A 55,479-nucleotide genomic window follows, 5' to 3' on the forward strand; every position below is an offset into this window, starting at 1 on the left:
GACCTTCGTCGCGCTGAAGGTCGAGATCGAGAACTGGCGCTGGGCCGGCGTGCCGTTCTTCCTGCGCACCGGCAAGCGGCTTGCCGATCGGGTGGCCGAGATCGTGGTGAACTTCCGCCCCGTGCCGCATTCCGCACTCGGCGCGCCGGCGTTGCGTTCCGGCGCGAACCGGCTCGTGATCCGCCTGCAGCCGAACGAGAACATTCGCCTCTACTGCCTCGCGAAACAACCCGGCGAAGGGATGAACCTCGCGAGCGTGCATCTGGACCTCGCGTTCGACGAGTTCTTCCGCGAAGGCCAGATGGAGGCCTACCAGCGCCTGCTGCTCGACGTCATCAACGGGCGCCTCGCGCTCTTCGTGCGCCGCGACGAGCAGGAAGCGGCCTGGAAGTGGGTCGAGCCGATCCTGAACGAGTGGGCCACGTCCACGCGCGCGCCGAAACCCTATGCGGCCGGCACGTGGGGCCCGGCGGCGGCGAGCGCGATGCTCGCGCAGCACGGCACCTGCTGGCTCGAAGAAGAGAACTGAACACGCTGCAAAACGGCGCGCCTCGCGCGCCGGCAACCGACCGATTGATGGCTATCATCCGAAACCTACAAAAAAGCTGCTTGGAGGAGAAGTGATCGAGCTTCACGTATTCGACGACCCGCGCGTCCAATCCGACGCGCTGGCGCGAGCCGTGGGCGATGCGCTACATGCATCGCTCGCCGCTCAGAGCGCCGCGCCCGGAACCGGTGCGCGCCGTGCGACGCTCGCCGTTTCCGGCGGCACGAGCCCGCGCCCCTTCCTCGAGACCTTGTCGACGCACCGCTTCGACTGGGCCCGCACCGACATCACGCTCGTCGACGACCGGTGGGTGCCGGAAACGGACGCGGCCAGCAACTCACGCCTCGTCCACGAAACGCTGCTGAAAAACGAAGCCGCGCAGGCGCGCTTCCTGCCGCTCGTGGACGTAAGCCAGACGCTGGACGCCCACGTGGCCGCGCTCAATGCCGACCCGCAGCGCCTCCTGCCCAACGTCGCCGTGCTCGGCATGGGCGAGGACGGCCACACGGCGTCGATCTTCGCGGACGCGCCCGAGTGGCACGAGGCGATCACCACGGCGCGCCCGTTCGTGGCCGTCCATCCGCAGACCGCGCCGCACGCGCGCGTGTCCTGGTCGATGCAGGCGCTGCGCCAGGTCGACCGGCTTTTCCTGCTGATCGCCGGTCAGCGCAAGCTGGACGTTTTGCAACAAGCCGCCGCGGCGGAACAAAATAACGCCATCTCGAAGCTGGCGAACGACAAGGGAGTGAGACTCGATGTCTACTGGTGTGCCTAATAAAACCGCCCCTGGCGCGGGCCAGCACGCCGACGGACCGAGGCTGCTCGCCGATATCGGCGGTACCAATGCGCGCTTCGCGCTAGAGACCGGCCCGGGCGAGATCGGCCAGGTGCGTGTCTATCCGTGCGCCGACTATCCCGGCGTCGCGGACGTAATCCGGCAATACCTGAAGGACACGAAGATCGGCCGCGTGAACCATGCGGCCATTGCGATCGCGAACCCGGTCGACGGCGACCAGGTCCGCATGACCAACCACGACTGGACCTTTTCGATCGAAGCCACGCGCCGCGCGCTCGGCTTCGACACGCTGCTCGTCGTCAACGACTTCACCGCGCTCGCCATGGCGCTGCCGGGCCTCACCGACACCCAGCGCGTTCAGGTGGGCGGCGGCCAGCGCCGCCAGAACAGCGTGATCGGCCTGCTCGGGCCGGGCACGGGCCTCGGCGTTTCGGGCCTCATTCCCGCCGACGACCGCTGGATCGCGCTCGGCAGCGAAGGCGGCCACGCCAGCTTCTCGCCCCAGGACGAACGCGAAGATGTCGTGCTGCAGTTCGCGCGCAAGAAGTGGCCGCATGTCTCGTTCGAGCGCGTCTGCGCGGGCCCCGGCCTCGAACTGATCTATCGCGCGCTCGCCGCGCGCGACAAGAAGCGTCTGCCAGCAAACCTCGACACCGCGGAAGTCGTGAAGCGCGCGCATGAGGGCGAAGCGCTCGCGCTCGAAACGGTCGAGTGCTTCTGCGGCATTCTCGGCAGCTTCGCGGGCAACATCGCCATGACGCTCGGCTCGCTCGGCGGCATCTACATCGGCGGCGGCGTGGTGCCGCGCCTGGGCGAGCTCTTCACGCGCTCGTCGTTCCGCCAGCGCTTCGAGGCCAAGGGACGCTTCGACGCCTATCTTGCGAATATCCCGACCTACGTCATCACCGCCGAATATCCGGCGTTCCTCGGCGTCTCCGCGATCCTTGCGGAGCAGTTGTCGAATCGCGCCGGCGGCGGCTCGTCGGCCGTGTTCGAGCGCATCCGCCAGATGCGCGACGCGCTCACGCCGGCCGAGCGCCGCGTGGCCGACCTCGCGCTGAACCATCCGCGCTCGATCATCAACGACCCGATCGTCGACATCGCGCGCAAGGCCGACGTGAGCCAGCCCACGGTGATCCGCTTCTGCCGCTCGCTCGGCTGCCAGGGGCTCTCGGACTTCAAGCTCAAGCTCGCCACGGGCCTCACCGGCACGATTCCCGTGAGCCACAGCCAGGTGCATCTGGGCGACACGGCCACCGATTTCGGCGCGAAGGTGCTCGACAACACCGTCTCGGCCATCCTGCAGTTGCGCGAGCATCTGAACTTCGAGCACGTCGAGGAAGCCATCACGCTGCTCAACGGCGCGCGCCGCATCGAGTTCTACGGCCTCGGCAACTCGCACATCGTCGCCCAGGACGCGCACTACAAGTTCTTCCGCTTCGGCATCCCGACCATCGCCTACGGCGACCTGTACATGCAGGCGGCCTCCGCCGCCCTGCTCGGCAAGGGCGACGTGATCGTGGCGGTTTCGAAGTCGGGCCGCGCGCCCGAACTCCTGCGCGTGCTCGACGTCGCCATGCAGTCCGGCGCGAAGGTCATTGCGATCACCTCGAGCAACACGCCGCTCGCGAAGCGCGCGACCGTTGCGCTCGAAACCGATCACATCGAAATGCGCGAGTCGCAGCTCTCGATGATCTCGCGCGTCCTGCATCTGCTGATGATCGATATCCTCGCCGTGGGCGTCGCGATCCGCCGCGCGTCGTCGGACGGCGGCATGCACGACGCCGTCGAGCGTGCGCGCGAACAGGCCGACGACGATGCTTCCGCCGTGCTCGACTGGCTGAGCCACGGCGCCTCGTCGATCGCGCGGGAGTAAGCGCGCCACCCTCGCCGCGTATCGCCGTATAGAAAAATGGGACGCCTCGGCGTCCCATTTTCATTGTCGTTGCCGTTGCGGCGAACAGCTCAGACCGAAGCTGGCTGCGCCTGCCCCGGCGCGGGCCGGCCATGCCACTTGATCACCACGCGGCGGCCAACCCAGGTCAGCGCGCCGAACACGCCGATCGTGCAGCCCATGCCGAACGGCGACACGCCCGGAAACCAGCCCACCATCACGCTCGCGAACGCGCCGAGACCGAGCTGCGCCGCGCCGAACACGGCCGCCGCCGCGCCCGCATTGACCGGATAGCGATACATGAGATCGGTCGCGCAATTCGCGCCGAGCAGCCCCACCACGCCCACCACGAAGAACAGGCCGGCCACGATCGACCACAGCCCGCCGAGCCCGGTGAGGCAGGCCAGTGCGACGAAGAACGACGCCACGATGCTCACGAGCGACGCGATCGACACCATGCGCAGCGTGCCCATGTGGCCGATGAAGCGCGTGTTCAGGAAATTGCCGAGCATGATGCCGAGGATGTTCAGGCCGAAAAAGAAGCCGTAATGCTGCGGCGTCACGTGGAAGTACTCGATATAGACGAACGGCGTGGCCGAGATGTAGGTGAACATCGCCGCGAACGCCATGCCGCCGCAGATCATGTGCCCCCAGACCAGCGGATCGCGCAGCAACCGCCCATAAGCCGCGAACGAGCGCAGGACCGCGCCGCTTTCGCGCTTCTCGGGCGGCCAGGTCTCGGGCACGCGCAGCCAGGCCGCAACGGCGCAGGCCATGCCGAACAGCGTCAGCGCAACGAACACGATGCGCCAGCCGCCGAGCAGCAGCAACTGGCCGCCGAGCAACGGCGCGAGCAGCGGGCCGATCGCCGTGACGATGGCGACCATCGACAGCACTCTCGCGGCGTCGGACGGCTCGTGCGCGTCGCGGGCAATGGCACGCGCGAGCACCGAGGCGGCACCGGCGCCGAGCGCCTGCAGAAAGCGCACGATCGTGAGTTCGCCCACCGAGAACGACAGCCAGCACGCGATACTCGCCACGGTGAAGAGCGCGATGCCGCCGAGCAGCACCGGACGCCGGCCGTAGGCATCGGAGAGCGGCCCGTACAGCAGCATGCCGATCGAGAAACCGGCCATGAAGCTCGTGAGCGTCGCGGACGCCGCGGACGCCGATACCCCGAAGGCCTTCGCGATGGCGGGCAGGCTCGGCAGGTACATGTCCGTCGCGAGCGGGCCGCAGGCCGCGAGCGCGCCAAGCAGCAGGATCAGCCGGACGTCGGGCCGGCGGCGTATGGAATGAGGCATGGGAGCGTGCGGGAACGAGCCGCCGGCGGTGCGCGACGGCCGTATCAGTCAAAGGCGCGCAATGCGGGTGGCGCAAAGCGGCGTCGAATGAGGGAATTGTACCCGACGCTTAAAAACGCCTATGTGCGAGCCTTCACGGTAAGCTGCCGGTTTTATGCCAGCGCGTTGCGCGCAGCCCGACCGATGACCGCCTTCCTGCTGATCTGGAGCCCCAAGAAGTGGCCCTGGCCCGAACTCCCCGAGGTAGCGCGACGCGTACGGCTGGGAGAGGCGGTTGCCGACACCTGGGGCTGCGGCTTCGCGCGCGGCATCCTGCCGGGCGACCGTGTGTTCGTGCACCGCGTGGCGTCCGAGCCGCGCGGCCTCTTCGGCTCGGGCTACGTGACGCGCGCGCCCTACGAGGTGCCCGACGCGGCCTACAAGCGGGGCTACCGCCTGTGCATCGATTTCGTTTACGACTGGCTCGTGGACGCGAGCCACGAGGTCGTGATCGGCCGCGACGCGCTGCGCGTGCATCCGTTCTCGGTGCAGACCTGGGACGCCCAGAGCTCCGGGACCCGCATCAAGCCGATTGCCGAAGGCGCGCTGGAGAAGCGCTGGGCCCAACTGACCGGGCGTCGGCCCCATCCCGGCGACTCCGGTACAATTTGAGCAGATCCTCCCTACGCCGCGCGAGACCGTCGCGCCGCGCGCCACACCCTACACGCAGGTCCAGCTCCCATGTCGAACACTCAGTCCAGCACGCAGTCCCGCAACGACGCTCTCTTCGAACGCGCGCAGCGCACCATTCCCGGCGGCGTCAACTCGCCCGTGCGGGCGTTTCGCTCGGTCGGCGGCACGCCGCGCTTCATCGAGCGCGCGCAAGGACCGTACTTCTGGGACGCCGACGGCCAGCGCTATATCGACTACATCGGCTCATGGGGCCCGATGATCCTGGGTCACGTTCATCCCGAAGTGCTCGAAGCCGTCGAGCGCGTGCTGAAGAACGGTTTCTCGTTCGGCGCGCCGACCGAAGCCGAGATCGAGATTGCCGAGGAAATCTGCAAGCTCGTGCCCTCGATGGAGCAGGTGCGCATGGTATCGAGCGGCACCGAGGCCACGATGAGCGCGCTGCGCCTCGCGCGCGGCTACACGAAGCGCGACCGCATCGTGAAGTTCGAAGGCTGCTACCACGGCCATGCCGACAGCCTGCTCGTGAAGGCGGGCTCGGGCCTCCTCACGTTCGGCAATCCGACTTCGGCGGGCGTGCCCGTCGACATCGCGAAGCACACCACGGTGCTTGAATACAACAACGTGGCCGCGCTGGAAGAGGCGTTCAAGGCCTTCGGCGACGAGATCGCCGCCGTGATCGTCGAGCCGGTGGCCGGCAACATGAATCTCGTGAAGGGCACGCCCGAGTTCATCGGCGCACTGCGCAGCCTTTGCACGAAGCACGGCGCCGTGCTGATCTTCGACGAAGTGATGTGCGGCTTCCGCGTGGGCCTCAAGGGCGCGCAGGCACTCTATGGCGTCGAGGCCGACATGGTGTGCCTCGGCAAGGTGATCGGCGGCGGCATGCCCGCGGCGGCATTCGGCGGCCGGCGCGAGATCATGGACCATCTCGCGCCCAACGGCACCGTCTACCAGGCGGGCACGCTCTCGGGCAACCCGGTTGCGGTCGCGGCCGGCCTCAAGACGCTGCAACTGATCCAGGCGCCCGGCTTCTACGAGAAGCTCTCGGCACAAACGGCACGTCTCGCGCAAGGCCTCACCGAAGCGGCGCGCAATGCGAAGGTGCCGTTCGCGGCCGACGCGGTGGGCGGCATGTTCGGCCTCTACTTCGCCGACAAGGTCCCCACCCGCTTCGCCGAAGTTACGAAGAGCGATATTGCGCACTTCAACCGCTTCTTCCATCAGATGCTGGACGCGGGCGTGTACTTCGCGCCGTCGGCTTACGAGGCAGGCTTCGTGTCGAGCGCGCACGACGACGCGACGATCGACGCAACGATCGCCGCCGCGCGTCGCGCCTTCGCCGCCTGAATCGCGCCGGAGCTGCCGCCATGCCATCACCGGGCGCTGCGCGCCCGGCTCACCCGACCCGCCGCCGCGGAGAAAGCACGACGATGTTCTCGCAAACCGATTTCCTCCACATGGAGCGCGCGCTCGCTCTCGCGGCGCGCGGCCTTTACACGACCGATCCGAATCCGCGCGTCGGCTGCGTGCTGGTGAAGGACGGCGAGGTGATCGGCGAAGGCTACACGCAGCCGGCCGGCCAGGATCACGCCGAAATCCAGGCGATGAAGGACGCCCGCGGGCGCGGCCACGACCTGCGCGGCGCGACGGCCTACGTGACGCTCGAACCGTGCAGCCATTTCGGCCGCACGCCGCCCTGCGCGAACGCGTTGATCGAAGCGAAGGTCGGCCGCGTGATCGCGGCGATGGAAGACCCGAATCCGCTCGTGTCGGGACGCGGCCTTGCGATGCTGCGGGAGACGGGCATCGACGTGCGCTGCGGCCTGCTCGCCAACGAAGCGCGCGAGCTGAACATCGGCTTCGTTTCGCGCATGGTGCGCAAGCGCCCGTGGGTGCGCATGAAGATCGCAGCGTCGCTCGACGGCCGCACGGGCCTGCCCTCGGGCGAAAGCCAGTGGATCACCGGCGAGGCGGCACGCGCGGACGGACATGCATGGCGCGCGCGCGCCTCGGCCATCCTCACCGGCATCGGCACGGTCAAGGAAGACGACCCGCGCATGACCGTGCGCGCCATCGACACACCCCGCCAGCCGAAGCGCGTGCTCGTGGACAGCCGGCTCGACGTGCCGCCCGAAGCGCAGATCCTCGTGGGCGCGCCAACGCTCGTGTTCTGCGCCTCGCTCGACGAGCACAACGAAGCGCGCGCCGAAGCGCTGCGCGCGCGCGGCGCGGAACTGGTGCCGCTCGGCAATGCGCAAGGCAAGGTGGACCTGCCCGCCATGCTGAGCGAGCTCGCCGCGCGCGGCGTAAACGAACTGCATGTGGAAGCCGGCTACAAGCTCAACGGGTCGCTCCTGCGCGAAGGCTGCGTGGACGAACTGCTGGTCTACCTCGCGCCGTCGCTGCTCGGCACCAACGCGCTCGGCATGATCGACATTGCCGCGCCGGCGTCGCTGGACGCGCGCATGCGGCTGAAGTACCACTCGGTCGATCGCCTCGGCGACGACCTGCGCCTCCTCGCGCGCATCGAGCGCGCCGAAGCCTCGCAAGCGGACGCGCCCTGACCGGTGCCGCGGCCGCCGCTTCCATCAACGAACCGAACATAAGGAACAGCACGATGTTTACCGGAATCGTCGCGGCGGTGGGCCGCATCGAATCGATCAAACCGCTCGGCAGCGACGCCGATGCAGGCGTGCGCCTGAGCGTGAATGCGGGCGCGCTCGGCATGGACGACGTCCAGATCGGCGACAGCATCGCGATCCAGGGGGCTTGCATGACCGTCGTCGAAAAAACCGCGACGAGCTTCGACGTCGACGTTTCGCGCGAGAGCCTGAACCGCACCGTGGGCCTCGCGGCCACGGGCGAAGTCAACCTCGAAAAGGCGCTGCGCGCGCACGACCGGCTGGGCGGCCACATCGTCTCGGGCCACGTGGACGGCCTTGGCACCGTCACGCGCTTCGCGCCGGTGGGTGAATCGCACGAACTGCGCGTTCTCGCGCCCGCCGAGATCGGTCGCTACCTCGCGTACAAAGGATCGGTGACGGTGAACGGCGTGAGCCTCACGGTCAACTCGGTGGAAGACCGCGCGGACGGCTGCGAATTCTCGATCAACCTGATCCCGCACACGGTCGAGGTTACGACGCTCAAGCATCTTCAGGCAGGGACGAAAGTGAATCTGGAGATCGATTTGATTGCGCGGTATGTGGAGCGGATGCTCAGCACGTCTCAGGACGGCCATAACCCGTTGAAGTAATCTGGTTTTTGGCGAGGCGATCGTCTACCTTCGTCTCGCTAAATCCATGATTTGATGACAGCATCTCCAACGTATACAGCCGTTTTCCGCAGCTCATATACCGTTAGCCATCCTAATCTCATACTCATCAGCACTCCGAAAACGACTGCCTGACGCGCCGGCATTGGAATCGGCAGCGACGCGTGAAGATCACCCGATGCCGACCATCATTCCTGCCGCATACAGGGAGTACCGGGTCAGCCACGAAGATTATTCGTGCGCGGTCCCGATTATCGCTAGTGTGCGCCGTCTCGATTCGCATTCGTCATAGGGATGCCGGCTCGCAGCGAACATCTCTATTCGCCCTGGTGACTTTCAAAAAACCTACGAATAACCTCCATCACTTTTCATTTGCGTCATTCGCATAGGTCTTCGAACGAAATGCCCCGCGACGTAACCTGCGTGTCACAGTTCGGGCGTACAAAACAATCAACTGGCATGGGGCGACCGCTCGCGGTCGCCCGATTCGTCTCTAGACCTCAGGTGAAAGGAACGACCGGATCATGGGAAAGTACAAAGTCGAGCTCAACGGCGCGAGCGCTCACGCTGACCACGCACACACGGTTGAGGACGAGCACGGCGATGCGGCTCCCAGGGGCGACGACATGCAGTCGAAAGTGGCGACGATCGGCGTCGTGGTGGTCGGTGCCGCTATCCTCGAAAGCGCACTGATTCCCGGCATTCTGATCGGCGCGGCCGCCGCGCTCGCCCCGAAGTATCTGCCGGGTCTCGGCGATCGCATTCAGCCGCTCTTCAACCGAACCGTTCGTGGTGCTTACAAGCTCGGCCGCAAGGCACGGTCGGCGGTTGGCGAGGTCCGGGAGCAGATGAGCGATATCGCAGCCGAAGTCGAAGCCGAAGAAGTGGCAGCCGCGGGCGAAGTCGTTCCGGCCGCTGAAGCCGCAAAGGCCTGAGCAGCGCATGACGGCAGCGGGCGCCCGCAGGGTCGCCCGCAACTTTGCGCCCCTTCCTCGTTGCGAGGCCTGCGCGCGCCTTTCAGGAAGCACGCTTTCCGGAACCTCCGCGCGGCCGCACACCCGCCGACCGCGCCCTGGCACTATCGAACGTTGCCCATGAGTCATCCCGTACCTGACGATCCCTCCCCCAACGCACCGCTCACTACCTCGACGCACGAGCCCGAGGCGCACGCCGCGTCGCGCGAGAGCGACGAAGCCGCGCGGGCAGCACGGAGCAAAAAGAAGAAACACGAGGTGAGAATCGAGCACAAGGTGCCGGGCCGGATCCGCATGAAGATCCCGTCCGCGAAGAACAACCCGGAATTTCTCACGCTGTTCCAGAGCGTGTTCTCGGCCATACCCGGCATTACGAAGGTGAAGGCGAAGCCGGACACCGGCAGCATCGTCATCCACTACGATCCGAGCCACGAGGCCGAATTCCAGACGCACTTCCACCGCTGTTGCGCGCAGGCCGACGTCACGGTCAAAGCCGCACGGCCGGGCGACGAGATCGAGGAAATCGCCCAAAAAATCGAAGCCGAAGCCGAGTTCCTGGCCGAACGCTCGGAAGCGGTGCGCGCCACGGTCGACCTGTTCAAGAAAGTCGACTATCAGATCAAGGCGATGACGGACAACACCATCGACCTGAAGTTCGTGCTGGTGGGCGGCCTCGCGGTGGCGACTTTCGTCGAGATCGGCGCGGAAGCCGCGACACCGATGTGGGTCACCCTGGGCCTCTTTGCCATGAACCACCTCATCGAATTGAAGCAGGACGGCCGCCCGGCAGCCGAGCCGCCCGCCACGGCCACCGCGGCCACCCCGCGCGGCGCCGCCGCCTGACCCGCACGCTATGGAGTTTTCGATCCGGCACGCGATTCCGGGCCGCGTGCGTCTGCATGTCCCGGCGCTTTGCTCCCCCTCGCCGCTCGCGGAATCGGCATTGTCGTGGCTCCGGCAGCAGGAGTTCATCGACGAAGCGCAGATCAAATACGACTGCGCGAGCCTGATCGTCCATTACGACCGCGAGCAAGGCGATCAGCTCGCCGAACTGCTCGAAATGCTCGAGGGCTTCAGCCTCGCCGACCTCGATCAGTTGCTGCGCTATCTGGACCCGACCGGCTCGGCAAGCGCGGTTGGCGCCGCACGCAGCCACGTTGCGCCCGAGAAGCCCCGCTGGCCGCTCGCGTTGCCCAGCCTCTCGCTGCTGCTCTCGTTTTCGGTCAACCCATTCGCCATCGCGGTCAACGTGCCGCTCATGGTCTACAACGCCGCGCCGATCTTCCACCGGGCCTGGCTGGTCTGGAGCCGCGAGCGGCGCCTGAACGTCGACTTCCTGGACGCGCTGGCGATCACGGCATCGATCGGCCAGGGCAACCTCGTCACAGGCGGCGTCATTACCTGGCTGATCCGCCTCGGCGACTGGATCCGCGACCTCACCGCGGCCGGTTCGAAGCGGGCCGTCACGGAACTCCTCGGATTCAAGGACAAGACGGCCTGGGTGATCCGCGACGGCACGGTAGTGGCCGTTCCCGCGACGAGCCTCGCGATCGACGACTCCGTCGTGGTCTACCCCGGCGAAATGATTCCCGTGGACGGCGAGATCCTCTCCGGCAACGGCATGATCGACCAGAAGACGATCACCGGCGAGGGGCTGCCCGTCTCGCGCGGCGCCGGCGAAGTCGTGTTCGCGGCCACGATCCTGCGCGAAGGACAACTGACGCTGCGCGCGATCCGTGTCGGCAACGACACCACGGCGGGGCAGATCGCCCACCTGGTCGACTCGGCGCCCGTGGGCGACACGCGCATGCAGAATCACGCGGAACGCTTCGCGGACCGGCTCGTGCTGCCCACGCTTGGCCTCGCGATCGGCACCGCGCTCGTCTCGCGCGATTTCAACCGCTTCCTGTCGCTCGTCATCGTCGATTACGGCACGGGCATCCGGGTCGCGGCGCCGACCGCCGTGCTCTCGTCGATGACCCATGCCGCGCGCGCCGGCATCGTCATCAAGAGCGGCGGCCACATGGAAAAGCTCGCCGAAGTCGATACCGTGGTGTTCGACAAGACCGGCACGCTGAGCGTCGGCACGCCGCACGTCGTGAACATGCAGTCGTTCAATCGCCATGTCTCGCCCGAGCACCTGCTGGCGCTCGCGGTGGCGGCCGAAACGCGCCTCCAGCATCCCGTGGCGGAAGCGTTGCGCGAAAAGAGCGGCGAATTGCAGCTCGTGCTGCCGCCTTGCGACGAGACCGAATACCGGATCGGCCTCGGCGTCGAGGGGCGCGTGAACGGCTACTACATGCATGTGGGCAGCGAGCGCTTCCTGCGGCAGAACGATATTCGCGTCGATCACATCGCGGCCGAACGCGCCGCCATCGACGAACGCGGCTGCTCGTCGCTTTATGTGGCCATCGACGGCCAGCTCGCGGGCCTGATCGCCTACGAAGACCGGATTCGCCCGGAAAGCCGCCAGATCGTGGACACGCTGCACGGCATGGGCATCCGCGACACGATCATGCTGACGGGCGACAACGCCGTCGTGGCGAAGGCGGTCGGCAAGCGCGTCGGCCTGACCCGCCAGGTGGCGAACATGATGCCGGCGGACAAGGCCGAGGTGATCCTTCAACTACAGCGCGAAGGGCGCGTCGTCGCGATGGTGGGCGACGGAATCAACGATTCGCCGGCTCTGAGCTTCGCCGACGTCGGCATTGCGATGAAGTACGGCGCCGACATCACGCACGAGTCGGCCGACGTCGTGCTGATGGAAGACTCGCTCTGGAAGCTCATCAAGGCGATCGAGATTTCGCGCGGCGCGGTCGGCCTCATCAAGCAGAACTACGGAATCGTGGCGGCACTGAACACGATCGCGCTGGGACTTGCACTGCCCGGCGGCCTCGTCAGCCCCGAGGTCACCGCGGTCATCAGCAACGGCTCGGCGATCATCGCGAGCCTGAACGGTCTGCGCCCCGCCCTGCGCCAATCATGAACACGCCCATCCAGGTTGTCGACGGCACGCTGACGGCGAAACACCGCCGCGATCTCAAACTCGCCGTCGACCTGCTGGAGAACCCGCACTTTGCCGCGCGGCTCGCCGATTATGTCGGACAACCGATCAATTCGATCGTCGAGCGGCTGCCGCGCACGCTCAACGAACGGCTGCGCGACAGCGTTCGCGGGGCGATTCTCAAATGCCTCGAAGTCGCGATCGACTCGCTCGAAGACGATACCCCCGAGGCCGCGCCGGACTGGCTGAACAATGTCGTCGTCGGCCTCGCGGGCGGTGTGGGCGGCTTCTTCGGCATGGCGGCCTTGCCCGTCGAGTTGCCGATCACCACGGTCCTGATGCTGCGCGCGATCGCCGGGATCGCTCGCGCCGAAGGCGAGGACCTGGGCCTCATCGAGACGCGGCTTGCCTGCCTGGAAGTCTTCGCGCTCGGCGTGCGCGGCCCGCACGACCGGGCAAACGTCGACTACTATGCCGCACGCCTCGTGCTGACGCGCCTCACCCACGATGTCGCCGCACTCGTCACGGAGCGCGGCGCGGTCAACGCGTCCACGCCGATCATCGCCAAGCTCGTGGGCGAGATCGTCGCCCGCTTCGGCCTTGTGGTGTCGGACATGTCGGCTTCGAGCATCGTGCCGGTAGTCGGCGCCATCGGCGGCGCGACTCTGAACATGATCTTCACCGAGCACTTCCAGCGCGTTGCGCGCGGCCACTTCATGGTCCGGCGCCTCGAGCGCATTTATGGCCCGCAGACGATCCAGGGACTGTACCGCGGGCATTCGCGCAAGGCAGCGTCCGCAGCGTCCGCGTCCGGATACCTGGCAAAACTCCTTCCCTAGCGCGCCGCAACGCCATGGCGAGCGTTCCTCCCATCGATCCCGCGGCGCCCTTGCCTGCCGACGAACGCGTCGTGCAACTCAGGCGCATGCGCATCGTGGCCACCGCGCTGCTGCTCGCGATGCTGCTGCTGTTCGTGGCGGCGTCGGCGTTCGAATCGGCGCGACCGTGGCTTGCCTATGTGCGCGCGTTCAGCGAGGCAGCCATGGTGGGCGCCTGCGCCGACTGGTTCGCCGTCGTGTCGCTGTTTCGCCATCCGTTTGGCGTCGCGCTGCCGCATACGGCGGTCATCCCCCGCCACAAGGTGCGCATCGGCGAAAGTTTCGGCCGGTTCGTGTCGAGCAACTTTCTGGCACCGGCCGAAGTGGCGGCGAGGCTCGAACATGTCGATGCCGCCGGCTGGGCGACACGCTGGATCACCGAGCCCGCCAACGCAAAGCTCGTCGCGCAACGCCTGCAAGGCCTCTTCCCCTCGCTGCTTTCGCTCTTCGGCGAGCACGAAGTGCAAAGCTTCAGCCGGGGCCTGATTCGCAACGGCATCGATTCGTTTGCCGCCGCGCCGCTCGTCGCACGATTGCTGTCGGTGCTCGTCGCGCACGGCCATCACGAAGCGGCGTTCGACATCGCGATCGACACAGCCCGGCATTTCCTCGATCACCACCAGGACAACATTCGCCAGAAGGTCGCGAAGAAAAGCGCGGGCTGGGTGCCAGGCTGGCTCGACGAGCGGTTGACCAACGCCTTTCTCGCAGAACTGCAAAGCACGATGAACGAGGCGCGCGAAGACGCCGAACACCCCTGGCGCGTCGAATACCGGGACATGCTCGACACTTTCATGCTCCGTCTCGCCGACGACCCGCAATTGCTGGAGTATGGCGAGCGGATCAAATCGGACGTGCTGGACAACGGGGTAGTCGAAGGGTATCTGAACTGGCTGGGCGTGGAGATCGAAGGCAAGGTGCGGGCCGAACTGAGCGCGAGCGACGGCATGCTGGCGAATTACCTCGAGCAGGCGCTGATCGCGATCGGCAAATGGATCGACGAAAGCGCGGATATCCGTGCGCTCATCAACCAGTCCGCGCAGCGGATGGTCTTCAACGCCGTGGTGCCGAACCGCCAGGAGATCGGCGCTTTCGTCTCCGAAGTCGTCGCGCGCTGGGACACCGAAACGCTCGTGAAAAAACTGGAACTCCAGTTCGGCAAGGATCTCCAGTACATCCGCGTCAACGGCACGCTCGTGGGCGGTCTGGTGGGACTCGGAATCTTCGTTGCGGTGCGGCTCCTGGGTTGAGCCGTTTCGTTTCGTGCCGTGCCGTGCTGCGCCGTTTCCCGCCGTTTCCTTTTGGTCACAGATAAGAGCCGATGCAAGCAAGAACGCGTCGACACTGCTAGAATCGGCAGAATCTTCATACGGGTGCCGGCCTGAGCGGCGCCCTTCCCTTCACCCGATTCCACGAGGAGGCTGAGATGATCAACAACATTCAGATGGCCGCCGGCATGCCGATGCCTCGCGTGATGTCGGGTTCGCCACGAGTTTTTCGCGGGCACTGACGTAATTGCACCCAGCGATTGCGCCCCGATCAGGTCTTTCGCGCGGCCCAAACTTTCGCTGCGTAGCCTTTTCGTGATTCCGAGGTAGTGCGTCCGGCCGCAGCCAGGACGCACGAACCCATTTTCCGTAGCCACTTTCCATTGGGGCCTCCGGACGCAAAGTCCGGAGTACGCTATCCATGACCGACCAAAAGACAAAGACCGGTTCCGGCGGACGCACGTTCCGAGACGTTCTCGGCTTCACCTGGCGCCATTGGACACGCCAACCTGCGCGCGTGCTTGCCGTGGCGCTCGCCGCGCTGTTCGGCGCACTCGCCGACGTGTTCACGCCGCATTACGCGGGCGAACTCGTCGACGCCTTGGCCCGCAACGCCGCGAGCGGCGCGGCGCCTACGTGGCATGCCGCCATTGCCGCGTTCTGGATGCTCACCGCGCTCGGGCTGGCAGGCACGCTCATGCGCCAGTTAGCATTCCAGAACATTATCGTGCTCACGCTGAGGATGATGAGCGAGATCGCCACGCAGGCGTTCCACCGTGTGCAGCGCTTCTCCACCGACTGGCACGCGAACAGTTTCGCGGGCTCGACCGTGCGCAAGATCACGCGCGGCATGTGGGCGCTCGACCTGCTCAACGACACGCTGCTCGTCGCCCTCTTTCCCTCGCTCGTGATGCTGGTCGGCTCGACCGTCCTGCTCGCGCTGCAGTGGCATGTGATGGGACTCGTGGTAGGCCTCGGTTCCCTGCTCTATCTCGCCATCACGGTCTCGCTTTCGCTCTTCTACGTCGCGCCGTCCGCGCGGCTCGCGAACGCGTGGGACACGAAGATGGGCGGCGCGCTCGCCGACGCAATTTCTTGCAACGCGGTCGTCAAGGCGTTCGGCGCGGAAACGCGCGAAGAGGCGCGGCTCGCGCGCGTCGTTTCGAAGTGGGACAAGCGCACGCGACGCACGTGGCGGCGCGGCACGTTCAACGGCGGCGTACAGGGCGTGCTGCTCGTGGCCATGCAGGCGGCGATTCTCGGCGCAGCGCTCATGCTGTGGGCGCGCGGGCTCGCGAGCGTCGGCGACATCACGTTCGCGCTCACGCTGTTCTTCCTGCTGAAGGGCTATCTGCGCGACGTCGGCATGCACGTTCGCAACCTGCAGCGCTCGGTCAACGACATGGAAGAACTCGTGATGCTGGACGCCCAGCCGCTCGGGATCGACGACAAGCCGGGCGCACCGCCCATCGTGATCGACCGCGGCGACATCCAGTTCGAAAACATGACGTTCCGCTACGGTGCAGATCAACGGCCGCTCTACGAGAACCTCAAGCTGCGGATCGCGCCGGGCGAGCGCGTGGGTCTCGTCGGCCACTCGGGCTCGGGCAAGACGACGCTGATCAAGCTGATTCAGCGCCTGTACGACGTGTCCGGCGGCCGCATCACGATCGACGGCCAGGACATCGCGCGCGTGCAGCAGGCCTCGCTGCGTTCGCAGATCGCCATCGTGCAGCAGGAGCCGGTGCTGTTCCACCGCTCGCTCGCGGAGAACATTGCCTATGCACGGCCAGGCGCTACGCGCGCCGAGATCGAGCGCGCGGCAAGGCAGGCCAGCGCGCACGACTTCATCGCCGCGCTGCCGCACGGTTACGACACGCTCGTGGGCGAGCGCGGCGTGAAGCTCTCGGGCGGCGAGCGCCAGCGAGTGGCGATTGCACGCGCGTTCCTCGCGAACGCACCGATCCTGATCTTCGACGAAGCGACTTCGAGCCTCGACAGCGAAAGCGAAGTGCTGATCCAGCAGGCCATGGAGCGATTGATGGTGGGCAGGACGACCGTGGTCGTCGCGCACCGGCTCTCGACGGTGCGCTCGCTCGACCGGCTGCTCGTGCTGGAGCGCGGGCGCGTGGTGGAAGAAGGCAGCCACGACGCCCTGATTCGCCGCGAGAGCGGGCTGTATCGCCGGCTGTTCGAGCGCCAGGCGCTCGAACTGACGAAGGGTCTTGCGGACGACGTCATCCTGCGCTGACGCATCGGTGCTACCACGCGCGGGCGCGGCAGCAACGCTTCAGTCGGGTTTCAGGCCGGTTTCACGCCGGTTTCAAGCAGGCTCGGCAGGCACGCGCGGCTGGATGCGCGCGAGCACGTCCTGCAATTGCTCGCGCGCGAGTTCGGTGTCGTAATGCGCCTGCAGCTCCATCCAGCTGCGCGCGTCGGTGCCGAAATAGACGGCGAGGCGCACGGCGGTGTCGGCCGTGATGGCGCGCTTGCCGAGCACGATCTCGTTGATGCGGCGCGGCGGCACGCCGATCGCCTTGGCGAGCGCGTACTGGCTGATGCCCATGGGCTTGAGCCAGTCTTCCGAAAGAATCTCGCCCGGTGTTGCAAGCGGAACTTCCCGTACCATGTTGCTGCTCCTCAGTGGTAGTCGATGATGCGGACCTCCGCTGCCTCGCCGTCTTCGAAGTGAAAGCAGATCCGCCATTGCACGTTGATGCGGATGCTGTACCAGCCTTCGCGATCGCCCGACAAGCGCTCCAGCCGGTTGCCGGGCGGCGCTCGCAGAAACGAGAGCGTGGCGGCGGCGTGGATCTGCTGCAGCTTGCGAATCGCCACCCGTTCGATCAAGGCAAAGCGGGCGACACGGCGCCCAAAGAAGAGCGCCTCGGTATCACGGCATGCAAACGAAGTAATCATCGGGGATAGTAACGCAATGCGTTAATAACGTCAACCGTTACTATTGTGCCGACTGCGTTTTGCGCTGCCCAGCCGGCCGTTCGGCCAACCCTCATCCCCGCTGACAGCAACTTGCCGCCCGCCGTGGCGTAAAATATGCGCTTTCCCGAAAAGACCTCACCAACATGACCCTCGCCACCACCCTGGAGATCATCGCCGAGCTCAAAGCCGGCCGGATGGTGATCCTCGTCGACGAAGAAGACCGGGAAAACGAGGGCGACCTCGTCATCGCCGCGGAATTCATCACGCCCGAGGCCATCAACTTCATGGCGAAGTACGGTCGGGGCCTGATCTGCCTGACGCTCACGCAGGAACGCTGCAAGCAGCTCAACCTGCCGCTCATGACCTACCGCAACGGCACGCAGTACGGCACCGCGTTCACGGTGAGCATCGAGGCGGCCGAGGGCGTGACGACCGGCATTTCCGCCGCCGACCGCGCCCGCACGATCCAGGCCGCGGTCGCGCACGACGCGCGCGCCGAGCACATCGTGCAGCCGGGCCACGTATTCCCGATCATGGCGCAGCCGGGCGGCGTGCTCGTGCGCGCGGGCCACACCGAGGCCGGCTGCGACTTCACGGCAATCGCGGGCCTCACGCCGGCCTCCGTGATCTGCGAAGTCATCAAGGACGACGGCACGATGGCGCGCCTGCCCGACCTCATCGAGTTCGCGCAGGAGCACAACCTGAAGATCGGCACCATCGCCGACCTGATCCACTACCGCAGCCGCACGGAATCGATCGTCGAACGCGTGGCGGAGCGCACCATGCAGACGGCGCACGGCGCCTTCCGTGCAGTCATGTACGTCGATCATCCGACGCGCACGCCGCACATCGCCCTCGTGCGCGGCACGCCCACGCCCGAGAGCGAAACGCCGGTGCGCGTGCACGAGCCGCTTTCCATGCTGGACCTGCTGGAAACGGGCTCGTCCACGCACTCGTGGACGCTCGACGCGGCCATGCGCGAAATCGCCGAACGCGATCTCGGCGTGATCGTCATGCTCAACTGCGGCGACACCAAGGAACATCTGATCGAGATGTTCAAGGCGTTCGACCAGAAAGAACGCGCGGAGGCGCTCGCGCGCCGTCCGGTGGACTTCAAGACTTACGGCATCGGCGCGCAGATCCTGCGCGAACTCGGCGTGGGCCGCATGCAGGTATTGTCGAAACCGCGCCGCCTCGGCAGCATGTCGGGCTACGGGCTCGAAGTCACGGGCTTCGTGCCGATGCCCGGCAGCAGCGCCGAAGCGCCGTGCCCGCCGGAAGCCGCCGAGCACGCCGCAACGCGCGCCTGAGCCACAAGTACCACCCGGCACAAGGCACTCCGCGCCCACTCATACGCGTCACCACGCACAACCGAACCAACGGACACCACATGGAAATCGGACAATACCAACCGAACCTCGACGGCGACGGACTGCGCATCGGCATCGTCCAGTCGCGCTTTAACGAACCCGTCTGCAACGGCCTGGCCGACGCCTGCATCGAAGAACTCGAACGCCTCGGCGTGGTCGGCGAAGACGTGCTGCTCGTCACCGTGCCCGGCGCGCTCGAAATCCCGCTCGCGCTGCAAAAGCTCGCCGAAAGCGGCCAGTTCGACGCGTTGATCGCGCTCGGCGCGGTCCTGCGCGGCGAGACCTATCACTTCGAGCTCGTTTCGAACGAGAGCGGCGCGGGCATTTCGCGCATCGCGCTCGACTTCGGCGTGCCGGTGGCGAACGCCGTGCTGACCACGGAAAACGACGAGCAGGCTGTCGCGCGCATGACCGAGAAGGGTCGTGACGCGGCGCGCGTCGCGGTCGAAATGGCGAACCTCACGGTCGCGCTCGAGCAGCTCGACGGCGGCGATGAGGACGAAGACGAGGAAGACGAAGAGGAAGAGCAATGAAGAGCGCGCGTCGCCGCTCCCGCGAACTGGCCACGCAGGGGTTATATCAGTGGCTGCTGTCGGCTGTGCCCGCCGGCGAGATCGACGCGCAGTTGCGCGGTTCGCAGGGTTACGACAAGGCGGATCACGAGCATCTGGACGCCATCCTGCACGGCGTGATCCGCGATTCGGACACGCTCTCGGCCGCCATCGCGCCCTGCCTCGACCGTCCGATCGAGCAGCTCTCGCCCGTCGAGCGCGCGGTGCTGCTGGTCGCGACCTACGAGTTGACGCACCACGTCGACATCCCCTACCGCGTCGTGATCAACGAGGCGGTCGAACTGGCGAAGACGTTCGGCGGCTCGGACGGCTACAAGTACGTCAACGGCGTGCTCGACAAGCTCGCGGTGCAACTGCGCACCGCGGAAACCCAGGCCGCGCGCAGGTCGTGATGTCTCGCGCGGCGGGGCGCGCCGCACTCGTGCGCCCCGCCGCCTTGCGAATTCGCTGTCGTTTTACGGTCCGCGCCGGCGGACCCGCCGGTTCTGCCGGCAGCAAGAAACTGGAATCACCCGCATGAATACCGTTGCCGAACCGCTCCTGCGGCTTGCTGCGCGCGTCGACGCGATCCAGCCGTTCTACGTCATGGAACTGGCCAAGGAAGCGGCCAAGCTCGAACGCGCCGGGCGCGACATCATTCACATGGGGATTGGCGAACCGGACTTCACGGCGCCGGAGCCCGTTGTCGACGCCGCCGCAGCGGCGCTACGCCGCGGGGTCACGCAGTATACGAGTGCGCTCGGCATCCACGCGCTGCGCGAGGCGATTGCCGCGCACTACCAGCATGCGCACGGCCTGACGATCGATCCAGCTCGCGTCGTCGTCACGGCAGGCGCTTCGGCGGCACTCCTGCTCGCCTGTACGGCACTCGTCGACCGCGACGACGAAGTGCTGATGCCCGACCCCTGCTATCCCTGCAACCGGCACTTCGTGGCCGCGGCAGAAGGCAAGCCGGTGCTCGTGCCGAGCGGCCCCGAGGCTCGCTTCCAGCTCACGGCGGCCGACGTCGAGCGGCTCTGGACCCCGCGTACGCGCGGCGTGCTGCTCGCCTCGCCCTCGAATCCCACCGGCACCTCGATCGAGCCCGACGAGCTTCGGCGCATCGTGCAGACGGTGCGCGAACGCGGCGGCTTCACGATCGTCGACGAAATCTATCAGGGGCTGAGCTACGATGCGCCGCCGGTGTCCGCCCTGTCGTTCGGCGACGATGTCGTGACCGTCAACAGCTTCTCGAAGTACTTCAACATGACCGGCTGGCGGCTTGGCTGGCTCGTCGTGCCTCCGGCGCTGGTCGGTGCATTCGAAAAGCTCGCGCAAAACCTTTTCATCTGCGCGTCGGCGCTCGCCCAGCACGCGGCGCTGGCCTGCTTCGAACCGGACACGCTCGCGATCTACGAGTCGCGCCGCCTCGAATTCCGGCGTCGCCGCGACTTCATCGCACCGGCGCTCGAATCGCTCGGGTTCCGCGTGCCGGTCATGCCCGACGGTGCATTCTATGTCTATGCCGACTGCACGCACGTCGCGCACCCTGCCGCCGGCGACAGCGATGCCCTGACGCGCGCGATGCTGCACGAGGCAGGCACGGTGATGGTGCCGGGGATGGATTTCGGCACGGCAGCGCCACACCAGTACGTGCGGCTCTCCTATGCCACGGCGTACGAACGGCTGGAGGAGGCCGTCGAGCGGCTGCACAGGCTGTTCAGCCGCTAGCCCGCAACCCGGCACAAATAAAAATGGCGCCCAGGGGCGCCATTTTTTTCGTCCGGCGATTGGCCGGCTATCTCGCTGCTGACGACTTATGCGCCAAGCTCGGGTGAAGAACTACGCTTCTGCGCGCTCGCGCTGGCGTCGTCCTGATCCGGATCCGCCTTGACCGGCGTAACCGCCGGCTTCTCGACGATCGGATGAGCGCCGTCGAGCGTCACCTGCACGCGCTTGTTGCTCGCCACCTTCTGTGGCGCGGCCGTCGTGGCCGAAGCCGTGGTAACGGGCGCTTGCGGCGCATTGATCGGCACGTTGCGGCCACGGGCGACGTCGCGCAGACGCGAACGCTCGGCCATCACTTTCGCGCCGTAGCCGCCGTCGTCCTGCGACGTCGAACCGACGTACAGACGCAAACCGCCCGGCACCGAGCCGCCGCGCGCGATGCAATCCTTCAGCACGAGCGCGCCGACCTTGATGTTCGCGACCGGGTCGAGTGCCGCGTTCTGGCCACCGAAGTACTGGAACTTGTCGGAATGGACCTTCGACATCACCTGCATCAGGCCCTGTGCGCCGACACCACTCTCGGCATACGGATTGAAGCCCGACTCGATCGCCATCACCGCCAGCAACAGCAGAGGATCAAGCCCCACTTCCCGGCCGGTATCGAACGCAGCCTTCACCAGTTCGCCCACCGGCTCCTGCGCCACGCGATAGCGGCGCGCGAGATAGCTCGCGACCAGCGCCTGCTCGCTCTCAGAAACGAGGATGCGATCGTCGCGGGCATCGGGCGTGATGCGCTGCGACGGGATCATATGCGCCAGCGTGCCGACGCTGGGCAGCGAACGCGGATCGAGGCCGTTGAGCGTGACCGCGTCGAGCGTGGCCAGACCGGGCCCAGGTTGCGCGTTGCCGGCGCCGTTTGCGCCGGCGTCGGGCGTGAGGGCCACCGGCAGCGTCGAACCGTCGTTCTCGCTCTCGTCGCCCGCCGCGCCTGGAGGCACGAGCGAAGGCAGCGGATTGCCTTGCAGGAGGCGCGCCGGACCGGCCTGCACGGCCGCCGAAACGAAGGGCATGACGCGCGCGGCCAGCGTGCCGCGCCACGTGGGCAGCAGCCAGAGGGCAAGCGCGAGCAGGACGGCACAGCCGCCAACAATACTGAACAGGTGATGGCTCAGACGGGTGCCACGCCGCAGCAACGCACGCAGGCCAAGCGCTACACGCTCGTCGGCGCGCCACCACGATAACCAGGTATTCATCTACAGATCTCCCCATGTTGCATGATCCGGCCAAACGGGGGCGGCACGAGGCCATCAGCCCGATGCAGGATCAAGACACCGCGCGCCCTGGCTGGTGCGGCAGCGGCGTCGGGAAAACGGCGAGTACGCCGTGGTGGAACTCCTCCGTTACTGCTTGAGGCGCGCGCAAGGGCACGCGGGAGTTCTCACGCAAAAAGCCAGCGCACAGGCGCGCTGGCGATGGACAACCAATCTAGACCGTGAAAAGCCGTGCAGGGAGTCGGCTAAACGGCGACGCGTTGCGTCTGAAGGACCGGGACGATGGCTAAAAATTGCAAGCCCTGCAACCAGTGTGGACGGATTCTAGCAGCGTTTTATAGATCGTCAATACTATAGATTGTCAAATCTATAACTAATTGTAATGATGAACAGCCTTCAATCGGTCGAGACCCGCGCGCCATGCGTGTTTGCGGCCATTTACCGGGCGTTTGTAACCATTTCGCATTATGGTGGCCAGCGTGTGCCAACCAACACAGGTAAAATCGACAATCGACCCGCCGCTGTGGCCCCGACCCTTTCCTGATGAAATACAAAGACCTGCGCGACTTCATCGGTCGCCTCGAGAGCCTCGGCGAACTGCGCCGCGTGCCGCAAGCCGTCTCCCCGGTGCTGGAAATGACCGAGCTGTGCGACCGCGTGCTGCGCGCGGGCGGCCCGGCACTCCTCTTCGAGAACCGCTCGACCCATGCGTTCCCGGTCCTCGGCAACCTGTTCGGCACGCCGCGCCGCGTTGCGCTCGGGATGGGCATCGACGCGCCCGCACCGGATCAAGGCGGCGCGGGCGACGGCGCCGCATTGGAATCGCTGCGCGACGTGGGCCGCCTGCTCTCCGCGCTCAAGGAACCCGATCCGCCGCGCGGCCTGAAAGATGCGGGCAAGCTGCTTACGCTGGCGAAGGCGGTCTGGGACATGGCGCCGAAGACGGTCGGCTCGCCGCCGTGCCAGGAAATCGTCTGGGAAGGGCAGGACGTCGATCTTGCGAAGCTGCCTGTCCAGACCTGCTGGCCTGGCGACGCCGGCCCTCTCGTCACCTGGGGCCTCACCGTAACACGCGGGCCGAACAAGACGCGCCAGAACCTGGGTATCTACCGCCAGCAGTTGATCGGCCGCAACAAGCTCATCATGCGCTGGCTCGCGCACCGGGGCGGCGCGCTCGACTTCCGCGAGTTCGCGCTGCGCCACCCCGGCCAGCCCTACCCGGTCGCGGTCGTGCTCGGCGCCGATCCGGCGACCATTCTCGGCGCCGTGACGCCCGTGCCCGACACGCTTTCCGAATACCAGTTCGCCGGCCTTCTGCGCGGCAGCCGAACCGAACTTGCGAAGTGCCTGACGCCCGGCGTCGACACGCTGCAAGTGCCGGCGCGCGCGGAAATCGTCCTCGAAGGTTTCATTTATCCGCAGGCGGGCGTTCCGGAACCGGCGCCCGCTGGCGCGCCGCCGCGTCCCACCAGGGGCGCGAGCGCGGCGTACGAGCACGCGCTCGAAGGCCCGTACGGCGATCACACCGGCTACTACAACGAACAGGAGTGGTTCCCCGTCTTCACGGTCGAACGCATGACGATGCGCCGCGATGCGATCTACCACTCGACCTACACCGGCAAGCCGCCCGACGAGCCCGCCGTGCTCGGCGTGGCGCTCAACGAGGTATTCGTGCCGCTGCTGCAAAAGCAGTTCCCTGAAATCACGGACTTCTATCTGCCGCCCGAAGGCTGCAGCTATCGCATGGCGATCGTGCAGATGAAGAAGAGCTATCCCGGGCACGCCAAACGCGTGATGTTCGGCGTCTGGAGTTTCCTGCGCCAGTTCATGTATACAAAGTTCATCGTCGTGGTCGACGATGACGTGAACATCCGCGACTGGAAGGAAGTGATCTGGGCGATCACGACGCGCATCGACCCCGCGCGCGATACCGTGCTCGTCGAGAACACCCCTATCGACTATCTGGATTTCGCCTCGCCCGTCGCAGGGCTCGGGTCGAAGATGGGCCTCGACGCGACCAACAAGTGGCCTGGCGAAACCTCGCGCGAATGGGGCCGCGCCATCGAAATGGACGCCGACGTGAAAACCCGCGTCGACAAGCTGTACGACGAACTCGGGCTCTGAGGCACCACGTGTCTCCTGCCCGCCGCTCACGCACTCAGGAGACACGAAGATGATTCTGCTGGCATCGGAGCGCCTGACACAGTTAAAGGATCCCGCACTTTTCAAGACCCGCGCCTGGATCGACGGCGAATGGAGCGGCGGCACGACGGAGTTCGCCGTGCTCGATCCCGCCGACAACGCCGAGATCACCCGCGTGCCGGACTGCGGCGCGGACGAGGCGCGCCGCGCGATCGCCGCGGCGCACGCGGCCCTGCCCGCGTGGCGCACGCTCACGGGCAAGGCGCGCGCGGCGGTTCTGCGTCGCTGGTTCGAACTCGTGACCGAGCATGCGGACGACCTGGCCGTCATCATGACCGCCGAACAGGGCAAGCCGCTTGCCGAAGCGCGCGGCGAAGTCGCCTACGGCGCCTCGTTTCTCGAATGGTTCGCGGAAGAGGCGAAGCGCGTGAACGGCGACGTTCTGGCGAGTCCCGCGGCAGATAGAAAGTTAGTCGTCCTGAAGCAGCCGATCGGCGTTTGCGCGTCGATTACGCCCTGGAATTTCCCCATCGCGATGATCACCCGCAAGGTCGCGCCCGCGCTCGCGGCGGGCTGTACGATCGTCGTGAAGCCCGCCGAGCAGACGCCGCTTTGCGCGCTGGCCCTGGCGGAGCTCGCGCAGCGCGCGGGCGTGCCGCGCGGCGTGTTCCATGTCCTGACGGCCAGCGCGGCGAACTCGATCGAAATCGGCAAGGTACTGTGCGAGAGCGACGTCGTGCGGCATCTGTCGTTCACGGGTTCCACGCCGGTGGGCCGCATCCTCATGCGGCAGTGCGCGCCGACGGTCAAGAAGATCGCGCTCGAACTCGGCGGTCACGCCCCGTTCATCGTGTTCGACGACGCCGACCTCGACGCCGCGGTCGAGGGCGCCACGATCTCGAAGTACCGCAACGCGGGCCAGACCTGCGTCTGCACGAACCGCTTCTACGTGCACGACTCCGTCTACGACGCCTTCGTCGGCAAGCTCGCCGCGGCCTCGCGCGGCATCCGCGTGGGCAACGGCTTCGAGTCGGACGTGACTCAAGGCCCGCTGATCGACGACGCCGCAGTCGAAAAGGTAGTCCAGCACATCGGTGACGCCACCGCGAAGGGCGCCACGCTCGTCACGGGAGGCAGCGTGCGCGAGGGCCGCTTCGTCGAACCGACGGTGCTCGCGAACGCCACGCGAGACATGCTGATCGCACAGGAAGAGACCTTCGGACCCGTCGCGGCCGTGTTCCGCTTCGAAGACGAAGCGGACGCGATCCGCCTCGCCAACGACACCGATTTCGGGCTTGCGGCGTACTTCTACAGCCGCGACATCGCTCGCGCGTGGCGTGTGGCCGAAGCGCTCGAGTACGGGATGGTGGGAATCAACACGGGCCTCATCTCGAACGAGGTTGCGCCGTTCGGCGGCGTCAAGCAGTCGGGGCTCGGGCGCGAAGGCTCGAAGTACGGCATCGACGAGTACGTCGAGCTCAAATACCTGTGTATTGGCGTCTGATTAACGAAAGCTTACTATGGGCGCCCACGCGCACGGTGTGGACGCCCTGAAATCCGGACGCCACGCGCTCCATTCGAACAAGAAATCGCTTCAATGCCTCACTTCTCCCTGCTGTCCGACGGCTTTTTCCTTTCGCTCTCGCTCTGCCTCGATATCGGTCTCGTCAACGTCGCGATCATCTCGCTCACGCTCTCGCACGGCTTCCGGCCAGGATTCTGGCTGGGCCTCGGCTCCTGTTTCGGCGATCTCATCTACGCGGCGCTCGCCCTCGCGGGCATGGCGGCATTGCTGCAGTTCGAGGCCGTACGCTGGGTCGTCTGGATCGGCGGCTCGGCCATTCTGCTGATGCTCACCTGGAAGATGGCGCGCGAGGCGCTCAACCCGGCCGCTGCGCCGCCTGTCGAGGGCGAGGCGGACCTCGCCTCGCCGCTGCCAGGCCCGTGGCGCGGCTTCTTGCGCGGCGTGCTGCTCGCGCTTTCTTCGCCTAGCGCGATCTTGTGGTTCGCGGCCGTGGGCGGCGCGCTGATTGCGAAGTCGGGCGCGACGAGCGCGGGCGCGGCGGCGCTATTTCTCTCCGGCTTCTTCCTCGGCGGCCTCGGCTGGACCCTCTTCCTCTGCAGCCTCGCGAGCCACGGACGCAAGCGTGCCGGCACCGGGCTGCTGCGCGCGTGTCACGTGGTTTCCGCGCTGCTATTTGCATGGTTCTCATATAGCGTGATCGTGCACGGCTATCGCGACCTGATCGTCCAGCACGCGTCCTGATTCCACGAAGGCGTCTCACCGGGGGACGCGCAAAAAGCAAACGGCGCAACGCGGCATGAGCCATACGTTGCGCCGTTTGCGCAAAACGGTCACGAGGCGGCCCGGAGCCGCCCGCGCGATCAATGACGGTAATAACCGCCGTGGTAATAACCGTGATAACCGTGGTAGTAGCCGCGATAATACGGATGCCCCCAGTACGGATGGCCCCAGTAGCCGCCGACGACGACCGCAGGCGGCGGCGCATAGACAACCGGCGGCGGTGCATAAACGACGGGCGGCGGCGGCGCGTAGACCGGCGCTGCGTACACCGGATAAGCGGGTGCAACGGGAATGCCGATACCGATACCCACCGAAACGTGCGCCTCGGCCGCGCTGACGAGCCCCAGACCCAGCGCAGCGGCAACGATAAACGAAACGGTCTTTTTCACTTCTCTTCTCCTGACAGCCAGCAATGGCGCCAACTTCAATCTGTTAGACAGACGGACACAACCGACGATTCCAATGTATCGAAAACACGGCGCTCTGGCGGTGGGCATTTGTTGCAAATTGCAAGCCTGTTTTTACAGAGTGCTGCCCTCTGACGCACCCGTGCGACAGGCACGCATTAGTAGAACCCCGCAGACGCGCCGCCCCAAGGCATTAATCGTCAGACGTAGCGGCGGGCTGTCATTCTTACCGTCCGGTGCACCCGGCGAGACAAATTGCCCGGTAAAGTTTGATTACAAATTGGCTGGAGGCGCCGTTCGCCGCGCCCGTAAACGACGATGCCCGGTCGTCGACCGGGCATCCTGCTGCTGGCTGAGAACGGGCTGAAAGCGCCGCCCCGGCGGCTATGCCGACCCCTATCCGACCTTCACATAAGTGAACTCGCGGGTGATGCTGGGCGGCACGTAAGCACCGCTGATCTGCACCCTGGGCTTCAGGCGCTTCTTCTGATCCCACCAGCGGCGCCGCTGGACGGGCGTAAGAAACCGCAGATGCTTTCGGTAAGCGAAGATGCTCATGGCGAACTCCCGAATCGGACTACCGACAGGAAACAGCTCAGGACTGCAACGACAAAACCGAAACGCTTGAGACCATTGTGCGCAAATTTTGAGACACTGACTGCCTTGTTGTGAGATAGCCGCATTCGTAGCGCATATCCCACTTGCATTGTCGATCGCTTTGAGCCAGGCCGTTTGGGCCTTGGGGACCGGAGCTATGCAATTTCTGCGCCATGAGCGGCGCAGGCAATACATGGCGCCCCAGCAGCGTGTCTGTCAGACTATCCTTCGCTCTTTGTAGCTGCCACGATCCTGCGTATCGGTACGATATCGAACATAGCCTGCGCACGTGTGCAGATTGCGCACGATGCCGGCGCCTCGGCGCGCGGCACTACACAGCGCCCGCGAAAGCCGTGGTAATGTGGCAACGGCGCGCGCCGCCCGGACCATACGGCCCGCGCCCCGGGATTCACCGACGAGAACGCACAATGATCAAGGTCAGCATCCTCTATCCGTACCGCGAAAACGGACGTTTCGACAGCGAGTACTACTGTACGCACCACATGCCGCTTGCCGCGCGCCTGTTCGGCGATGCGCTGCGCGGCTGGTCGGTCGATATCGGCATCAATGCGGGGCCGCCGGGCACGCCGCCGCCGTATGTCGCGGCGGGCCACTTCCTGTTCGACACCGCGGAAGCGTTCTACGCCGTGTTCCAGCCGCATGCCAAAACGCTGCTCGACGACATTCCCAACTACACCGACGGCGGAAATGGCACGATCCTGATCAGCGAGATCAAAATCTCGGTCTAAGCAACGCCGCCTCAACCCTGATCACGACCCGGCGGCCGTCCGCGCCACCGCCAGCCCTACGGAGAAAAAACACCGATGTTCGGCGATATCGCCCGCTTTCTGCTCAACACGATTTTCACGCTGTTTGGCGCCGCCCTGCTTTTGCGCGCCTGGCTGCAGTACGTCCGGGTCGCTGCCTACAACCCGGTCAGCCACGCGGTGCAACAGGTGACCAACTGGCTCGTGCTGCCGCTGCGACGCGTCATACCCGGCATGCGCGGCATCGACTGGGCCAGCGTGGTCGCCGCGCTGATCGCCGCCATTGCCTACGTGCTGGTGATGGTCTGGCTGGCCGGCGTCGATCCGTTCGGCCTCTTGCCGACCCTCCTTGTCGTCGCCGTGCTGACCGTCGTGAAATGGGCGCTCAATCTGCTCATCTGGCTCACGATCCTGATGGCGCTGCTGTCGTGGCTCAATCCGCAGTCGCCGGCCATGCCAGTGCTGTTCCAGTTGACAGCGCCGTTCCTTAACCCGCTGCGTCGCATCGTCCCGCAGTTCGGCGGGCTCGATCTTTCTCCAATCCTGCTCTTCGTCATCGTGCAGGTGCTGCTGATGGTGATCACACGCGCGGCGGTATCGCTCACGTTGTTTGGAATTTGACGGATGCGGGCGGCGTCGTTATGAAAAAGCCCGCTCAAAGGCGGGCTCCATATGGGCAAATACGATCAGTGAGAACTACGCGGCAAGTTCAGCCGTCAGTTCGGGGTGCCGGGTAAGCAAGCGTAGCAGGCACAGCACCGCGCCCGACGGCGCAAAGCGACCCTGCTCCCAGTCGCGCAAGGTAGCAACCGGCGTACCAATTCGCTCGGCAAATGCAGGTTGAGTCATACCTGCTGCCTCACGCGCCTGACGCACAAGCATCTGCTCCGGAGTCGTCATACGACCAATGCGCGCCCCTGCTTCCTCAAGCGCTTGACGTAGATCTGGCAACGACTCACCGGCGTCGGCCTCGATTGCCTTAGCAATTTTCTCGATGTCCATCACATCACCTTTCGGATGTCTTTGGGGAGCATGTTCTCGCGTTCGGCTTTGGCATAGATAGCTACGAGCAACACGATTTCCTCATCGGTCAGGTTGAAGTAAATCACTCGCGTACCGCCAGATTTACCCGTACCGGCACGCTTCCACCGCACTTTGCGAGCGCCATCTGCACCCGGAATCACATCCCCGGCATCAGGATTGGCTGCTATCCAACTAATGAATTCGAGACGCTCAACATCAGACCAAATGCGTTCAGCTTGTCTCTGGAAAGTCGGGGTCTCGATCACGGTCCGTATAGATAAATTATACGGGATTCCCGTATAACATCAAGTTCCGGGAGCTCTTGTCGATCACTAGATCATCCGGTTTGCGTATATCGAGAATGCGTTGCTCGTTTGATTCAGCCAAGGGGTAAGAGCGGTCTAGCCAGGTACCGCAGACTGCACTCAACCTAACATTCGCCGCCAGTTATGCCACCGCTCCACCAGCGACCCGCGCCAGTTTCGATGCCAGCCTCCAAACCACCCCACTGCCCAAACCCCAAAATTCCCTGTAGAATCACCGGCTCTGCGGGCGTCGTATAATGGCTATTACCCCAGCTTCCCAAGCTGGAGACGTGGGTTCGATTCCCATCGCCCGCTCCACATCGGCTCATCAGTGCCGCATGATCTTGCCGGACCTACCGGAGCCCCGCTAAGGGCCTCGTGCAGGAGCCCCGGGTTGTCCTGAATTCCCTCTCGCAGGTTCGAAGTCCGGCTCACCCTGGGTCATCCCGGCGTTTGTCACGCTGGCACGCCGTGATCCGGCTTACCCCGACTCGCTTCGCGCAACCCGCGAGGCCGTCAGCGATGGAACGATTTTTCATCTCCCGCCCCAGCGCGATCGCGCTAATTGCGACCGCCCGCAAGAAGCTGCTGGCGGACGCCGGAGAGCGCGGGCCCTCCGAGGCCCAACCGCTACTTGACCGCGCCGCACAACTCGAACGCCTGTTGCTGGACGTGCGCGCCTGCCGCATCGACGCTTTCGAGCTGACCTATCCGGCGCCTGTCTACATCACGATCTCGGCAGATTGAGAAGCCGGACGAGGATCCCGTGTCGCCCGGCGGCCCGGCGTGACGGCACTGTTATAATGCGCGTCGGTTTTGGCGCCGGTCGCCACGGCAGCGCCCGCGGCACCCGCGGGTTCCGTCTGCCACCTGTCCGCGCCGCCGCCTGATCCCGATCCCGCGATCCTGCAATATCCTGTTTTCAGCAGACGCAAACGCCCCGCCTGCCCCGCCGACTCCGCGCCGCATGGTCTGGCCGCAACGCGCACTGCCCTCACCTGCCCATCCGCGAAGATGAATCACGATCCGAACGACGCAGTCCCGTCCGACTGCCCGCTGCCCGACGCATCGGGCGAGTCGCACGAGTCCGCCGAAGGCGCTTCGACCGACGCCCTGCACCGCCGCCGCATCCGCAGCTTCGTGACACGCGCCGGCCGCGTCTCGACGGGCCAGCGCCGCGCGCTCGACGATCTCGGTCCGCGCTTCGTCGTCCCCTACACGCCGCAACCGGCGGACTGGGACGCCGTGTTCGGCCGCCGCGCGCCGCGCGTGCTTGAGATCGGCTTCGGCATGGGCGCGAGCACGGCGGAAATCGCCGGGCTGCGTCCGGACGACGACTTCCTCGGCGTCGAGGTGCATGAACCCGGTGTTGGCGCGCTGCTCAAGCTGATTGGCGAGCAAAACCTGGCGAACATCCGCATCATCCAGCACGACGCGGTCGAGGTGCTCGAACAGATGATCGCGCCCGCGAGCCTCGACGGCGTGCATATCTTCTTCCCGGATCCGTGGCACAAGGCGCGCCATCACAAGCGCCGCCTGATCCAGCCGAAGTTCGTCGAACTGCTGGTTTCGCGCATGAAGCCGGGTGCCTACCTGCACTGCGCCACCGACTGGCAGAACTACGCCGAACAGATGCTGGAAGTGCTGAGTGCGACGCCCGCGCTGCAGAACACCGCAGACGGCTACGCGCCGCGCCCGGACTATCGGCCGGTCACGAAATTCGAGCGACGGGGCCTGCGCCTGGGCCACGGCGTATGGGACCTCGTGTTCCGCCGCCGCGCGGACTGAACGGTCTGTCGGACAGCAACATGCACAAGGGGCGCACAAGGCGCCCCTTTTGATTTTCAGTCTTCCCAGCCAAGCCCGCCGCCATAGCCGAACAGCAGGACGATGAGGCCGAACACGATGCGATACCACGCAAACGCCGTGAAGTCGTGCGAGGCAACGAAGCGCAGCAGCCAGCGCACGCAGGCAAACGCGCTAACGAACGCGGCAACGAAGCCCACGCCGAACAAACTCAGCCAGTCTATTGAGAGCGCTTGCCAGTTCTTGTGCAGTTCGTAGACGGTGGCGCCGAAGATCACCGGAATCGCCAGGAAGAACGAAAACTCGGTGGCGATGCGCCGCTCGAAGCCGAACAGCATCGCACCGATGATCGTCGAACCGGAGCGCGACATACCCGGAATCAGCGCAAAACACTGCGCACAGCCGACCTTGAACGCGTCCAGCGGCCGGATGTCGTCGATCGAGCGTACCCGCGCAGGCGTCTGCGCGGCCGGCGCACCGGAACGACGGTGGCGCCCCTCCACCCAGAGTATGACGAGGCCGCCGGCCACCAGCGCGAACGCCACGGGCACCGGCGCGAACAGCGCCGACTTGATCGCCTTTTCGAACAGCAGGCCGAGCACGACGGCGGGCACGGTCGCGACGATCACGTTCAACGCGAAGCGCCGCGCGTCGGGCCGCGTGGGCAGCCCCGCGATCACATTGCCGATCTTGCCGCGAAATTCCCAGCACACCGCGAGAATCGCCCCGAACTGGATTACCACGTCGAAGGTCTTCTCGTAGTCGCCGTCGAAGCTGAGCGCGCTGCCCGCAACGATCAGATGGCCGGTGCTCGATACCGGAAGGAACTCGGTTAGCCCTTCGACGACACCCAGAATCAAAGCCTTGCAGAACAGTATCCAGTCCATCCGTTTCCTCGCGAGGATTCGCGCCGGACGGAAGACGGGACCGCCGGCGGCTGCACGCGGCGGCGTCGCGTCGGCTTATTTCTCGACGATCTGCACTCGCATGCCGTTTGTAAGGATGTTGATTGTACCCGGTTCGTAGTTGACCCCGGCAAACTGCAATTGCTCGGGCTTGAACGTGTAGACGGGATAGTTGTTGAGCAACTGCGCGGCAGCGAGCGCCGCCACCGAGCCCACCTGCTGTCCGTAGGCCGCGGCCGCGCCTTGCATGTCCACGCTGTCGACCGACGGCGACTGGAGCACCACCGAGCGGCTCGCGGCATCCCACGCAAGCGCGCTCGATAGCGTGAAAACGCCATCGACAGGCTGCTGCAACAGCGGGCTCTGAAGCTCGGCGTCGAGGCGGACGGCCACGCGATTGCGATCGGGCTGCAGCACGACGACGGGGTTCGTCAGCGTCACCTCGAAGAGTTGCTGCAACGAGCGGTGATACGGGAACTTGCGCTGGACCGCCGCCTGCACCTGCTCCTGCGAGAACGTGTAGTGATCGGGGATGAACGGGAAGGTACCCGTCGCACACGCGCCCAGTGACATGGCCGTGCCCGCCGCGGCACATGCCGCGAGGAGGAAGGCTCGCCGGGAAACGCGCGTTGCCGTATGAATCATGCGAAATCTCCTTGAAGGGCGGCGCGAGGCCTGCCGTTCGAAACGTGGGAAGGACGCACTCAGGCGTCGGGCGAGGGCCGCGTCGCCGACTCGAGCCGCGTGAGCCAGACGATCGCCTCTTCGCGCGAGGCGCCGCACATCTCGGCCTGCGGCTGCAGCCCCGAGCAGCATGCGGGCCGCAGCGGCGAACCGAAGATCGCGCATTGCAGATCCTCGCCAAGCTGAATGCAGCGCACGCCCGCGGGCTTGCCCCCGGGCATGCCCGGAATCGGGCTCGTAATGGACGGCGCGATGCAGCACGCGCCGCAGCCGGGGCGACATGCGTGACCCGGCACGTCGAAGGGGGAAACGGCACTCACCATCTGCTTCCTGAATCAGTCGATACGATCCGCCTCGCGACGAACCAGACGCATTGTGCCATTGCCGGCTGCGACCTTTTTACACAAACGCCAAACGCACCGCACTCTTAAACTGGATCAATCCGGCGCAAGAAATTATGCCGTCCGGTGCCAGGCCCGAGCGATGTCCGGGTGTTGCCCGAATGTTGCCTCGAAATGGCGCCGGCCACGGCCGCACGGCGCCCCAACAACGAGAACCCCGCATGCGTGACGCCGATCTCCTGTTCCGCCCCGACCTGCTGGCCAAGTACGGCGCGAACGGCCCGCGGTATACGTCCTACCCCACCGCGCTGCAGTTCCGCGAAGACTTCGATCCCGCCCACTACTTCCGTGCCGCCACCGACCCCGGTGCCGAAGAAACCGATCTTTCCCTCTACTTCCACATTCCATTCTGCGACACCGTCTGCTTTTATTGCGGCTGCAACAAGGTTGCGACGAAAAACCGCACCCGCGCGAAACCGTATCTGAAACAGATGATCCGCGAACTGGAACTGCAGGCCGCACTTTTCGACACGAAGCGGCCCGTCTCGCAGCTCCACTGGGGCGGCGGCACACCTACCTTCCTTTCGCCCGACGAGATGAGCGCACTGATGGCCGCCACGCGCGCGCACTTCACGCTGCGCTCCGACAACGAGGGCGAATATTCGATCGAAATCGACCCGCGCGAAGCCTCGGCGGCCACTATTGCGCATCTGCGCGGCCTCGGCTTCAACCGCCTGAGCCTCGGCGTGCAGGACTTCGACCCGGTCGTGCAGCGCGCGATCAATCGCGTGCAGCCGCTGGAGATGACGGTTGAATGCATCAATGCGGCACGCGCGAACCGCTTCGAATCGATCAGCGTCGATCTGATCTACGGACTGCCGCATCAGACCGTGGCGAGCTTCCGGCGTACGCTCGACACAATCCTGCTGCTCGCACCCGATCGCCTTTCGGTGTTCGGCTACGCGCATATGCCGCATCTGTTCAAGATGCAGCGGCAAATGGATGCGGCGGCGCTGCCCTCGCCCGCCGAACGGCTCGCGCTGCTGCAGCTCGTGGTCGAGCAGTTGACCGACGCGGGCTACGTTTACATCGGCATGGATCACTTCGCGTTGCCTACCGACGAGCTCGCAGTGGCTCAAAAGCAGCGCACGCTGCATCGCAATTTCCAGGGCTACAGCACGCGCGCCGACTGCGACCTGATCGGCTTCGGCGCGTCGTCCATCGGCAAGGTCGGCGACGTCTACGCCCAGAACGCGAAGGATCTGCCCGGCTATGGCGCCGCGCTTGACGCGGGGCGGCTCGCGATTGCACGCGGCATCCGCCTGGGCGCCGACGATCGGCTGCGCCGCGACATCATCACTGAGCTGATGTGCAATCTCGAACTGCGCTTCGACGAGTTCGAGGCCGCCTACGGCGTGAGTTTCCCGAGCGCCTTTGCACCCGAACTCGAACGCCTGCGCTCGTTCGAGGAAGACGGGCTTGTCGCGCGCGGCGCGAACCGGCTCGAAGTGCTGCCGGCCGGGCGGATGTTCGTGCGCAATATCGCCATGGTGTTCGACCGCTACCTCGGCACGCAGCGCCCGGAGCAATTCTCGCGCACGGTTTGAGCGCGTGGTGGGCGCCGGTTGCCGGGCGGGCTGAATTAGGTCATAATTCTTGGCTACCCGGCGCATAGCCGTCGTAAATAGCGACGGATGGTGCCGAGGTCCTGCCTCGGTGGTGAAATTGGTAGACGCGCCGGACTCAAAATCCGGTTCCGAAAGGAGTGCCGGTTCGATTCCGGCCCGAGGCACCAAGTACTCTCCGAACGTTCACAACGTTTCGCCAGCAAACCCCGCCAGACATAGCGCTGCGGGGTTTTTTGTTGCCATCGCCTGCAACGCGTTACCAGTGACAGCCGGTGGTATTTTTGGTGGCATCAGCTCAGCTACCACCGAATTTCGCGCTGCGATACCACCATGCCGCTCACCGACACTCAAGTCAGGAGCCCGGTACAACCCGGAAGACAGCGGCAACCGTCTGCCAGACAGCGGCCGCATGTACCTCCAGCTCGACAAGTCCGGCGCGAAATACTGGCGGATGAACTACCGGGAATTGGCTGATTAGTCCGAGAATACATACTTGCCGTTGATCTTCCTGACCGAGACAATGGCCAGGTCCGGAAACAGCCGGTGACGAACGAACCAGACATAACCAATGATCACAACGCCGACTCCCAGACCAATAGAGGCCCAGACGGGGTCATCAGAGAAACCCTGAAGTTGTCGCGGCAATTGGGAAAGCGAGAGAAAGATAAACGCCGTGTAAATAGTGGCGTTGTCGGTCAAGAACCCCCGCAAAAACAGAATAGCGAACAATACTCCAATCGCGCCGACCACCACACCAACAGCCATCGACGCATTAAGGGCAACATACCCTCCCAGGAGAATCGCAAGCATCAACTGGATGCAGGCAATCGCGATCACGATCCTGCGATGGATCTTGTTGTCGGCGCAACGGCGCGGGTCTACGTGCGTTGCAATAAGGTACGCAAGAGCCCGATCCTTTACACCTTGCCCCGATAACTCAGCAAAAACGTCCTGTTTCTTCGCGCCGGCAGACAGCATTACGGCGACTTTCGTCCGCATTTCACTTCTTTTCATTTATGCCCCCTTTCGCATCCCGGTCCGAAGCAGACTGGTGATTTCTTGCGACGATATTCTACACACGGTACAGAACCGACAATCGGTGTGATGCGATTCTTGCAGCCGCATCAGCGAGATGCGCTTCGGGTAGGTGAATCCAAGACGAGGCTGCGTCAGACCAATGAATTGTATTTACGAACAAACATCACCGCGATACTCACGGATTGCCGCTCCAGGCGCGCCATTACGGGCATGGCGCCCGACGCGTCAGTAACAGCGAATTTTTTCGCATATTATTAGTTCACCTATTTCCGCGCAGTTTCGAAACTGCCGATGGGCCTGAAAGGCTTATACCTCAAGGAAATGCGGGCGGCGTGAGCCGGAATTTCCGAACGCTTTTCCGCGCAGCAAGTCCGCAGATAATGCCGAACTGGAAAAACCGCCAGCGTCGATTGCAGTGGAATCAGCAACGGCGGGCGGGCGTAGTTTCCACCCTGGTTACCACAGGAAACAGGCGTTTGGAAACCGCTGAGCCGATCTGCAGCAGCGCTGCGCGACAATCCGGTTAAACGTCTTGCCGGGGCGCCAGGTGAAGGCCCTGTTGTCGCAGCAGGACAGGAAGACCTGTTGGTCCTACGAGGTGCAGGGCACCTACGACTATCAGATTATGCGTGCCGGCCCGGACCATCTCGGCAATCAGTGGCGCCCAATCCTCATTGCGCCTGGTCAGGACAGCGTCGACGGATTGCGGCCAAAGCTTTCTGCGGTCCTCCAGTAGATTTTCGAAGTGTCCGAGGTCGTGGTTCTGCCATGCCGAAACCATGGCTTCTATCTCCGAAAATCCTGCGTCCGTTGGCGTTGCAATATGGTCCAGGAGCGAAACTTGTTCCGACAAGGGTGTGCTCATCAAAAGACGCAACTGGTCGTTCAGATCTTCGAGATAGTCAATTTTCTTGCGCGCCAGTTCCGATCTCTCGCGCAGAAGGTGGTCCACGCCAAACTGTGTCAAATACCCGTTCCGAGATGCCTCCGAGATTTGCAGAGTCATGGCGACCATCACTGGACGCAGCACCAACAGATTCGCGTCAGGAAGTCCCAGTCGAGCCCAGTGCGCATGCACCCTGCGAAATACCGGTGGCTCCATGAGCCTATCGAGGCGAGTATCGGGCGGCAGCATGAATAGCGATGCATCTGGGGCAACCTTCTGATCGGCCTCGAAGATCACGCGATCGGCCTGCTCGAAGATGCGCCCGGCGATGTCGGATAAAGTCAGTCGCGCCATGTTTGTCACATGGACGGAACCGAGCACGTAGGTGTTTGAACCTTCGATCTGCCAGAGCACGCCACTTCCCCCAAAACGTCAATCAGCGGACTTGGCCTGAATGCGTACCGCAGCCGCATTATCCTCAACCGGCTTCAAAAGCAAAGCCCCGCACTATTGCGGGGCTTTGCGCGCTTACAACCGTCCGACTCCATCAACGCAGATTAGTCTGCGCAAGCTCGATCACCTCGTCCCCGCGCCCGCTCAGCACCGCGCGCAGCATATAGAGGCTGAACCCCTTGGCCTGCGCCCATTGCAGCTTCGGCGGCATCGCCAGCTCATGCTTGGCCGTCACCACATCGACGAGCGCCGGCCCAGGATGCGTGAACGCCGCGCGCAACGCATCGTCGAGCGCTTCCGACGTCTCCACCCGCACGCTGAATATACCCGCCCCCTTCGCGATGTCCGCAAAGTTGGTCGCCACGAGGTCGGTGCCCGTTTCGACGTAGCCGCCAGCCTTCATCTCCATCGCAACAAAGCCCAGCGTGCCATTATTCAGGACAACGATCTTGATCGGCAGGTCGAGCTGCCGCGAAGTCAGGATGTCGCCGAGCAGCATCGAGAGCCCGCCATCGCCCGACAGCGAGATCACCTGTCGGCCCGCATGGGCCGCCTGCGCGCCCAGCGCCTGCGGCATCGCATTGGCCATCGACCCGTGGTTGAACGAGCCGTGCAGCCGGCGCTTGCCGTTCATCGTGAGATAGCGCGCCGCCCACAGCGTCGGCGTGCCGACATCGACGGCGAAGATCGCGTCGTCGGCCGCGAGCGCGTTCACGCGCGCCGTCACGTATTGCGGATGCAGCGGCTTGCCCGCGGGCGCCGGCGTCGCGAGATCGTCGAGACCCTGGCGCGCAGTCTTGTAGTGCTCCTTCGCACGCTCGACGAAGCGGCGATCGGTCTTGCGCGTGAGCTTCGGCGCGAGCGCCCGCAACGTCTCGCGCACATCGCCCACGAGGCCGAGCGCAAGCGGCGCCCGCCTGCCGAGCGCCGCCGGATTGCGGTCGATCTGCACGATGTTGGTGTGCTGCGGATAGAAGTTGCGATACGGGAAGTCGGTGCCGAGCATCACGAGCGTGTCGCACGACATCATCGCGTGATAGCCCGAGCTGAAGCCGATCAGTCCCGTCATGCCCACGTCGTAAGGGTTGTCCCATTCGACGTACTGCTTGCCGCGCAATGCATGTACGGTCGGCGCGCCGAGCGCGTCCGCCAGCGCGACGACTTCGTCGTGTGCGCCTTTGCAACCGCTGCCGCACAGCAGCGTGACGGCTTCCGAGCGGTTCAGCAGGTCGGCGAGCCGGTCGATGTCCGCCTCCGCCGGCAGCGTCGCCGGCCGCGCGGCCTGGGCCCATGCCGGCTCCTCGCCGGTCGCTTCGAGCAAGGCCACGTCGCCCGGCAGCACGATCACCGCCACGCCCTTTTCGTCGATGGCCGTGCGCAACGCCGTCGCGAGCACGCGCGGGAACTGCGAGGCGTTCGTCACCAGTTCGACGTAGTGGCTGCACTCCTTGAATAGCTCTTGCGGATGCGTTTCCTGAAAGTAGTGGAGGCCGATCTCCGTCGACGGAATGTGCGCCGCGATCGCGAGCACGGGAACATGGTTGCGTTGGCAATCATAGAGGCCGTTGATGAGGTGCAGGTTGCCCGGCCCGCAGCTTCCCGCGCAGACCGCGAGCCGCCCCGTTGCCGCCGCTTCGGCTCCGGCCGCGAATGCCGCAACCTCCTCGTGGCGCGTATGCATCCAGCGAATCGTGCCAAGACGATCCAGGCTCGAAGACAAGCCGTTCAGGCTGTCACCGGTGACGCCCCAGATGCGCTCTACGCCCACCGCTTCGAGTGTCTTCGCCAGATAATCCGCGATCGTGTTCGCCATGCTGTCCTCCTCGTAGACTGACGCGCGGCGCCGCGATGTGCCTGTCCCGCTGCACATCGCGGCACCGCGCCGGAAAAAGGGATGCGTATCGCGCAACCGCGCCGTCATTCGCCGGCGGCAATCTGCGATGCGTCGCGCTACGTTACGCCATCCTCGCGAAGGATGCTTCGAAGCCCGCATGCGGCAAGCGAGGCGCCGCGCCCGCCCCGGACCGCGGTGCCGGTTAGAATGCAGCGGTTTTGACGCCGTCCGCCGGTCTTCATGAATCTCGAAAGCATTCTCTTCAGCCAGGGTTTCGGTTCGCGCCGCCAGTGCCGCGCGCTCGTCGCCGACGCGCGCGTCGCCGTCGCGGGCGCCCTCTGCACCGATCCGCTCGCATCGTTCGACACCGCAGGGCTCAGCTTCAGTGTGGACGCCGAACCCTGGCCGTTTCACGAACGCGCGTATCTCGCGCTGAACAAGCCTGCGGGCTACGAGTGCTCGCGCGATCCGCAGCACCATCTGAGCGTCTTTCATCTGCTGCCGGCACCGCTCGCGACGCGCGGCGTGCAATGCGTTGGCCGTCTCGATCAGGACACGACCGGCTTGCTGCTGCTTTCGGACGACGGCCAGTTCGTTCACGCCTTCACGTCACCCAAACGCAAGGTGCCGAAGGTCTACGTGGCAACGACACGCCACGCGCTAGACGACACGCAACTCGAGGCGCTGCGTACTGGCGTCCTGCTGCACGGCGAACGGGAGCCCATCGCGGCCGTCGATGCGCGCACGCACGGCGAACATGAACTCGAACTCACGGTGCTGGAAGGGAAGTACCACCAGGTCAAGCGGATGATCGCCGCTGTGGGTAATCGCTGCGAGGCACTGCATCGCGAGCGCATTGGCGGCTTCACGCTGCCCGCGGATCTCGCGCCCGGCGCCTGGCGATGGCTCGAAGCGCCCGAGCTCGACGCACTGCGCGAAGGCTGATCCCCACCGTATCGACACCGGTTGCGGCTATGTGCGGTGCCGCACTCATATCGTCGGAACCGTCCCTGTTCCGCCGCGCCGCAACATGCCCTTCCTGACGTTGCGCCCTATACTCGTTTAAACAATGATTACAAGCGATGCAAGGAGGGGGGCTATGTTCATCAACGGCACATATCAAATTTCATACGTGTTGATGGCGTTCGTGGCAATGGGGGCGCTGCTGATCGGCGGGCTGCTCGTGTCGATGCGTTTGCGTCATCGATATCAGCCAGGTCTGATCGGCGTGCTCATCGGCGCCCTGTTCTGCTTCCTCTTGCTCGAAGCGCTGCCGGCCATCACGTGAACGGCACGCTTGCGCCATGCCGCCGCGCCCTTGTTCACGGGCGCGGCGGCAGCGTGCGCAGAAAATCGTCGACGCTCGGATAACGCAGTCTCACACCCAGTTCCCGCTTGAGCCGTCGGTTCGAAAGGCGCCGGGATTCGCGCATGAACGAAAGCAGCATGGGTTCGAGGCGGCGTTCCGCTTCCTCCCGGCTCACGCGCGGCGCCCGCGCGAGTCCGAACGCATCGGCCACGCGGTCGAAATAGTCCCCCATCTTCAGTTCGCTGTCGTCCGACGCGTGCACCACGCGCGCCGGGCGGCCATGCGCGGCGAGCCGCACCATGATGGCGGCCAGATCGTCGGCGTGGATATGGCTCGTATAGACGTCGTCACGCTCGACCAGCGCCGGCGTGCCTTTCGCGAGACGAGCGAGCGGCAGGCGGTTGGCCGCATAGATGCCGGGAATGCGCGCGATCGAAGCCGTCAGCACGCCGCGCGCGGTCGCGCGGCGCAGCACGCGCTCGGCGGCCACCCGGCGCTTGGCGCGCGCGTTGGCGGGTCGTACAGGGCGCGTTTCGTCGATGCGCTCGCCTTCGCAATCGCCATAGACGCCCGTGGTGCTGGCATAAACCAGTTTCAATCGGCCAGTGCGGATACGCGTCCGCCCTGCGGGCCCCATAGTGCGCTCGGGTACAATAGACCGTGCTTTGCGACGCACCGGCAGCGCTGCGCGCGGGCTTGCCGCCATGCCGCGCCGCGAGGCTCCATGGGGTCTCCCGGCCGGCCGCGCCGCCGAACGGCTCCGGGCGGTCAAGGCGGCGATCAGATGACGGCTACGGTTGTCGTCTTCGCCGGATTTTTCCGGCGGCGCGAGGTGCAGCACGACATTCGCGAGCCCGGCGAGCCGCGCAAGACTCGCCCGCACGTCAAGGTCGCCCACCAGCGGGACCGTGCCGGCCTCGCGCAGCGAAGCCGCGCGTGCCGGCTGGCTCGTGAGCGCAAACACGCGTGCGCGGGGGCGCAGCAGCACGGCGCAGCGCAAGCCGACGTCGCCGCAACCGACGATCAGGATGCGCGCACGGCGCAAGGTTCTTGTGGCAATCATGGTGGACCCATTTTAAGCCGTCGGCCCACGTCGGCGGCGGCCCTTACGGATTTCCGACTTACGCTTCAATCGAATATGGCTTTCAACGTAACGCTCAAGCAAAGCGGCCGGCAGTTCCAGGTCGAACCGGACGAACCCATCCTCAATGCAGCCCTGCGCCAGGGCGTCGGCCTGCCTTATGGCTGCAAGAACGGCGCCTGCGGTTCGTGCAAGGGCACGATCTGCAACGGCGAGATCGAACAGCGCGCGCACGCGGCCTCGGCGCTTTCGAACGACGAACGCACGCGCGGCATGGCGCTCCTGTGCTGCGCGACGGCCCAGTCGGACCTCGAAATCGACATCCGCGAAGTCGCGGGCGTGGGCGACATGCAGGTGCGCAAGCTGCCCACGCGCATCGCCGCGATCGAGCGCCGTGCCGACGACGTGGTCGTCCTGAAGCTGCAACTGCCCGCCAATGAGCGCCTGCAATACCTCGCCGGCCAGTACCTCGAATTCATCCTGAAGGACGGCACGCGCCGCAGCTACTCGATGGCGACCGCGCCGCACGAGGAAGGCCCGCTCGAACTGCACGTCCGCCACATGCCGGGCGGCAAGTTCACCGACCACGTCTTCACGCAGATGAAGGAGCGCGACATCCTGCGTTTCGAGGCACCGCTCGGCACCTTCTTCCTGCGCGAGGACTCGGAGAAGCCGATTGTCCTGCTCGCCTCGGGCACCGGCTTCGCGCCGATCAAGGCCATCGTCGAGCACGCGGCCTACAAGAACCTGAACCGCCCGATGACGCTCTATTGGGGCGCGCGCCAGAAAAAGGACCTGTACCTGCTGGATCTCGCCGAACAATGGGCGAAGGACATTCCGAACTTCCGCTTCGTGCCGGTGCTATCGGAACCCGCTGCGAGCGACAACTGGACCGGCCGCACGGGCTTCGTGCACCGCGCGGTGATCGAAGACCTGTCTGACCTGTCCGGCTATCAGGTCTACGCGTGCGGCGCGCCGGTCATGGTGGAATCGGCGCAGCGCGACTTCTCGCAGCACCACGGCCTGCCCGAAGACGAGTTCTACGCGGACTCGTTCACAAGCGCAGCGGACCTCGCCAACCCCGTTTGATACGGCCTCTCACGCGGTTCGTGGCGGCGGGTTGGCCAACTGCCGTCACGAAAATTTCTTCCGCCGTGCACAATTGACGGTTTACACGGCCGATCCGCTTGTCGTATTCTTGCGCCCATGAACCGCATCCTGTCCGCTCTCCGACGTCGCCGCTTGCCCGAATAGGGCCTGGCTTCGTTGCGGACGCGCGTCACTCACGCGCATGCAGTTCGAATTACGAAAGCCACGGCCAGCCGTGGCTTTTTGTTTTTCCGGCCGCCCCGTCGCGGCTTCCTTGCCACCCTTGTTGCAACCCTTGAGCGCGGAGCCCGTTGCCATGAATTTTTCCGAGTACCCGACCGAGTCGCTGATGTACATCACCAACCGGCCCGAAATCGTTTTCACGCATGGCAAGGGGTCGTGGCTCTACGACAACGCAGGCAAGCGATATCTGGACTTCATCCAGGGCTGGGCCGTCAACAGTCTCGGCCACTGCAACGAAGGCATGATCGAGGCGCTCGACAAGCAGTCGCGCCTCCTCATCAATCCGTCGCCGGCCTTCTACAACGAGCCGATGGCGAAGCTCGCGAACCTCCTCACGGAACATAGCTGCTTCGACAAGGTGTTCTTCGCCAACAGCGGCGCGGAAGCCAACGAAGGCGCGATCAAGCTCGCGCGCAAGTGGGGCAAAAAGCATCGCGACGGCGCCTACGAGATCATCACGTTCGACCACAGCTTCCACGGCCGCACGCTCGCGACGATGTCGGCGAGCGGCAAGGCCGGCTGGGACACGATCTACGCGCCGCAGGTGCCGGGCTTCCCGAAGGCCGACCTCAACGACATTGCCTCGGTCGAGAAGCTCATCGGCGCGAAGACCGTCGCCGTGATGCTCGAACCGATCCAGGGCGAAGGCGGCGTGATTCCCGCCACGCGCGAATTCATGCAGCAACTGCGCGCGCTCACGAAGCAGCACGGCATCCTGCTGATCGTCGACGAAGTGCAGAGCGGCTGCGGCCGCGCCGGCACGCTGTTCGCCTATGAACTCTCGGGCATCGAGCCGGACATCATGACGCTCGGCAAGGGCATTGGCGGCGGCGTGCCGCTCGCGGCCTTGCTCGCGAAGCAGGAGATCTGCGTGTTCGAAGCGGGCGACCAGGGCGGCACCTACAACGGCAATCCGCTGATGACGGCCGCGGGCTATTCGGTGATTTCGCAACTGGTTGCGCCGGGCTTTCTGGAGGGCGTGCGTGCGCGCGCCGACTATCTTCGCGAGAAGCTGCTCGAACTCTCGGCGGAGCGCGGCTTCGAAGGTGAGCGTGGCGAAGGCCTGTTGCGCGCGCTGCTGCTCGGCAAGGACATCGGCCCGCAGATCGTCGAGAAGGCGCGCCTCATGCAACCCGACGGCCTGCTGCTCAACGCCGCGCGACCGAACCTGCTGCGCTTCATGCCCGCGCTCAACGTGACGAACGAAGAGATCGACCAGATGATGGCAATGCTGCGTTCGATTCTCGATTCGCTGTAATCGGCTGGAACCAGGCAATGTCCGTCACGATCCGCCCTTTCGCACGAGCCGACGCCGAAGCGGTCATCGCACTGTGGCTGCAGGCGTTTCCGGAGTATCAGGACACGACTCGCCCGCATCGCAGTCCGCGTCTGTCGATCGAGAACAAACTCGGTACGCAGCCCGAACTGTTTTTCGTCGCCACGCGCGACGAAGACGGCGCGGTGGTCGGAACGGCGATGGCGGGCTACGACGGGCATCGCGGCTGGCTCTATTCGGTGGCCGTCGATCCGGCGGAGCGGCGGCTCGGCATCGGCACGGGGCTCGTGCGCCACGCTGAAAGCCAGCTCGCCGCGCGCGGCTGCCCGAAGCTCAATCTGCAGGTACTGCGCGACAAGCCCGAGGTACTGGCTTTCTACGAGGCGCTAGGCTACCGCGCCGATGCGGTGGTGAGCCTTGGCAAGCGGCTGGAACGGCCCATGCTCGCGATCACCGCCGACGCGCAGTAAGCCCCGGCCGCCGCATCGCCAACGCGAAGGCCATAAAAAAAGCTGCATGGGTCTGAACCACCCATGCAGCTTTTTGCTTCGTACTACGAGAGGCGCTTATTCGCCCGCTTATTCGCCAAGGTAGGCAGCGCGCACCTTCGGATCGTCGAGCATCTGCTTCGCGTCGCCTTCCATCGTGACGAGGCCCGAGTCCATCACGTAGCCGCGATTCGCGGCCTGCAGCGCGAGACGCGCATTCTGCTCGACGAGCAGCACCGTGATGCCCTCGCTCGAAATCGTGCGCACCACTTCGAAGATCTTCTCGACCATGATCGGCGAAAGACCCATCGACGGTTCGTCGAGCAGCAAAAGCTTCGGCTTGCTGAGGATCGCCCGCGCCATTGCCAGCATCTGCTGCTCGCCGCCCGAGAGCGTGCCTGCGAGCTGCGTCGCGCGCTCCTTCAGGCGCGGGAAGAAGCCGAACATGCGGTCGACGTCCTTCTTGATGCCCTCGGTGTCGTTACGCAGGTACGCGCCCATCTGCATGTTTTCGAGGATCGACATGCGCGCGAAGATGCCGCGGCCTTCCGGCACCATCGCGAGGCCGCGCTTGAGCAGTTCGTGCGCCGGTACGCCCTTGATCGACTGGCCATCGTATTCGATGTCGCCCGCCGAATAGGGCTTCAGACCCGTGATCGCCTTCATCGTCGTGGTCTTGCCCGCGCCGTTCGCGCCGATCAGCGTGACGAGCTCGCCTTCCCGCACTTCGAGATCGACACCCTTCACGGCCTGAATGCCGCCGTAGTTGACCTGCAGGCCCGTGATCTTGAGAATTGCCTTTGCCATCAGTGCACCCCTGCGCCCAGATATGCCTCGATCACCTTCGGGTCCTTCTGCACGTCATGCGGCAGACCTTCGGCGATCACCTTGCCATAGTCGAGCACTGTCATGCGGTTGCACAGGCCCATCACCAGTTTCACGTCGTGCTCGATCAGCAGGATCGTCTTGCCGTCCGCGCGGATCTTGTCGAGCAGGCGCGTGAGTTCGACCTTCTCGGTCGCGTTCATGCCGGCCGCCGGCTCGTCGAGCGCGAGCAGCTTCGGATCGGTCGCGAGCGCGCGCGCGATCTCCAGACGCCGCTGGTGACCGTACGAGAGGTTGCGCGACGTATAGTCGGCGTACTGCGCGATGCCCACGTATTCGAGCAGTTCGAGCGCGCGCTCCTTGATCTCGCGCTCTTCCTTGCGCTCCGAGGGCGTCTGGAACACGGCGCCGATCAGCCCGTGCTTCGTGCGCACGTGGCGGCCCACCATCACGTTCTCCAGCGCAGTCATGCCGCCGAAGAGACGAATGTTCTGGAAAGTGCGCGCAATGCCCGCCTTCGCCACCTGATAGACGGCCGTCGGCGTGTAGGCCTCGCCGTCGAGCCTGAACTCGCCGGAGTCCGGCGTATAGAGACCCGTGATCACGTTGAAGAACGTGGTCTTGCCGGCGCCGTTCGGGCCGATGAGGCCGTAGATGGTCCCTTGCTCGATCTCGAGGCCCACGTCCGAGAGCGCCTGCAGGCCGCCGAAGCGCTTGTTCACACCCTTCACGGACAGGCGGATGGATTTGTTGCTCATATTCGTCTCTCTGTCCTTTTAGGCGCGCACCGGCTTCTTGCTGGAACGCTTCGCAATCTTCGCGATCTTGTCTTCGTGCTTCGGCGCGGGCCAGAGACCTTCCGAGCGGTACAGCATGATGACGACCATCGCGAGACCGTAGAGCAGTTGACGAATGACTTCGGTATCGACGATTTCATGGCCGAAGATCGCGTCCTGCAGCGGGCCCATCGTCGAGCGCAGGAACTCGGGGAAGATGGCGAGCAGCACCGCGCCGAGAATCACGCCCGGAATGTGGCCCATGCCGCCGAGCACCACGCAGGCGAGCACGACGACCGATTCCCAGAACGTGAACGATTCCGGCGAGACGAAGCCCTGGAAGGAGCCGAACATCGCGCCCGAAAGGCCGCCGAACGAGGCGCCCATCGCGAACGCGAGCAGCTTCACGTTACGCGTGTTGATGCCCATGGCCTTGGCGGCGATTTCGTCTTCGCGGATCGCGGCCCAGGCGCGGCCAATGCGCGAGTGCTGCAGGCGCGTACAGACCCAGATCACGAGCAGCGCGCAGATCACGAACACGTAGTAGTACATGTAGACCGACGTGAACGTGAAACCGAAGATCGTATGCGGCTGGGCGAGATTGAAGCCGGCCACTTCGAGCGGCGCGACGCCGGTGATGCCCTGCGGCCCGTTCGTGATGTTCACCGGACGGTCGAGGTTGTTCATGAAGATACGGACGATTTCCCCGAAGCCGAGGGTCACGATCGCCAGATAGTCGCCGCGCAGGCGCAGCGTCGGCGCGCCGAGCAGCACGCCAGCACCGGCCGCGAACGCCATCGCCACGGGAATCACGATCCAGTACGGCGTATGCAGACCGCCCGGAAACAGGTTCGCAATCCACTCGAACTGCGTGGTGAGGTGCGGCGAGGTCAGCAGTGCGGCCGTGTAGGCGCCGACGGCGTAGAACGCGATGTAGCCGAGGTCGAGGAGGCCGGCGAAGCCGACCACCACGTTCAGGCCCAGCGCGAGCATCACGTAGAGCATCGCGAAGTCGAGCACGCGCACCCAGTAGTTGCCGCCCGTCGCGCCCACCACGAAGGGCAGCGCGGCCACGAAGACCGCCGTGACGATGCCCACTGCGAGAGTCTTCGTCGTGTTCTTCTCGGGGATGAGCGTCGTCGACGGCTCGATCGGTTGAATAGAAGTCATGTTGTGCTACTCCCTCTTATGCGCGGTCCGCAACACGTTCGCCCAGCAGCCCCGACGGACGGAACACGAGCACGACGATCAGCACGATGAACGCGAACACGTCCTGATAGTTACTGCCGAACACCCCGCCGGTCAGATTGCCGATGTAGCCCGCGCCAAGCTGCTCGATCAGGCCGAGCACGATGCCGCCGACCATGGCGCCGCCGAGGTTGCCGATACCGCCCAGCACGGCCGCGGTGAACGCCTTCATGCCGGGAATGAAGCCCATGTAGAAGTGCGCGTTGCCGTACTCGGAGGCGATCATCACGCCGGCCAGCGCCGCGAGCGCCGAGCCGATCATGAAGGTGGCCGAGATCACGAAGTTCGGGTTCACGCCCATCAGGCTCGCATTGGCCGGGTTTTCGGCGATCGCGCGCATGGCGCGGCCGAGCTTCGTCTTGTGCACGAGCAGCAGCAGGCCAGCCATCACGACGAACGCGACGACGATGATGACGATCTCGGTGGGCGAGATCACGGCGCCGACGCCCGTCGCGCTAGGCGTGATCACGTTGATCGGATCGGTGGAGATCAGTTGCGGGAAGGCCAGCGGATTGCGGCCCCAGATGATCATGGCGAGCGTCTCGAGCAGGATCGACACGCCGATTGCGGTGATCAGCGGTGCGAGACGCGGCGCGCGCCGCAACGGCCGGTACGCGACCCGCTCGATCGTGTACCCGACGACCGAACAGACCACGGCGGCGACGATGAGACCGATGAACAGCGTGGGAATGTTCCCGAGGCCCGGGAAGTGGTTATGCAACACGTTGATGGTGGAGAGCGCGACCATGGCCCCCACCATCAGTACGTCGCCGTGCGCGAAATTGATGATGCCCAGAATCCCGTACACCATGGTGTAGCCGAGCGCGATGATGGCATAAACGCTGCCAAGCACCAGCCCGTTTAGGATCTGTTGGACGAAGATATCCATTTAATGCTCCTTAGCCCGTGCGACCGGATTCGCGCTAGTCATCGGCCGGTGGGCGATGTTTTACGGAACCGCAACGACACTTTCGGGTACTGAAAAAAGACCGGTAACGGTTAGCCTCAGCCGGCTCGGATTGCCGCTGTGTTGCAGCGGCAGCTCACCGGATGCGGATGCAAAAACGGCACCGTCGGATGGTTCGGTGCCGTCGGGTTCAACTACCCGCCAGGATCGCGGCGACGCAATCGCGAGCGGCACGATGGCCGCCCATGCATGTGTCGTGCGTCATGACTCCCTCTTTCGGCCCGTTTCCGGTACCGGTGTATGAACGAGCAAGTTGCATGCCAGTTTCTGCAATCGATATGACGACGGGAATCACGGTCATTCCGGTCCGTTTCGCGGCTAACGCCCGAAAGGAACGCGGTCCGAAGCGCGACTCGCCGCTTTCGCCATCACGTCCGGAACGCCTAACAGCCCTTAGATGGTGCACAGTCGCCGTCGACGCCGCACACCTGCCCGTCCTGGCCCTGCCATCGAACCGCGCATCGCGCGGCGCAACCGCAGCCGCCTCGGACGCGGCATCAGCAAACTTGACTTGCATTAATAAGGTCTCCCGCGCCTTCCGGATTGCTCGCCTGAAGGGTGTCAAGCCTTCAGGACGCGCGCATTGTAACTCCAATTATGCGACGGGCAATATGCTGAGCCGGCAGGGTTTTCCTGCATTGCAACCACTTTTTGAGAGTAGGAGCGAAACGTGGTTGCACCTTGGTTGCGCCATTTTTTCGTGCATCAGTTGCACCAAATGTGCAGCGGCTTGCATCAACTGTTGCGAGAAGCTCCCGGAATGCCTTGCCAGGTGGGCCACTGGAAAAGAAGCCACTTCAATCAGGGTTATGCTCTGGACGCACCAGATTGATGCACGCGGAAGCCCAAGCGGACCGGCGTTCAAGTAAATTGGGGACGCGTTGAAGAATCCGGCGGCGAAATCCCACTGGGCAGGTCCGAAAGAACCTGGATGCAACCGGGTTTTCCGGGCCCTTCACATTAATGCGACCCCATTTAACACAACCCGGCGCCGGTTACTGGCCAACGATGCCGGCCAACAAAAAAGCGCGCCTGCGGCGCGCTTTCTTTCAGGGGAACCCAACCTCGAAGCGACTGCGCCTCAGGCTGGCTGACCCAGGCCCCGCGGCAACGGGAAAGCGATATTCTCCTCGATCCCCTCCAGCGCGCGCACGTTGCGTACGCCGAGCTCGTTGAGCCGGAGGATGATCTGCTGCGCGAGCGCCTCGGGCGCCGACGCACCGGCCGTCAGGCCAATGCGGCGCTTGCCGACGAGCCACGCCGGTTCGATCTGGTCGGGCGCATCCACCATATACGCTGGCACGCCGCGCTTTTCAGCAACTTCGCGCAGGCGGTTCGAATTCGAGCTGTTAGGACTGCCCACCACGATCACGAGGTCGCATTGCGGCGCCATGAACTTCACCGCGTCCTGCCGATTTTGCGTGGCGTAGCAGATGTCCTGCTTTTTCGGCTCGCGGATCGCCGGGAAACGGGCCTTGAGCGCCGTGATGATTTCGGCGGCGTCGTCGACGGAAAGCGTGGTCTGCGTGACGAACGCGACCCGCTCGGGGTCGCGCAACCGCAGCATCTCGACGTCGGCAATGTCCTCGACGAGGAACATGCCCGCGGCTGCCTGCCCCATCGTGCCCTCGACTTCCGGATGCCCCTTGTGGCCGATCATCACGATATCGAGCCCCTCGTCGCGCATCTTGGCAACCTCGACGTGCACCTTGGTGACGAGCGGACACGTGGCGTCATAGACGCGCAGGCCGCGCGCCTCGGCGTCGGCGCGCACCGCCTTCGACACGCCGTGCGCACTGAAGATCACCGTATTGCCGGACGGCACTTCGCTGAGTTGCTCGATGAAAATGGCGCCCTTCTTGCGCAGATCCTCGACCACATAGGCGTTGTGAACGATCTCGTGGCGCACGTAGATCGGCGCGCCGTGCAACTGGATCGCGCGCTCGACGATCTCGATGGCGCGGTCGACGCCTGCGCAAAAGCCGCGCGGCTGTGCAAGCAGGATTTCGCTTTCGGCAGTCAAGGACGTGTCCATGGAGCTGATGGGTTTAGAGAATTCCGATGATTTTCACTTCGAACGCAACCGCCTGGCCTGCGAGCGGGTGGTTGAAATCGAACAGCGCAGAGGTCTCGTTCACCTCCTTGAGCACGCCGGCATAGCGACCGCCGTCCGGCGCGTTGAACTCGATCAGGTCACCGGGCGTGAAGTCCTCGCCGATCATGCCGTTTTCGCGCAGCGTGGCGAGCGAGACGCGCTGGATGAGATCGGGATTGCGCTGGCCGAATGCGACGCCGGGCGCTAGCTGAAAGGTCGAGTGGTGGCCCACCTTCAAGCCCAGCAAAATGTCTTCCAGCGGCGGCGCGAGTTGCCCGGCGCCCAGCAGCAGCGTGGCGGGCCGGTCAACGAAGGTATTGACGATTTCGGTGCCATCGGCGAGCGAAAGCCGGTAGTGAAGTGTCACGTGGGAACCGGCTTTTACCTCGGAGATGTCGATGATGCTCATGCAGTACTCATTTTCGTCAGGACGCGCGCTCAGGCAAGAACAGGCGCGTGCGCGCCGCGAGGCGCCGGTCCGGCAGCGTTCCCGCAGCCGGAAAGCCTCTATTGTAAGCCACATATCCACAGCGGTTGGGCTTGCGCGTATGAAAGGCCACGGGCATGGCGCCCCTGGATCCCGGCGCGCCGCACCGTCTTTCGGAGGTCACGATGCTGGAAGCAGCTTGCGCGAAGCCGGCCTGGCGTAGCGCAGAAGTATTGCAAGGCGAAACCCCGTCGCAATCCGCAGCGAACGACGCTCGCTCGCGTGTGCAGCCAACCATGCCGGCTCTCGCCGAACCGGAGCCGGCGCCGCTCGCGCGCGAGCGCGACATGCCGCGCGAACGCCTGCGAGCAGCGGGCCCCGGCGCCCTGTCCGACGTCGAGCTGCTGGCCCTGCTGCTCGGGTCCGGCTTGCCTGGCCACGGCGTCTTCGAGGTCGCACGGTCGCTGATCGAGCGTTTCGGCACCCTGCGCGCGATGCTGGACGCGCAGCCCGAAGAGCTCGATGGCCTGCGCGGCATCGGCCCCGCGAAGGCGGCCAAGCTGCAGGCCGTGCTCGAGCTGGCGCGGCGCGCCCTCGCGGAACAACTGGACGATCGCCCGCTCGTCGATACGCCGGGCGCCGTGGAAGACTATCTGCGCCTCCTGATCGGCGGACGCTCTTACGAGGTCTTCGTCTGTCTGTACCTCGACGTGCGCCACCGGCTGATCCGCCCCCCTGAGGAAAGCTCGCGCGGCTCGCTCTCGCGCATGGTGGTGTATCCTCGGGAGATCGTCCGGCGCACCTTGATGCTCAACGCCGCGAGCCTGATCGTCGCGCACAATCATCCTTCGGGGGCCGTGCAGCCGAGCGCGAGCGACCGGCGCCTCACACGCGTGCTGCGCGAAACGCTCGCGCTCGTGGAGGTTCAGCTGATCGACCATCTGGTGGTGGGCGCGCACGACACTTATTCGTTCGCCCGCAATGGCTGGAATTGAGCCGCAGGTGAGTTACCAGTGAGTTGCCGGCTGCGCCACGAACTTTCGCAAATTGGGTTTGATTTTTCTGGCCTTTTTCTGCTAGAATTGCGGTTTGCCTATTTCCAACCCTGTTCCGAAGCCCATCGAGGCGTTCCAGGGGAAATATGGCCTGGGTTCGAGGTTGTCTCTCATCCATACGTGAGCGCGCTCCTATTCTGGCCATTTCTCGCCTGGGAAACTTAAGCGGCTCTCGAACTCAGAATTTCCGTAGGAGTGTACTCATGGCACGTGTATGCCAAGTCACTGGGAAAGCGCCGATGAGCGGCAACAACGTTTCCCACGCGAACAACAAGACCAAGCGTCGTTTTCTCCCGAATCTGCAAAACCGCCGTTTCTGGGTTGAAAGCGAAAACCGTTGGGTGCGTCTGCGCATCTCGAACGCAGGCCTGCGCCTGATCGACAAGAACGGCATCGACTCCGTGCTCGCAGACCTGCGCGCACGCGGCGAACTGTAAGGAGTAAATCATGGCCAAGGGCGTCCGCGACAAGATCAAGCTGGAGTCGACCGCAGGTACGGGTCACTTCTACACGACCACGAAGAACAAGCGCAACATGCCGGAAAAAATGTCGATCAAGAAGTTCGACCCGGTTGTTCGCAAGCACGTCGAGTACAAGGAAACCAAGATCAAGTAATTGATCGGGTTCCGAGCCTGACGAAGACAAGAAAAACCCCGCTCCTGCAGCGGGGTTTTTCTTTTTGCACCGTTCGCGGAACACCTTTTCCCACCTCCCCTGTCGTGCGGCTTTTCGTCCTGTTGCCGAAGGGAGTATGCTTCCCGCTTCATCGGCGCGCACCGCGTGCGCGCCTCAGTAGAACAAGAGACGGAGAAGCAGGACCATGAATTTCGATGTAGCGATCGTCGGCAGCGGACTGGCCGGACTGAGCGTCGCGCTGAATCTCGCCGACACGCGGCGCGTGGTGGTGATCGCCAAGCGCGAGATGACCGAAGGCGCCAGCGACCGCGCGCAAGGCGGTATCGCCGCGGTGCTCGATTCGGCGGACAGCGTGGAGAACCACGTGGACGATACCCTCGTCGCCGGCGGCGGACTATGCGACGAGGCCGCCACGCGCTTCATCGTCGAGCATGGCCGCGAGGCGATCGAGTGGCTCATCGCGCAGGACGTGCCGTTCACGAAAGATGCGGCTGCGGAGCTGGGTTTTCACCTCACCCGCGAAGGCGGCCACAGCCACCGCCGCATCATCCACGCCGCCGACGCCACGGGCCACGCGGTCGTGCAAACGCTGCTCGAGCGCGCGCGCCAGCATCCGAACATCACGATCCTCGAAGACCATCAGGCCATCGACGTCATCACGTCCGACCGCCTCGGCCTGCCGGGGCGTCGCTGTCACGGCCTCTACGCGCTCGATCTGAAGAACGACCGCACCGTGACGATCCAGGCGCCTCACACGGTCCTCGCGACAGGCGGTGCAGGCAAGGTCTATCTCTATACGACGAACCCCGACACGGCCACCGGCGACGGCATCGCCATGGCGTGGCGCGCGGGCTGCCGGGTCGCGAATATGGAATTCATCCAGTTCCACCCCACCTGCCTCTTCCATCCGCACGCCAAGTCGTTTCTGATTACCGAGGCCGTGCGCGGCGAAGGCGGCGTGCTGCGCCTGCCGGACGGCACGCGCTTCATGCCGGAGCACGACGCACGCGCCGAACTGGCGCCACGCGACATCGTCGCGCGCGCAATCGACTTCGAGATCAAGAAGCACGGCATCGACTGCGTGCATCTCGACATCAGCCACCAGCCCGCCGCTTTCCTCGAAGAGCACTTCCCCACGGTCCTTGCGCGTTGCCGCGAGTTCGGCATCGACATCACGAAGGAGCCCATTCCCGTCGTGCCGGCCGCGCACTACACCTGCGGCGGAGTCGTCACCGACCTCGCGGGCCGCACTGATCTCGCGGGCCTCTATGCGGTCGGGGAAACGTCCTATACGGGGCTGCACGGCGCCAACCGGCTCGCCAGCAATTCTTTGCTCGAATGTCTCGTGATCGGCCGCTCGGCCGCGGAAGCGATCGAAGCCGAAGGCTTTGCCGCCGCCGCACACGCACCGCTGCCCGACTGGGACGAGAGCCGCGTTTCGGACTCCGATGAAGAAGTCGTGGTCGCCCACAACTGGGATGAACTGCGCCGCCTGATGTGGAACTACGTCGGCATCGTGCGTACCGACAAGCGGCTTGCGCGCGCGCAGCATCGTCTCGCCCTGCTGCGCGACGAAATTCTCGAGTACTACGCGAATTTCCGCGTCACGCGCGATCTGCTCGAGTTGCGCAACCTCGTCGAAGTGGCGTCGCTGATCGTGGAAAGCGCACGCCAGCGGCGCGAGAGCCGCGGCTTGCACTACAGCCGCGACTGGCCGAATGCGCTGCCGAAGGCACTCCCCACCGTGCTTTCACCGGAACGCGTGCGCAATCGTACGGTGAGCTGAGCATCCAGGGCCCGCACGAAGCAGGCGGAAGCGGGCACCACAAAAACGAAGGGCCGCCTCGCCAGGAGCGGCCCTTTCTGCTTTCACGGTCTGTGTATGCGTGTTCAGACGATCCGCATCGAGTAGTCGGTCGCGCGTACGTCCTTCGTCAGCGCGCCGATCGAGATGCGATCGACGCCCGTTTCGGCAATCGTGCTCACCGTCTCGAAGTTGACGCCGCCCGAACCCTCCAGCACCGCGCGGCCGGCCGTGAGACGCACGGCGTCGCGCATCGCCGCGAACGAAAAATTGTCGAGCAGGATGGACTTCGCGCCGTGTGCGAGCGCCTCGTCGAGCTGCGCCAGAGTTTCCACTTCGACCTGGATCGGCACGCCCGCATTCAGGGCAAGCGCGGCGTCCATCGCAGCGCCCACGCCGCCCGCGGCCGCAATGTGGTTTTCCTTGATGAGGATGCCGTCGTAAAGCGCGAGCCGCTGGTTCGCCCCGCCGCCCACGCGCACCGCGTACTTCTGCGCGAGACGCAGGCCGGGCAGCGTCTTGCGCGTATCGACGATACGCGTCTTCGTGTGCGCGATCGCGTCCACGTAGC

At 64.9% G+C, this 55,479-nt stretch carries 57 protein-coding genes and 2 tRNA genes (2 of these 59 cut by a window edge); 36 read left to right on the forward strand and 23 right to left on the reverse strand.

Annotated elements, in window-relative coordinates; genetic code table 11:
• From zwf to V8683_RS06940, 3 genes are all read left to right on the forward strand, one after another.
• Positions 1–529, forward strand: the 3' end of a protein-coding gene (zwf, locus tag V8683_RS06930) for a glucose-6-phosphate dehydrogenase (protein ID WP_411188813.1). Its footprint begins 938 nt before the window's first position; 529 of the gene's 1,467 nt are visible here — the last part of the coding sequence; its start codon lies off the left edge, out of view; the stop codon is at positions 527–529.
• A gap of 91 nt (positions 530–620) precedes the next feature.
• Positions 621–1,322 carry a 6-phosphogluconolactonase gene (gene pgl, locus V8683_RS06935; protein WP_411188812.1) on the forward strand — a complete coding sequence of 234 codons (702 nt, stop codon included), beginning with the start codon at positions 621–623 and terminating at the stop codon, positions 1,320–1,322.
• Positions 1,303–3,219 (forward strand): bifunctional transcriptional regulator/glucokinase, encoded by a 1,917-nt coding sequence (locus tag V8683_RS06940; RefSeq protein ID WP_411188810.1) that lies wholly within the window; start codon positions 1,303–1,305, stop codon positions 3,217–3,219. The genes pgl and V8683_RS06940 overlap by 20 nt, the downstream gene beginning before the upstream one ends.
• 89 nt (positions 3,220–3,308) lie before the next feature.
• Here V8683_RS06940 and V8683_RS06945 read toward each other — a convergent pair whose 3' ends face one another.
• Positions 3,309–4,541 carry a Bcr/CflA family multidrug efflux MFS transporter gene (locus V8683_RS06945; protein WP_411188808.1) on the reverse strand — a complete coding sequence of 411 codons (1,233 nt, stop codon included), beginning with the start codon at positions 4,539–4,541 and terminating at the stop codon, positions 3,309–3,311.
• A gap of 183 nt (positions 4,542–4,724) precedes the next feature.
• Here V8683_RS06945 and V8683_RS06950 point away from each other — a divergent pair, with 183 nt between their 5' ends.
• From V8683_RS06950 to V8683_RS06995, 10 genes are all read left to right on the forward strand, one after another.
• Complete coding sequence (locus V8683_RS06950; RefSeq protein ID WP_411188806.1) at positions 4,725–5,192, forward strand: hypothetical protein; 468 nt, start codon at positions 4,725–4,727, stop codon at positions 5,190–5,192.
• Positions 5,193–5,261: 69 nt separating this feature from the next.
• Complete coding sequence (gene hemL, locus V8683_RS06955; RefSeq protein WP_411188805.1) at positions 5,262–6,560, forward strand: glutamate-1-semialdehyde 2,1-aminomutase; 1,299 nt, start codon at positions 5,262–5,264, stop codon at positions 6,558–6,560.
• A gap of 83 nt (positions 6,561–6,643) precedes the next feature.
• On the forward strand, positions 6,644–7,777 hold the full coding sequence (gene ribD, locus V8683_RS06960; RefSeq protein ID WP_411188803.1) for a bifunctional diaminohydroxyphosphoribosylaminopyrimidine deaminase/5-amino-6-(5-phosphoribosylamino)uracil reductase RibD: 1,134 nt from the start codon (positions 6,644–6,646) through the stop codon (positions 7,775–7,777).
• A gap of 53 nt (positions 7,778–7,830) precedes the next feature.
• Entirely contained in the window at positions 7,831–8,466 is a 636-nt protein-coding gene (locus tag V8683_RS06965; RefSeq protein WP_411188801.1) for a riboflavin synthase, read from the forward strand.
• A gap of 542 nt (positions 8,467–9,008) precedes the next feature.
• A complete protein-coding gene (locus V8683_RS06970) occupies positions 9,009–9,419 on the forward strand; it encodes a DUF5132 domain-containing protein (RefSeq protein ID WP_411188800.1) in 411 nt (136 codons plus the stop codon).
• Between the two features lie 159 nt (positions 9,420–9,578).
• On the forward strand, positions 9,579–10,301 hold the full coding sequence (locus V8683_RS06975; RefSeq protein ID WP_411188798.1) for an HMA2 domain-containing protein: 723 nt from the start codon (positions 9,579–9,581) through the stop codon (positions 10,299–10,301).
• 10 nt (positions 10,302–10,311) lie between these two features.
• A complete protein-coding gene (locus V8683_RS06980; RefSeq protein ID WP_411188796.1) occupies positions 10,312–12,444 on the forward strand; it encodes a heavy metal translocating P-type ATPase in 2,133 nt (710 codons plus the stop codon).
• Entirely contained in the window at positions 12,441–13,301 is an 861-nt protein-coding gene (locus V8683_RS06985; protein ID WP_411188795.1) for an EcsC family protein, read from the forward strand. Before V8683_RS06980 ends, V8683_RS06985 begins: the two co-directional genes overlap by 4 nt.
• 14 nt (positions 13,302–13,315) lie before the next feature.
• Positions 13,316–14,590, forward strand: coding sequence for a DUF445 domain-containing protein (locus tag V8683_RS06990; protein WP_411188793.1), 1,275 nt, complete (start codon positions 13,316–13,318; stop codon positions 14,588–14,590).
• Positions 14,591–15,029: 439 nt separating this feature from the next.
• Positions 15,030–16,859, forward strand: coding sequence for an ABC transporter ATP-binding protein (locus tag V8683_RS06995; protein ID WP_411188792.1), 1,830 nt, complete (start codon positions 15,030–15,032; stop codon positions 16,857–16,859).
• Positions 16,860–16,931: 72 nt separating this feature from the next.
• Here the strand turns inward: V8683_RS06995 and V8683_RS07000 are convergent, their stop codons facing one another.
• Both V8683_RS07000 and V8683_RS07005 read right to left on the reverse strand, forming a co-directional pair.
• Entirely contained in the window at positions 16,932–17,237 is a 306-nt protein-coding gene (locus V8683_RS07000) for a HigA family addiction module antitoxin (protein ID WP_411188791.1), read from the reverse strand.
• An 11-nt stretch (positions 17,238–17,248) separates the two neighbouring features.
• Positions 17,249–17,527: a type II toxin-antitoxin system RelE/ParE family toxin gene (locus tag V8683_RS07005; RefSeq protein ID WP_411188790.1), complete on the reverse strand. Its 279-nt coding sequence runs from the start codon at positions 17,525–17,527 to the stop codon at positions 17,249–17,251.
• 164 nt (positions 17,528–17,691) lie between these two features.
• Here V8683_RS07005 and ribBA point away from each other — a divergent pair, with 164 nt between their 5' ends.
• The 4 genes from ribBA (at position 17,692) to V8683_RS07025 (ending at position 21,200) form a co-directional block, all read left to right on the forward strand.
• On the forward strand, positions 17,692–18,858 hold the full coding sequence (ribBA, locus tag V8683_RS07010) for a bifunctional 3,4-dihydroxy-2-butanone-4-phosphate synthase/GTP cyclohydrolase II (RefSeq protein ID WP_411188788.1): 1,167 nt from the start codon (positions 17,692–17,694) through the stop codon (positions 18,856–18,858).
• Between the two features lie 80 nt (positions 18,859–18,938).
• The gene (ribH, locus tag V8683_RS07015; protein WP_411188787.1) at positions 18,939–19,451 is read left to right on the forward strand and encodes a 6,7-dimethyl-8-ribityllumazine synthase; all 513 of its coding nucleotides are present in this window, start codon (positions 18,939–18,941) and stop codon (positions 19,449–19,451) included.
• Positions 19,448–19,882, forward strand: coding sequence for a transcription antitermination factor NusB (nusB, locus tag V8683_RS07020; RefSeq protein WP_411188786.1), 435 nt, complete (start codon positions 19,448–19,450; stop codon positions 19,880–19,882). Before ribH ends, nusB begins: the two co-directional genes overlap by 4 nt.
• A 124-nt stretch (positions 19,883–20,006) precedes the next feature.
• Entirely contained in the window at positions 20,007–21,200 is a 1,194-nt protein-coding gene (locus tag V8683_RS07025; protein WP_411188785.1) for a pyridoxal phosphate-dependent aminotransferase, read from the forward strand.
• Between the two features lie 86 nt (positions 21,201–21,286).
• On the opposite strand, the gene V8683_RS07030 is transcribed toward V8683_RS07025, so the two are convergent.
• Entirely contained in the window at positions 21,287–22,450 is a 1,164-nt protein-coding gene (locus V8683_RS07030; protein WP_411188784.1) for a transglycosylase SLT domain-containing protein, read from the reverse strand.
• Positions 22,451–23,011: 561 nt separating this feature from the next.
• Here V8683_RS07030 and V8683_RS07035 point away from each other — a divergent pair.
• From V8683_RS07035 to V8683_RS07045, 3 genes are all read left to right on the forward strand, one after another.
• The gene (locus tag V8683_RS07035; protein WP_411188783.1) at positions 23,012–24,592 is read left to right on the forward strand and encodes a UbiD family decarboxylase; all 1,581 of its coding nucleotides are present in this window, start codon (positions 23,012–23,014) and stop codon (positions 24,590–24,592) included.
• Between the two features lie 49 nt (positions 24,593–24,641).
• Positions 24,642–26,114, forward strand: a complete 1,473-nt coding sequence (locus V8683_RS07040) for an NAD-dependent succinate-semialdehyde dehydrogenase (RefSeq protein WP_411188782.1) — start codon at positions 24,642–24,644, stop codon at positions 26,112–26,114.
• Between the two features lie 93 nt (positions 26,115–26,207).
• On the forward strand, positions 26,208–26,876 hold the full coding sequence (locus V8683_RS07045) for a LysE family translocator (RefSeq protein WP_411188781.1): 669 nt from the start codon (positions 26,208–26,210) through the stop codon (positions 26,874–26,876).
• Positions 26,877–26,995: 119 nt separating this feature from the next.
• On the opposite strand, the gene V8683_RS07050 is transcribed toward V8683_RS07045, so the two are convergent.
• On the reverse strand, positions 26,996–27,304 hold the full coding sequence (locus V8683_RS07050; RefSeq protein ID WP_411188780.1) for a hypothetical protein: 309 nt from the start codon (positions 27,302–27,304) through the stop codon (positions 26,996–26,998).
• Between the two features lie 414 nt (positions 27,305–27,718).
• Positions 27,719–27,880, reverse strand: coding sequence for a hypothetical protein (locus V8683_RS07055; RefSeq protein WP_169740107.1), 162 nt, complete (start codon positions 27,878–27,880; stop codon positions 27,719–27,721).
• Between the two features lie 467 nt (positions 27,881–28,347).
• Here V8683_RS07055 and V8683_RS07060 point away from each other — a divergent pair, with 467 nt between their 5' ends.
• Together V8683_RS07060 and V8683_RS07065 are read left to right on the forward strand one after the other, a co-directional pair.
• Positions 28,348–28,668 carry an EthD family reductase gene (locus V8683_RS07060; RefSeq protein WP_411188779.1) on the forward strand — a complete coding sequence of 107 codons (321 nt, stop codon included), beginning with the start codon at positions 28,348–28,350 and terminating at the stop codon, positions 28,666–28,668.
• Positions 28,669–28,743: 75 nt separating this feature from the next.
• Positions 28,744–29,307 (forward strand): YggT family protein, encoded by a 564-nt coding sequence (locus tag V8683_RS07065; RefSeq protein ID WP_411188778.1) that lies wholly within the window; start codon positions 28,744–28,746, stop codon positions 29,305–29,307.
• 75 nt (positions 29,308–29,382) lie between these two features.
• Here the strand turns inward: V8683_RS07065 and V8683_RS07070 are convergent, their stop codons facing one another.
• Both V8683_RS07070 and V8683_RS07075 read right to left on the reverse strand, forming a co-directional pair.
• Positions 29,383–29,688, reverse strand: coding sequence for a helix-turn-helix domain-containing protein (locus tag V8683_RS07070; RefSeq protein ID WP_411188776.1), 306 nt, complete (start codon positions 29,686–29,688; stop codon positions 29,383–29,385).
• Positions 29,688–29,984, reverse strand: a complete 297-nt coding sequence (locus tag V8683_RS07075; protein ID WP_411190505.1) for a DNA-binding protein — start codon at positions 29,982–29,984, stop codon at positions 29,688–29,690. The genes V8683_RS07070 and V8683_RS07075 overlap by 1 nt, the downstream gene beginning before the upstream one ends.
• Before the next feature lie 273 nt (positions 29,985–30,257).
• Here V8683_RS07075 and V8683_RS07080 point away from each other — a divergent pair.
• The 3 genes from V8683_RS07080 to trmB all read left to right on the forward strand — a co-directional run bounded on the left by V8683_RS07080 (position 30,258) and on the right by trmB (position 31,802).
• Positions 30,258–30,332 (forward strand) — tRNA-Gly (locus V8683_RS07080).
• Positions 30,333–30,536: 204 nt separating this feature from the next.
• Positions 30,537–30,761, forward strand: a complete 225-nt coding sequence (locus V8683_RS07085) for a hypothetical protein (RefSeq protein ID WP_411188775.1) — start codon at positions 30,537–30,539, stop codon at positions 30,759–30,761.
• Between the two features lie 267 nt (positions 30,762–31,028).
• Entirely contained in the window at positions 31,029–31,802 is a 774-nt protein-coding gene (gene trmB, locus V8683_RS07090) for a tRNA (guanosine(46)-N7)-methyltransferase TrmB (protein ID WP_411188774.1), read from the forward strand.
• Between the two features lie 56 nt (positions 31,803–31,858).
• Here the strand turns inward: trmB and V8683_RS07095 are convergent, their stop codons facing one another.
• From V8683_RS07095 to V8683_RS07105, 3 genes are all read right to left on the reverse strand, one after another.
• Positions 31,859–32,707 (reverse strand): undecaprenyl-diphosphate phosphatase, encoded by an 849-nt coding sequence (locus V8683_RS07095; RefSeq protein WP_411188773.1) that lies wholly within the window; start codon positions 32,705–32,707, stop codon positions 31,859–31,861.
• A gap of 75 nt (positions 32,708–32,782) precedes the next feature.
• A complete protein-coding gene (locus V8683_RS07100) occupies positions 32,783–33,370 on the reverse strand; it encodes a DUF1439 domain-containing protein (protein WP_411188772.1) in 588 nt (195 codons plus the stop codon).
• Between the two features lie 59 nt (positions 33,371–33,429).
• Positions 33,430–33,732 (reverse strand): YkgJ family cysteine cluster protein, encoded by a 303-nt coding sequence (locus V8683_RS07105; protein ID WP_411188771.1) that lies wholly within the window; start codon positions 33,730–33,732, stop codon positions 33,430–33,432.
• A gap of 239 nt (positions 33,733–33,971) precedes the next feature.
• Here V8683_RS07105 and hemN point away from each other — a divergent pair, with 239 nt between their 5' ends.
• Both hemN and V8683_RS07115 read left to right on the forward strand, forming a co-directional pair.
• Positions 33,972–35,357 (forward strand): oxygen-independent coproporphyrinogen III oxidase, encoded by a 1,386-nt coding sequence (hemN, locus tag V8683_RS07110; RefSeq protein WP_411188770.1) that lies wholly within the window; start codon positions 33,972–33,974, stop codon positions 35,355–35,357.
• A 103-nt stretch (positions 35,358–35,460) separates the two neighbouring features.
• Positions 35,461–35,545, forward strand: a tRNA-Leu gene (locus tag V8683_RS07115).
• 307 nt (positions 35,546–35,852) lie between these two features.
• On the opposite strand, the gene V8683_RS07120 is transcribed toward V8683_RS07115, so the two are convergent.
• The 3 genes from V8683_RS07120 to poxB form a co-directional block, all read right to left on the reverse strand.
• Complete coding sequence (locus V8683_RS07120) at positions 35,853–36,392, reverse strand: hypothetical protein (RefSeq protein WP_411188769.1); 540 nt, start codon at positions 36,390–36,392, stop codon at positions 35,853–35,855.
• Between the two features lie 547 nt (positions 36,393–36,939).
• Positions 36,940–37,716: a TraB/GumN family protein gene (locus V8683_RS07125; RefSeq protein ID WP_411188768.1), complete on the reverse strand. Its 777-nt coding sequence runs from the start codon at positions 37,714–37,716 to the stop codon at positions 36,940–36,942.
• A gap of 133 nt (positions 37,717–37,849) precedes the next feature.
• Positions 37,850–39,568, reverse strand: coding sequence for a ubiquinone-dependent pyruvate dehydrogenase (gene poxB / locus V8683_RS07130; RefSeq protein ID WP_411188767.1), 1,719 nt, complete (start codon positions 39,566–39,568; stop codon positions 37,850–37,852).
• A 261-nt stretch (positions 39,569–39,829) separates the two neighbouring features.
• Between poxB and V8683_RS07135 the strand changes: the two genes are divergently transcribed.
• Both V8683_RS07135 and V8683_RS07140 read left to right on the forward strand, forming a co-directional pair.
• Complete coding sequence (locus V8683_RS07135; protein WP_411188766.1) at positions 39,830–40,534, forward strand: pseudouridine synthase; 705 nt, start codon at positions 39,830–39,832, stop codon at positions 40,532–40,534.
• A 154-nt stretch (positions 40,535–40,688) separates the two neighbouring features.
• Positions 40,689–40,877, forward strand: a complete 189-nt coding sequence (locus tag V8683_RS07140) for a hypothetical protein (RefSeq protein ID WP_411188764.1) — start codon at positions 40,689–40,691, stop codon at positions 40,875–40,877.
• A 34-nt stretch (positions 40,878–40,911) separates the two neighbouring features.
• Here V8683_RS07140 and V8683_RS07145 read toward each other — a convergent pair whose 3' ends face one another.
• Positions 40,912–41,961, reverse strand: a complete 1,050-nt coding sequence (locus V8683_RS07145) for an NAD-dependent epimerase/dehydratase family protein (protein ID WP_411188763.1) — start codon at positions 41,959–41,961, stop codon at positions 40,912–40,914.
• A 75-nt stretch (positions 41,962–42,036) separates the two neighbouring features.
• Here V8683_RS07145 and V8683_RS07150 point away from each other — a divergent pair, with 75 nt between their 5' ends.
• The gene (locus tag V8683_RS07150; RefSeq protein ID WP_411188762.1) at positions 42,037–43,068 is read left to right on the forward strand and encodes a CDP-6-deoxy-delta-3,4-glucoseen reductase; all 1,032 of its coding nucleotides are present in this window, start codon (positions 42,037–42,039) and stop codon (positions 43,066–43,068) included.
• Positions 43,069–43,149: 81 nt separating this feature from the next.
• Here V8683_RS07150 and V8683_RS07155 read toward each other — a convergent pair whose 3' ends face one another.
• Positions 43,150–43,386, reverse strand: coding sequence for a hypothetical protein (locus V8683_RS07155; protein ID WP_411188761.1), 237 nt, complete (start codon positions 43,384–43,386; stop codon positions 43,150–43,152).
• Between V8683_RS07155 and V8683_RS07160 the strand changes: the two genes are divergently transcribed.
• Complete coding sequence (locus V8683_RS07160; RefSeq protein WP_411188759.1) at positions 43,385–44,569, forward strand: acetylornithine transaminase; 1,185 nt, start codon at positions 43,385–43,387, stop codon at positions 44,567–44,569. The two genes, V8683_RS07155 and V8683_RS07160, sit on opposite strands and share 2 nt — an antisense overlap.
• A 17-nt stretch (positions 44,570–44,586) precedes the next feature.
• Positions 44,587–45,057 (forward strand): GNAT family acetyltransferase, encoded by a 471-nt coding sequence (locus V8683_RS07165; RefSeq protein ID WP_411188758.1) that lies wholly within the window; start codon positions 44,587–44,589, stop codon positions 45,055–45,057.
• A 108-nt stretch (positions 45,058–45,165) separates the two neighbouring features.
• Here V8683_RS07165 and V8683_RS07170 read toward each other — a convergent pair whose 3' ends face one another.
• From V8683_RS07170 to V8683_RS07195, 6 genes are all read right to left on the reverse strand, one after another.
• A complete protein-coding gene (locus V8683_RS07170) occupies positions 45,166–45,882 on the reverse strand; it encodes an ABC transporter ATP-binding protein (RefSeq protein WP_411188756.1) in 717 nt (238 codons plus the stop codon).
• On the reverse strand, positions 45,882–46,658 hold the full coding sequence (locus V8683_RS07175) for an ABC transporter ATP-binding protein (protein WP_411188755.1): 777 nt from the start codon (positions 46,656–46,658) through the stop codon (positions 45,882–45,884). Before V8683_RS07175 ends, V8683_RS07170 begins: the two co-directional genes overlap by 1 nt.
• Before the next feature lie 18 nt (positions 46,659–46,676).
• Positions 46,677–47,846 carry an ABC transporter permease subunit gene (locus V8683_RS07180; RefSeq protein ID WP_411188754.1) on the reverse strand — a complete coding sequence of 390 codons (1,170 nt, stop codon included), beginning with the start codon at positions 47,844–47,846 and terminating at the stop codon, positions 46,677–46,679.
• Between the two features lie 16 nt (positions 47,847–47,862).
• Complete coding sequence (locus tag V8683_RS07185; RefSeq protein WP_411188753.1) at positions 47,863–48,813, reverse strand: branched-chain amino acid ABC transporter permease; 951 nt, start codon at positions 48,811–48,813, stop codon at positions 47,863–47,865.
• 1,159 nt (positions 48,814–49,972) lie between these two features.
• A complete protein-coding gene (gene ispH / locus V8683_RS07190; protein WP_411190504.1) occupies positions 49,973–50,935 on the reverse strand; it encodes a 4-hydroxy-3-methylbut-2-enyl diphosphate reductase in 963 nt (320 codons plus the stop codon).
• Positions 50,936–50,939: 4 nt separating this feature from the next.
• Positions 50,940–51,395, reverse strand: a complete 456-nt coding sequence (locus V8683_RS07195; RefSeq protein WP_411188752.1) for an FKBP-type peptidyl-prolyl cis-trans isomerase — start codon at positions 51,393–51,395, stop codon at positions 50,940–50,942.
• A gap of 314 nt (positions 51,396–51,709) precedes the next feature.
• Here V8683_RS07195 and radC point away from each other — a divergent pair, with 314 nt between their 5' ends.
• The 4 genes from radC to nadB all read left to right on the forward strand — a co-directional run bounded on the left by radC (position 51,710) and on the right by nadB (position 54,890).
• Positions 51,710–52,408 carry a RadC family protein gene (gene radC, locus V8683_RS07200; protein WP_411190502.1) on the forward strand — a complete coding sequence of 233 codons (699 nt, stop codon included), beginning with the start codon at positions 51,710–51,712 and terminating at the stop codon, positions 52,406–52,408.
• A 263-nt stretch (positions 52,409–52,671) separates the two neighbouring features.
• A complete protein-coding gene (gene rpmB, locus V8683_RS07205; protein ID WP_027794135.1) occupies positions 52,672–52,905 on the forward strand; it encodes a 50S ribosomal protein L28 in 234 nt (77 codons plus the stop codon).
• Between the two features lie 10 nt (positions 52,906–52,915).
• A complete protein-coding gene (rpmG, locus tag V8683_RS07210; RefSeq protein WP_027794136.1) occupies positions 52,916–53,083 on the forward strand; it encodes a 50S ribosomal protein L33 in 168 nt (55 codons plus the stop codon).
• Between the two features lie 205 nt (positions 53,084–53,288).
• Complete coding sequence (gene nadB / locus V8683_RS07215; protein ID WP_411188751.1) at positions 53,289–54,890, forward strand: L-aspartate oxidase; 1,602 nt, start codon at positions 53,289–53,291, stop codon at positions 54,888–54,890.
• Positions 54,891–54,994: 104 nt separating this feature from the next.
• On the opposite strand, the gene nadC is transcribed toward nadB, so the two are convergent.
• On the reverse strand, positions 54,995–55,479 hold the 3' portion of the coding sequence (gene nadC / locus V8683_RS07220) for a carboxylating nicotinate-nucleotide diphosphorylase (protein WP_411188750.1). It continues 415 nt past the right edge of the window; the window shows 485 of its 900 coding nt (coding positions 416–900); its start codon lies off the right edge, out of view; it ends in the stop codon at positions 54,995–54,997.

This window comes from Paraburkholderia sp. AV2 (genome assembly GCF_054968425.1).

Excerpts from the sequence above, each read along its gene's own strand:
- V8683_RS06940 (WP_411188810.1), top strand. The coding sequence starts at position 1,303 with ATGTCTACTGGTGTGCCTAATAAAACCGCCCCTGGCGCGGGCCAGCAC.
- V8683_RS06945 (WP_411188808.1), bottom strand. The coding sequence starts at position 4,541 with ATGCCTCATTCCATACGCCGCCGGCCCGACGTCCGGCTGATCCTGCTG.
- V8683_RS06950 (WP_411188806.1), top strand. The coding sequence starts at position 4,725 with ATGACCGCCTTCCTGCTGATCTGGAGCCCCAAGAAGTGGCCCTGGCCC.
- hemL (WP_411188805.1), top strand. The coding sequence starts at position 5,262 with ATGTCGAACACTCAGTCCAGCACGCAGTCCCGCAACGACGCTCTCTTC.
- ribD (WP_411188803.1), top strand. The coding sequence starts at position 6,644 with ATGTTCTCGCAAACCGATTTCCTCCACATGGAGCGCGCGCTCGCTCTC.
- V8683_RS06965 (WP_411188801.1), top strand. The coding sequence starts at position 7,831 with ATGTTTACCGGAATCGTCGCGGCGGTGGGCCGCATCGAATCGATCAAA.
- V8683_RS06970 (WP_411188800.1), top strand. The coding sequence starts at position 9,009 with ATGGGAAAGTACAAAGTCGAGCTCAACGGCGCGAGCGCTCACGCTGAC.
- V8683_RS06975 (WP_411188798.1), top strand. The coding sequence starts at position 9,579 with ATGAGTCATCCCGTACCTGACGATCCCTCCCCCAACGCACCGCTCACT.
- V8683_RS06980 (WP_411188796.1), top strand. The coding sequence starts at position 10,312 with ATGGAGTTTTCGATCCGGCACGCGATTCCGGGCCGCGTGCGTCTGCAT.
- V8683_RS06985 (WP_411188795.1), top strand. The coding sequence starts at position 12,441 with ATGAACACGCCCATCCAGGTTGTCGACGGCACGCTGACGGCGAAACAC.
- V8683_RS06990 (WP_411188793.1), top strand. The coding sequence starts at position 13,316 with ATGGCGAGCGTTCCTCCCATCGATCCCGCGGCGCCCTTGCCTGCCGAC.
- V8683_RS06995 (WP_411188792.1), top strand. The coding sequence starts at position 15,030 with ATGACCGACCAAAAGACAAAGACCGGTTCCGGCGGACGCACGTTCCGA.
- V8683_RS07000 (WP_411188791.1), bottom strand. The coding sequence starts at position 17,237 with ATGGTACGGGAAGTTCCGCTTGCAACACCGGGCGAGATTCTTTCGGAA.
- V8683_RS07005 (WP_411188790.1), bottom strand. The coding sequence starts at position 17,527 with ATGATTACTTCGTTTGCATGCCGTGATACCGAGGCGCTCTTCTTTGGG.
- ribBA (WP_411188788.1), top strand. The coding sequence starts at position 17,692 with ATGACCCTCGCCACCACCCTGGAGATCATCGCCGAGCTCAAAGCCGGC.
- ribH (WP_411188787.1), top strand. The coding sequence starts at position 18,939 with ATGGAAATCGGACAATACCAACCGAACCTCGACGGCGACGGACTGCGC.
- nusB (WP_411188786.1), top strand. The coding sequence starts at position 19,448 with ATGAAGAGCGCGCGTCGCCGCTCCCGCGAACTGGCCACGCAGGGGTTA.
- V8683_RS07025 (WP_411188785.1), top strand. The coding sequence starts at position 20,007 with ATGAATACCGTTGCCGAACCGCTCCTGCGGCTTGCTGCGCGCGTCGAC.
- V8683_RS07030 (WP_411188784.1), bottom strand. The coding sequence starts at position 22,450 with ATGAATACCTGGTTATCGTGGTGGCGCGCCGACGAGCGTGTAGCGCTT.
- V8683_RS07035 (WP_411188783.1), top strand. The coding sequence starts at position 23,012 with ATGAAATACAAAGACCTGCGCGACTTCATCGGTCGCCTCGAGAGCCTC.
- V8683_RS07040 (WP_411188782.1), top strand. The coding sequence starts at position 24,642 with ATGATTCTGCTGGCATCGGAGCGCCTGACACAGTTAAAGGATCCCGCA.
- V8683_RS07045 (WP_411188781.1), top strand. The coding sequence starts at position 26,208 with ATGCCTCACTTCTCCCTGCTGTCCGACGGCTTTTTCCTTTCGCTCTCG.
- V8683_RS07055 (WP_169740107.1), bottom strand. The coding sequence starts at position 27,880 with ATGAGCATCTTCGCTTACCGAAAGCATCTGCGGTTTCTTACGCCCGTC.
- V8683_RS07060 (WP_411188779.1), top strand. The coding sequence starts at position 28,348 with ATGATCAAGGTCAGCATCCTCTATCCGTACCGCGAAAACGGACGTTTC.
- V8683_RS07065 (WP_411188778.1), top strand. The coding sequence starts at position 28,744 with ATGTTCGGCGATATCGCCCGCTTTCTGCTCAACACGATTTTCACGCTG.
- V8683_RS07070 (WP_411188776.1), bottom strand. The coding sequence starts at position 29,688 with ATGGACATCGAGAAAATTGCTAAGGCAATCGAGGCCGACGCCGGTGAG.
- V8683_RS07085 (WP_411188775.1), top strand. The coding sequence starts at position 30,537 with ATGGAACGATTTTTCATCTCCCGCCCCAGCGCGATCGCGCTAATTGCG.
- trmB (WP_411188774.1), top strand. The coding sequence starts at position 31,029 with ATGAATCACGATCCGAACGACGCAGTCCCGTCCGACTGCCCGCTGCCC.
- V8683_RS07095 (WP_411188773.1), bottom strand. The coding sequence starts at position 32,707 with ATGGACTGGATACTGTTCTGCAAGGCTTTGATTCTGGGTGTCGTCGAA.
- V8683_RS07100 (WP_411188772.1), bottom strand. The coding sequence starts at position 33,370 with ATGATTCATACGGCAACGCGCGTTTCCCGGCGAGCCTTCCTCCTCGCG.
- V8683_RS07105 (WP_411188771.1), bottom strand. The coding sequence starts at position 33,732 with ATGGTGAGTGCCGTTTCCCCCTTCGACGTGCCGGGTCACGCATGTCGC.
- hemN (WP_411188770.1), top strand. The coding sequence starts at position 33,972 with ATGCGTGACGCCGATCTCCTGTTCCGCCCCGACCTGCTGGCCAAGTAC.
- V8683_RS07120 (WP_411188769.1), bottom strand. The coding sequence starts at position 36,392 with ATGAAAAGAAGTGAAATGCGGACGAAAGTCGCCGTAATGCTGTCTGCC.
- poxB (WP_411188767.1), bottom strand. The coding sequence starts at position 39,568 with ATGGCGAACACGATCGCGGATTATCTGGCGAAGACACTCGAAGCGGTG.
- V8683_RS07135 (WP_411188766.1), top strand. The coding sequence starts at position 39,830 with ATGAATCTCGAAAGCATTCTCTTCAGCCAGGGTTTCGGTTCGCGCCGC.
- V8683_RS07140 (WP_411188764.1), top strand. The coding sequence starts at position 40,689 with ATGTTCATCAACGGCACATATCAAATTTCATACGTGTTGATGGCGTTC.
- V8683_RS07145 (WP_411188763.1), bottom strand. The coding sequence starts at position 41,961 with ATGATTGCCACAAGAACCTTGCGCCGTGCGCGCATCCTGATCGTCGGT.
- V8683_RS07150 (WP_411188762.1), top strand. The coding sequence starts at position 42,037 with ATGGCTTTCAACGTAACGCTCAAGCAAAGCGGCCGGCAGTTCCAGGTC.
- V8683_RS07160 (WP_411188759.1), top strand. The coding sequence starts at position 43,385 with ATGAATTTTTCCGAGTACCCGACCGAGTCGCTGATGTACATCACCAAC.
- V8683_RS07155 (WP_411188761.1), bottom strand. The coding sequence starts at position 43,386 with ATGGCAACGGGCTCCGCGCTCAAGGGTTGCAACAAGGGTGGCAAGGAA.
- V8683_RS07165 (WP_411188758.1), top strand. The coding sequence starts at position 44,587 with ATGTCCGTCACGATCCGCCCTTTCGCACGAGCCGACGCCGAAGCGGTC.
- V8683_RS07170 (WP_411188756.1), bottom strand. The coding sequence starts at position 45,882 with ATGGCAAAGGCAATTCTCAAGATCACGGGCCTGCAGGTCAACTACGGC.
- V8683_RS07175 (WP_411188755.1), bottom strand. The coding sequence starts at position 46,658 with ATGAGCAACAAATCCATCCGCCTGTCCGTGAAGGGTGTGAACAAGCGC.
- V8683_RS07180 (WP_411188754.1), bottom strand. The coding sequence starts at position 47,846 with ATGACTTCTATTCAACCGATCGAGCCGTCGACGACGCTCATCCCCGAG.
- V8683_RS07185 (WP_411188753.1), bottom strand. The coding sequence starts at position 48,813 with ATGGATATCTTCGTCCAACAGATCCTAAACGGGCTGGTGCTTGGCAGC.
- V8683_RS07195 (WP_411188752.1), bottom strand. The coding sequence starts at position 51,395 with ATGAGCATCATCGACATCTCCGAGGTAAAAGCCGGTTCCCACGTGACA.
- radC (WP_411190502.1), top strand. The coding sequence starts at position 51,710 with ATGCCGGCTCTCGCCGAACCGGAGCCGGCGCCGCTCGCGCGCGAGCGC.
- rpmB (WP_027794135.1), top strand. The coding sequence starts at position 52,672 with ATGGCACGTGTATGCCAAGTCACTGGGAAAGCGCCGATGAGCGGCAAC.
- rpmG (WP_027794136.1), top strand. The coding sequence starts at position 52,916 with ATGGCCAAGGGCGTCCGCGACAAGATCAAGCTGGAGTCGACCGCAGGT.
- nadB (WP_411188751.1), top strand. The coding sequence starts at position 53,289 with ATGAATTTCGATGTAGCGATCGTCGGCAGCGGACTGGCCGGACTGAGC.